43 protein-coding genes, 9 tRNA genes, 1 rRNA gene and 1 pseudogene are annotated in these 50,375 nt (G+C 43.3%); 25 read left to right on the top strand and 29 right to left on the bottom strand.

The features are described 5' to 3' along the window. Nucleotides 1–108 (top strand): 5S ribosomal RNA (gene rrf, locus K5R16_RS18005); the annotation flags it as partial. A 602-nt stretch (nt 109–710) separates the two neighbouring features. Here rrf and K5R16_RS18000 read toward each other — a convergent pair. Next, nucleotides 711–1,661 (bottom strand): patatin family protein, encoded by a 951-nt coding sequence (locus K5R16_RS18000; RefSeq protein WP_220739186.1) that lies wholly within the window; start codon nt 1,659–1,661, stop codon nt 711–713. A gap of 319 nt (nt 1,662–1,980) precedes the next feature. Here K5R16_RS18000 and K5R16_RS17995 point away from each other — a divergent pair. The 3 genes from K5R16_RS17995 (at nt 1,981) to rimI (ending at nt 2,967) form a co-directional block, all read left to right on the top strand. Further along, nucleotides 1,981–2,057: transfer RNA gene (locus K5R16_RS17995), tRNA-Trp, on the top strand. Nucleotides 2,058–2,182: 125 nt separating this feature from the next. Then, entirely contained in the window at nt 2,183–2,530 is a 348-nt protein-coding gene (locus tag K5R16_RS17990) for a hypothetical protein (protein WP_220739185.1), read from the top strand. Next, nucleotides 2,530–2,967, top strand: coding sequence for a ribosomal protein S18-alanine N-acetyltransferase (rimI, locus tag K5R16_RS17985; RefSeq protein WP_220739183.1), 438 nt, complete (start codon nt 2,530–2,532; stop codon nt 2,965–2,967). The genes K5R16_RS17990 and rimI overlap by 1 nt, the downstream gene beginning before the upstream one ends. A 78-nt stretch (nt 2,968–3,045) precedes the next feature. Here the strand turns inward: rimI and lipA are convergent, their stop codons facing one another. The 14 genes from lipA to leuS all read right to left on the bottom strand — a co-directional run bounded on the left by lipA (nt 3,046) and on the right by leuS (nt 17,099). Then, nucleotides 3,046–4,011: a lipoyl synthase gene (lipA, locus tag K5R16_RS17980; RefSeq protein WP_220739181.1), complete on the bottom strand. Its 966-nt coding sequence runs from the start codon at nt 4,009–4,011 to the stop codon at nt 3,046–3,048. After that, nucleotides 4,008–4,664, bottom strand: a complete 657-nt coding sequence (gene lipB / locus K5R16_RS17975; RefSeq protein ID WP_220739178.1) for a lipoyl(octanoyl) transferase LipB — start codon at nt 4,662–4,664, stop codon at nt 4,008–4,010. Before lipB ends, lipA begins: the two co-directional genes overlap by 4 nt. Nucleotides 4,665–4,757: 93 nt before the next feature. Then, nucleotides 4,758–5,024, bottom strand: a complete 267-nt coding sequence (ybeD, locus tag K5R16_RS17970) for a DUF493 family protein YbeD (RefSeq protein WP_020913943.1) — start codon at nt 5,022–5,024, stop codon at nt 4,758–4,760. A 141-nt stretch (nt 5,025–5,165) separates the two neighbouring features. Further along, a complete protein-coding gene (locus K5R16_RS17965) occupies nt 5,166–6,338 on the bottom strand; it encodes a serine hydrolase (RefSeq protein ID WP_044556056.1) in 1,173 nt (390 codons plus the stop codon). Between the two features lie 103 nt (nt 6,339–6,441). Next, nucleotides 6,442–7,230, bottom strand: coding sequence for a septal ring lytic transglycosylase RlpA family protein (locus K5R16_RS17960; protein WP_220739176.1), 789 nt, complete (start codon nt 7,228–7,230; stop codon nt 6,442–6,444). Beyond that, the gene (mltB, locus tag K5R16_RS17955; protein WP_220739174.1) at nt 7,217–8,215 is read right to left on the bottom strand and encodes a lytic murein transglycosylase B; all 999 of its coding nucleotides are present in this window, start codon (nt 8,213–8,215) and stop codon (nt 7,217–7,219) included. The genes K5R16_RS17960 and mltB overlap by 14 nt, the downstream gene beginning before the upstream one ends. Before the next feature lie 89 nt (nt 8,216–8,304). Beyond that, the gene (rodA, locus tag K5R16_RS17950) at nt 8,305–9,411 is read right to left on the bottom strand and encodes a rod shape-determining protein RodA (protein WP_220739172.1); all 1,107 of its coding nucleotides are present in this window, start codon (nt 9,409–9,411) and stop codon (nt 8,305–8,307) included. Beyond that, on the bottom strand, nt 9,408–11,264 hold the full coding sequence (gene mrdA / locus K5R16_RS17945; RefSeq protein WP_220739170.1) for a penicillin-binding protein 2: 1,857 nt from the start codon (nt 11,262–11,264) through the stop codon (nt 9,408–9,410). Before mrdA ends, rodA begins: the two co-directional genes overlap by 4 nt. 84 nt (nt 11,265–11,348) lie before the next feature. Continuing rightward, nucleotides 11,349–11,819 (bottom strand): 23S rRNA (pseudouridine(1915)-N(3))-methyltransferase RlmH, encoded by a 471-nt coding sequence (rlmH, locus tag K5R16_RS17940; protein WP_220739168.1) that lies wholly within the window; start codon nt 11,817–11,819, stop codon nt 11,349–11,351. After that, a complete protein-coding gene (gene rsfS / locus K5R16_RS17935) occupies nt 11,819–12,148 on the bottom strand; it encodes a ribosome silencing factor (protein WP_020913936.1) in 330 nt (109 codons plus the stop codon). Before rsfS ends, rlmH begins: the two co-directional genes overlap by 1 nt. 93 nt (nt 12,149–12,241) lie before the next feature. Next, complete coding sequence (gene nadD / locus K5R16_RS17930; protein ID WP_220739166.1) at nt 12,242–12,925, bottom strand: nicotinate-nucleotide adenylyltransferase; 684 nt, start codon at nt 12,923–12,925, stop codon at nt 12,242–12,244. Then, entirely contained in the window at nt 12,925–13,956 is a 1,032-nt protein-coding gene (holA, locus tag K5R16_RS17925) for a DNA polymerase III subunit delta (protein WP_220739164.1), read from the bottom strand. The genes nadD and holA overlap by 1 nt, the downstream gene beginning before the upstream one ends. Then, nucleotides 13,956–14,450, bottom strand: a complete 495-nt coding sequence (gene lptE, locus K5R16_RS17920) for an LPS assembly lipoprotein LptE (protein ID WP_220739162.1) — start codon at nt 14,448–14,450, stop codon at nt 13,956–13,958. The genes holA and lptE overlap by 1 nt, the downstream gene beginning before the upstream one ends. Nucleotides 14,451–14,519: 69 nt before the next feature. Next, nucleotides 14,520–17,099 (bottom strand): leucine--tRNA ligase, encoded by a 2,580-nt coding sequence (gene leuS, locus K5R16_RS17915; RefSeq protein WP_220739192.1) that lies wholly within the window; start codon nt 17,097–17,099, stop codon nt 14,520–14,522. Between the two features lie 120 nt (nt 17,100–17,219). Between leuS and K5R16_RS17910 the strand changes: the two genes are divergently transcribed. After that, complete coding sequence (locus tag K5R16_RS17910; RefSeq protein ID WP_220739160.1) at nt 17,220–17,720, top strand: zinc ribbon-containing protein; 501 nt, start codon at nt 17,220–17,222, stop codon at nt 17,718–17,720. Between the two features lie 225 nt (nt 17,721–17,945). Here K5R16_RS17910 and K5R16_RS17905 read toward each other — a convergent pair whose 3' ends face one another. The 8 genes and pseudogenes from K5R16_RS17905 to K5R16_RS17870 all read right to left on the bottom strand — a co-directional run bounded on the left by K5R16_RS17905 (nt 17,946) and on the right by K5R16_RS17870 (nt 26,594). Beyond that, on the bottom strand, nt 17,946–19,811 hold the full coding sequence (locus tag K5R16_RS17905) for a methyl-accepting chemotaxis protein (protein WP_220739158.1): 1,866 nt from the start codon (nt 19,809–19,811) through the stop codon (nt 17,946–17,948). Nucleotides 19,812–20,129: 318 nt separating this feature from the next. Continuing rightward, a pseudogene (locus tag K5R16_RS17900) lies at nt 20,130–20,594 on the bottom strand (Tfp pilus assembly protein FimT/FimU); the annotation flags it as partial. Nucleotides 20,595–20,617: 23 nt separating this feature from the next. Continuing rightward, a complete protein-coding gene (gene lnt / locus K5R16_RS17895) occupies nt 20,618–22,153 on the bottom strand; it encodes an apolipoprotein N-acyltransferase (RefSeq protein ID WP_220739156.1) in 1,536 nt (511 codons plus the stop codon). 34 nt (nt 22,154–22,187) lie between these two features. Next, complete coding sequence (gene corC / locus K5R16_RS17890; protein WP_220739154.1) at nt 22,188–23,063, bottom strand: CNNM family magnesium/cobalt transport protein CorC; 876 nt, start codon at nt 23,061–23,063, stop codon at nt 22,188–22,190. A gap of 27 nt (nt 23,064–23,090) precedes the next feature. After that, nucleotides 23,091–23,561 (bottom strand): rRNA maturation RNase YbeY, encoded by a 471-nt coding sequence (gene ybeY, locus K5R16_RS17885; protein WP_220739152.1) that lies wholly within the window; start codon nt 23,559–23,561, stop codon nt 23,091–23,093. Beyond that, nucleotides 23,554–24,594, bottom strand: coding sequence for a PhoH family protein (locus K5R16_RS17880; RefSeq protein WP_220739150.1), 1,041 nt, complete (start codon nt 24,592–24,594; stop codon nt 23,554–23,556). The genes ybeY and K5R16_RS17880 overlap by 8 nt, the downstream gene beginning before the upstream one ends. Before the next feature lie 162 nt (nt 24,595–24,756). Further along, nucleotides 24,757–26,184 carry a tRNA (N6-isopentenyl adenosine(37)-C2)-methylthiotransferase MiaB gene (miaB, locus tag K5R16_RS17875; RefSeq protein WP_220739148.1) on the bottom strand — a complete coding sequence of 476 codons (1,428 nt, stop codon included), beginning with the start codon at nt 26,182–26,184 and terminating at the stop codon, nt 24,757–24,759. A 95-nt stretch (nt 26,185–26,279) separates the two neighbouring features. Continuing rightward, nucleotides 26,280–26,594, bottom strand: coding sequence for a hypothetical protein (locus tag K5R16_RS17870; protein ID WP_220739146.1), 315 nt, complete (start codon nt 26,592–26,594; stop codon nt 26,280–26,282). 359 nt (nt 26,595–26,953) lie between these two features. Between K5R16_RS17870 and K5R16_RS17865 the strand changes: the two genes are divergently transcribed. The 13 genes from K5R16_RS17865 to K5R16_RS17805 all read left to right on the top strand — a co-directional run bounded on the left by K5R16_RS17865 (nt 26,954) and on the right by K5R16_RS17805 (nt 36,616). Then, nucleotides 26,954–28,096, top strand: coding sequence for an FAD-dependent monooxygenase (locus tag K5R16_RS17865; protein ID WP_374758407.1), 1,143 nt, complete (start codon nt 26,954–26,956; stop codon nt 28,094–28,096). 225 nt (nt 28,097–28,321) lie between these two features. Then, nucleotides 28,322–28,906 carry an aminoacyl-tRNA hydrolase gene (gene pth / locus K5R16_RS17860; RefSeq protein WP_220739142.1) on the top strand — a complete coding sequence of 195 codons (585 nt, stop codon included), beginning with the start codon at nt 28,322–28,324 and terminating at the stop codon, nt 28,904–28,906. A gap of 51 nt (nt 28,907–28,957) precedes the next feature. Then, the gene (gene ychF, locus K5R16_RS17855; protein WP_220739140.1) at nt 28,958–30,049 is read left to right on the top strand and encodes a redox-regulated ATPase YchF; all 1,092 of its coding nucleotides are present in this window, start codon (nt 28,958–28,960) and stop codon (nt 30,047–30,049) included. Between the two features lie 362 nt (nt 30,050–30,411). After that, a tRNA-Met gene (locus K5R16_RS17850) sits at nt 30,412–30,488 on the top strand. A gap of 182 nt (nt 30,489–30,670) precedes the next feature. Continuing rightward, a tRNA-Leu gene (locus tag K5R16_RS17845) sits at nt 30,671–30,755 on the top strand. 50 nt (nt 30,756–30,805) lie between these two features. Beyond that, nucleotides 30,806–30,880: transfer RNA gene (locus K5R16_RS17840), tRNA-Gln, on the top strand. A 5-nt stretch (nt 30,881–30,885) separates the two neighbouring features. Then, a tRNA-Met gene (locus K5R16_RS17835) sits at nt 30,886–30,962 on the top strand. A gap of 270 nt (nt 30,963–31,232) precedes the next feature. Beyond that, nucleotides 31,233–31,317 (top strand) — tRNA-Leu (locus K5R16_RS17830). Between the two features lie 50 nt (nt 31,318–31,367). After that, a tRNA-Gln gene (locus K5R16_RS17825) sits at nt 31,368–31,442 on the top strand. 101 nt (nt 31,443–31,543) lie between these two features. After that, nucleotides 31,544–31,628 (top strand) — tRNA-Leu (locus K5R16_RS17820). A gap of 30 nt (nt 31,629–31,658) precedes the next feature. Continuing rightward, a tRNA-Gln gene (locus tag K5R16_RS17815) sits at nt 31,659–31,733 on the top strand. Nucleotides 31,734–32,703: 970 nt separating this feature from the next. Next, entirely contained in the window at nt 32,704–35,061 is a 2,358-nt protein-coding gene (locus tag K5R16_RS17810; RefSeq protein ID WP_220739138.1) for a cytochrome c3 family protein, read from the top strand. A gap of 181 nt (nt 35,062–35,242) precedes the next feature. Beyond that, the gene (locus tag K5R16_RS17805) at nt 35,243–36,616 is read left to right on the top strand and encodes a winged helix-turn-helix domain-containing protein (RefSeq protein ID WP_220739136.1); all 1,374 of its coding nucleotides are present in this window, start codon (nt 35,243–35,245) and stop codon (nt 36,614–36,616) included. Between the two features lie 118 nt (nt 36,617–36,734). Here K5R16_RS17805 and K5R16_RS17800 read toward each other — a convergent pair whose 3' ends face one another. The 3 genes from K5R16_RS17800 to lolB all read right to left on the bottom strand — a co-directional run bounded on the left by K5R16_RS17800 (nt 36,735) and on the right by lolB (nt 39,261). Then, entirely contained in the window at nt 36,735–37,682 is a 948-nt protein-coding gene (locus tag K5R16_RS17800; protein WP_044556501.1) for a ribose-phosphate pyrophosphokinase, read from the bottom strand. A gap of 62 nt (nt 37,683–37,744) precedes the next feature. Then, entirely contained in the window at nt 37,745–38,599 is an 855-nt protein-coding gene (gene ispE, locus K5R16_RS17795; RefSeq protein ID WP_220739134.1) for a 4-(cytidine 5'-diphospho)-2-C-methyl-D-erythritol kinase, read from the bottom strand. Then, complete coding sequence (gene lolB, locus K5R16_RS17790) at nt 38,596–39,261, bottom strand: lipoprotein insertase outer membrane protein LolB (RefSeq protein ID WP_220739132.1); 666 nt, start codon at nt 39,259–39,261, stop codon at nt 38,596–38,598. Before lolB ends, ispE begins: the two co-directional genes overlap by 4 nt. A gap of 270 nt (nt 39,262–39,531) precedes the next feature. Between lolB and hemA the strand changes: the two genes are divergently transcribed. Genes hemA through prmC form a run of 3 tightly spaced genes read left to right on the top strand, consistent with a single transcriptional unit; the run spans nt 39,532 to nt 42,764 of the window. Next, the gene (gene hemA, locus K5R16_RS17785; protein ID WP_220739131.1) at nt 39,532–40,782 is read left to right on the top strand and encodes a glutamyl-tRNA reductase; all 1,251 of its coding nucleotides are present in this window, start codon (nt 39,532–39,534) and stop codon (nt 40,780–40,782) included. Nucleotides 40,783–40,795: 13 nt separating this feature from the next. Further along, nucleotides 40,796–41,881 (top strand): peptide chain release factor 1, encoded by a 1,086-nt coding sequence (gene prfA / locus K5R16_RS17780; RefSeq protein WP_220739129.1) that lies wholly within the window; start codon nt 40,796–40,798, stop codon nt 41,879–41,881. 40 nt (nt 41,882–41,921) lie between these two features. Further along, nucleotides 41,922–42,764 carry a peptide chain release factor N(5)-glutamine methyltransferase gene (gene prmC, locus K5R16_RS17775; RefSeq protein ID WP_220739127.1) on the top strand — a complete coding sequence of 281 codons (843 nt, stop codon included), beginning with the start codon at nt 41,922–41,924 and terminating at the stop codon, nt 42,762–42,764. A 76-nt stretch (nt 42,765–42,840) separates the two neighbouring features. Here prmC and K5R16_RS17770 read toward each other — a convergent pair whose 3' ends face one another. After that, complete coding sequence (locus K5R16_RS17770) at nt 42,841–43,251, bottom strand: N-acetyltransferase (protein WP_220739125.1); 411 nt, start codon at nt 43,249–43,251, stop codon at nt 42,841–42,843. An 825-nt stretch (nt 43,252–44,076) separates the two neighbouring features. Between K5R16_RS17770 and K5R16_RS17765 the strand changes: the two genes are divergently transcribed. The 4 genes from K5R16_RS17765 (at nt 44,077) to K5R16_RS17750 (ending at nt 47,921) form a co-directional block, all read left to right on the top strand. Next, nucleotides 44,077–46,107 (top strand): protein-disulfide reductase DsbD, encoded by a 2,031-nt coding sequence (locus K5R16_RS17765; RefSeq protein ID WP_220739188.1) that lies wholly within the window; start codon nt 44,077–44,079, stop codon nt 46,105–46,107. Nucleotides 46,108–46,238: 131 nt separating this feature from the next. Beyond that, nucleotides 46,239–47,024 carry a DsbA family protein gene (locus tag K5R16_RS17760; RefSeq protein ID WP_220739124.1) on the top strand — a complete coding sequence of 262 codons (786 nt, stop codon included), beginning with the start codon at nt 46,239–46,241 and terminating at the stop codon, nt 47,022–47,024. After that, a complete protein-coding gene (locus K5R16_RS17755; protein ID WP_220739122.1) occupies nt 47,017–47,541 on the top strand; it encodes a protein disulfide oxidoreductase in 525 nt (174 codons plus the stop codon). Before K5R16_RS17760 ends, K5R16_RS17755 begins: the two co-directional genes overlap by 8 nt. A gap of 170 nt (nt 47,542–47,711) precedes the next feature. Further along, complete coding sequence (locus tag K5R16_RS17750) at nt 47,712–47,921, top strand: dodecin (protein WP_020913901.1); 210 nt, start codon at nt 47,712–47,714, stop codon at nt 47,919–47,921. A 39-nt stretch (nt 47,922–47,960) separates the two neighbouring features. Here K5R16_RS17750 and queG read toward each other — a convergent pair whose 3' ends face one another. Together queG and K5R16_RS17740 are read right to left on the bottom strand one after the other, a co-directional pair. Continuing rightward, entirely contained in the window at nt 47,961–49,145 is a 1,185-nt protein-coding gene (queG, locus tag K5R16_RS17745; protein WP_220739120.1) for a tRNA epoxyqueuosine(34) reductase QueG, read from the bottom strand. A 72-nt stretch (nt 49,146–49,217) separates the two neighbouring features. Beyond that, on the bottom strand, nt 49,218–50,375 hold a 1,158-nt coding region (locus K5R16_RS17740; RefSeq protein WP_220739119.1), incomplete at its 5' end, for a GGDEF domain-containing protein.

Genomic DNA, 50,375 nt, shown 5'->3' with positions numbered 1-50,375 from the left:
CCATAGAGCTGTGGTCCCACCTGATCCCATTCCGAACTCAGAAGTGAAACACAGTATCGCCGATGGTAGTGTGGGGTTTCCCCATGTGAGAGTAGGTCATTTCCAGACGCTCAATTAAGTGAAAAAGCCACCTTATTAAGGTGGCTTTTTTGCGTTTGGAGTTTATAAATTAATAAAGTGCTTTTGAGTATTGATTAGTTGTCTTTAAAGGTAGCTTCTTCACTTAAGCAGGCATAAATGCCTACCTCGACGTCAATCCGCCGCTGAGCGGGATTCCCAGCTTCGTAACAAGTTACTCGCGCTACTAAGTCCATGAATGCGTTGCATTCAAAACCGGCCTTCTTCGCCCCCATGTATCCCCTGCGGGGATAATAGAGAGTAGGTCATTTCCAGGCGCCTAATACCGATAAATCCCTAGTGCTCTGCGCTAGGGATTTTTTCGTTTATCAGCTTTTGAATTACTGACTCGAACATGGGGAAATTGAAAGCGCATGCGAAGCATGCATCATTACATGTGATAGTAGGGCGAAGTGAGTGCGTTTATGCAGCGTAGCTTCATGCACTTATGTAGCGCGGAGAGCTCGCTCGAAGCTGGCCATTTCCAGGCGCCTAATTTCTCGTAAGAGAGTAGAAAGCCCGTTGCTAACGCAACGGGCTTTTTTACGTCTGCGATTTATAACTAATGAGCTGTTAAAGTATAGATACCACAACTAGCTGTAACGTAATGTTTTACGTGGAGTGATAATGCTAACCGGAGGAGTTTGGGTTAAAGCGTTAGCGTGCTGTTTGATAAACGCAACTCCAGCCTGTTTACCAAGTAAGTAATCAGATTGTAATGCAATTTTTTTGCTGCCGATTAACCTGCTTTTGAGACTCCGATTAGGGAATATTTGGATTATCTCAAGATCACTAGGTGGTGATTCTATAAATCGTAGTGCATCTCGGTAGGCATATTGGTGGTGTACAAAAAAATCGATTGCTTTAGGGCATTGGTTTGATGTGCAGATCCAAGATTTTAATCGATTTATCCATGGTGTATGAGCAGCATACTCTCTGGGTAAGGTGCGTAGCACGACTATTTTTTTAGCACCGCGCTTATAAGCCTCCTCCACAGGAAGTGGCGCAGAAAGCCCTCCGTCAACTTGATATTCATCATCAATTTTAACCCCTTCTTTATATAGCATGGGCAATGCACTTGATGCTTTAAGTAACGTCAGCCAATTGTCTTTATTCGGTTGGTAAAAGCTAGCTTGGTAATTTGAGCTGTTAGTCGTCGATATGAGTAATTGCCGACGGTTTAGCTCTTGATGACCCTTGTTTGTGTCGAGTTGAATGCTAGCTTTATATTTTGATTTGCTATTCACTTGGTCAAAGTACCAATCTAGATCAACCGTGTTTTGGCCCTTTAGTGGTCGGCTTAAGCTAAAAAACTTAGGATCGCTAGAAAACTCTGTGATTGTTCGATGCGCGAAGCCTGGCTGTTGGGTGATATAACTTGATAGGTTTTGTGCTCCGGCAGAGGTGCCGATTAATAAGCTAAAAGGATTAAAGTTTTGTTCTAGCCAGCTATCCAAAATCCCCGCGGTAAAAATACCTCGTTGCCCCCCGCCCTCAGCGACCAAAGCCGTTTGGGCTATGGGAGTATTAGTGTCACTAGTCATTATGGTTACTCTCTGGGATGTTAAAGCTAGGCCATAGGAAATACGATGGAAGCTTGGCTAGAATTAAGGAAAATTTAACGCTTACTCAGCTTGTTGTATAATTGATTAAACAAATTGCCCAGATAGAGTTTACCTATCACCTCTCTTTCATATGTGTCCGTTGCTGCATAGATGAGCTTTTTAGGGTTAATAGGAGCCGCTTTGTCTGCTAAATGTACTTGCTTTAACTGTTTTGATTGAAAAGAGAGCAGTCGATAACTTTTGCTTGAAAAAGTACTTTACCTTTTAGGCCAGTTTACGCATAATGCGTCTCGTCAACAGGGGTGTAGCTCCAATTGGTAGAGCGCCGGTCTCCAAAACCGGATGTTGTGAGTTCGAATCTCCCCACCCCTGCCAAATAAAGAAAAAGCCGAGCATTAGCTCGGCTTTTTTGCATCTAGGATTTAACTAAATGCTAGATGCCTTCACAAGCCTGCAAGTGAACTGTTATTCTTGTTTGTCTCTATTACCTTTGGTCTTATATGAAATCGAGCGATTACCTAGATGCGATGGGAGTTACCCGTTGGGTTAAACCAGAATTAAAGCCTGAATTATCTATGGTGCTAGTGAACCCTCGTAGGCTTACCGAAACGAGTAGTCCGATCATCACTAAGGTATTAGAGTTGATGGGCTACGATCGTGAGCATGTTCGCTTTGCTTCAAATGCTGAAGCCAATGTAAAAGTCATTTGGGATATGCGTGGCAAACAATCATCGGTTAGCACTGAGATGTTACTTTCTGCGCCAATTAATGAGATTGAAACGAATCCGGAAGCTAAAAAAGCGCTATGGCGCAATATGCAGCCATTTTTGAAGCGTAAGGGATCTTGATGAACCTTGTTGCTCTTTCTGGCAATTCTTCGTCTGAGATGGCTCTTATCGCCGCTAGCGCCCATAGTCACCCTATGACAGAGTCGACGATTAAGAGTTGTTTTGGTGAGCTTTATAGTTGCGTAGGCATTTACCAGAACGATGCATTATGTGGTTTTGCGATCCTGCATCAAATCTTTGAAGATGCGACATTGATGGATATCTGTGTAGAGCCTGTTCATCAAGGTAAAGGTTACGGTAAAGCGTTGCTTGATAATGTTATAAGCCTTGCTCGCAAAAAAGATGCGGAGGTACTAATGCTAGAAGTTCGTGAGTCTGCAGTCGGTGCACAAGCACTGTATGTTAGAGCAGGCTTTGAACGCTCAGGCGGTCGTAAAGGTTATTACAAAACTGATAGTGGCACCGAAGATGCTATTTTGATGTCTCTAGCTTTATAAATAAAAAAATAGCGCCAAACGGCGCTATTTTTATCTCTATTCCAATTAATCTGTTTAATCGGTAGAGCATAAGCAAAGTTATTTTACTTCTTTGCCCTGTGCTTGCAGATCAGCATGATAGCTTGAACGAACCAAAGGACCACAGGCTGCATGAGTAAATCCAATGCTTTCAGCTAAATCTTTCAGTTCATCAAATTCAGCTGGCGGCACGTAACGTTCAACCGGCAAATGGAACTTAGATGGCTGTAGGTACTGACCAAGTGTTAACATTTCAACGTTATGAGCACGCAGATCGTGCAATACTTGAGCAATCTCTTCATTAGTCTCACCAAGACCCATCATCAGACCTGATTTTGTTGGAACATCAGGGTGACGCTCTTTAAACTTTTTCAATAGATCAAGCGACCACTGATAGTTCGCACCTGGACGCGCTTTACGATAATGCATTGGTGCTGTTTCGAGGTTGTGGTTGAAAACGTCTGGTGGCTCAGTAGCCAAGATATCGAGTGCTTTATCGATACGACCTCGAAAGTCAGGGACTAATGTCTCAATCTTAATTTCAGGGTTGAGTAGACGAATTTCACGAATACAATCAGCAAAGTGTTGAGCACCACCATCACGAAGATCATCTCGATCGACAGAAGTAATAACCACATACTTAAGCTTCATGTCTTTGATGGTCTGAGCAAGCTTCTTCGGCTCCTCGCCATCAGGCTTAAGTGGGCGACCATGAGCAACATCGCAGAAAGGACAACGACGAGTACAGATAGCACCTAAAATCATAAAGGTTGCAGTACCATGGTTGAAACATTCCGAGAGGTTAGGGCACGAGGCTTCTTCACAAACAGAGTGCAGACCATTCTTACGCAGAGCCTGCTTTATCTCAGTGATACGTTGATTTGAAGCTGGCAGTTTTACCCGTAGCCAGTCTGGCTTTCTAAGCATTGTTTCACGCTCAGACGGCACAACTTTCACTGGAATGCGTGAAACTTTATCGGCATCTCTTAATTTAACGCCAGGTTGTAATCTTTCAGGCCTATTCATAATGACTCAGGTAATCCTTGATGGTGAACTAGGTCTGCTAAACCGAGCTCTTGGCTAAGGGTTTCAACTAATTGCTTGCCAGCCTCTTCAACGGTTTGCGGGCCGCCTAGCTGTTTGCATTGGATCATCTCCATACCGGCATAGCCACATGGATTGATACGTTGAAAAGGGGACATATCCATATCCACATTTAAGGCCAATCCATGGAAAGAGCATCCTTTTCTGATCCTAAGACCCAGAGATGCAATTTTACGCTCTTCAACATATACACCTGGTGCATCAGCTTTTGCGTAAGCTTCTACATCATAGCGTTTTAACATGTTGACGATGCTTTGTTCGATGTGAGTAACAAGTTGGCGCACGCCTACTTTCAGGCGCTTGATATCTAGCAGAGGATAAATAACCAGTTGCCCTGGGCCGTGGTAGGTAACTTGTCCACCACGATCAACTTGGATCACCGGAATATCTCCAGGATTCAAGATATGCTCGCTCTTACCTGCTTGGCCTTGAGTGAATACAGGCGTGTGCTCAACAACCCAGATCTCATCTTGGCTATTTTCATCACGATTATCGGTGTAATGCTGCATAGCATGCCACACCGATTCGTAATCTTGGCGACCCAAATGGCGAATATGCAAAGTGCTTTCTAGCAAGGGCAACCTCTCCCCTCAAATATAAGTGCCGCTATTATACGCCTCAAATTGATAAATGTAAGACAGATCACATTTATCAGTAATGAGTAATATTTATAAGACGCGCTTAACACCTTCAAGTTCGGCAAGTTGAGTGTACAATTTTTCTATTTGCTCTTTGCTTGTAACCGTCACACGGATAGTTACAGAGTAATAGGTGCCTTTGCTTGATGCTTTAGTAGAAGGTGCGTAATCGCCAGGTGCTAGACCCTGTACTACGGCAACAACGCGGTCTTGTAGGGTATCACTGGCATCACCGACAACTTTAAATGGGAAAGAAGCAGGAAACTCCATTAACTCATCAAATTTAGTATCTAACATTTTTTACTCTCGACAATTTCAATAACCTTAATATGGTGCTAATTATAACGAATTCAAGGTTAGTTATCTCGCTACAGGTAAATTCAGCAGGACTAAACGCAAGAAGCCACCCTAAGGTGGCTTCTGTCAGCGTTGATACTGTTAGCTAAACCAGCCTTCAAACATCTGCTTAAAGTAATCCATTAGCTGGCTAAACCAACTGCCTTCATTCACTTCTTGCAGTGTGACCAGCGGGAATTGAGCAATATCTTTACCATTTAGCTGGAAGTAGATACGGCCAACTGTTTCGCCTTTAGCGATTGGCGCCTTTAACTCTTTTGTTAGTTCAAAGTTAGCTTGCAAGTTTTTAGCTTGACCGCGACTAATCGTGATTGGGGTATCTGTAGTGACACCTAAATCGATTGTTTCTCTGTCGCCGTACCAAATTTTTTGGGTGACGAAGCTGTCGCCTGCTTGGTAAGGAGTTACAGTTTCAAAGAAACGGAAGCCATAGTTAAGTAACTTTTTACTTTCTGCTTTACGGGCTGTTTCGCTCTTAGTTCCCATAACCACAGAGATTAAACGCATGCCATCTTTTGTCGCTGAGGTCACTAGGTTGTAACCCGCGCCAGAAGTGTGGCCAGTTTTAATGCCGTCAACATTTAAGCTTTTATCCCATAAAAGCCCATTACGGTTATACTGTTTAATGCCGTTATAAGTAAACGATTTCTCTTTATAAACAGCATACTCTTCAGGGACGTCACGAATGATCGCCGCACCTAAGATGGCCATATCGTAGGCGGTGGTTTTGTGATTATCAGAATCAAGACCGTGAGAGTTTTCAAAGTAGCTGTCTTGCATGCCAAGCTGCTTCGCCCATGAATTCATTAGATCAACAAAGCCATCTTCGGTGCCAGCAATATGCTCAGCCATCGCAACACAAGCGTCATTACCAGACTGGATAATGATGCCTTTGTTAAGCTCTTCTACTGAGACAGTCTTGCCTACTTCGATAAACATTTTTGATGAATCGGGGAAGTTTTTTGACCAAGCATTCTTACTTATCGTTACTTCATCCGATGGCGATACATTGCCAACTTTAATTTCATGACCAATAACATAACTGGTCATCATTTTAGTTAAGCTGGCAGGATTAAGGCTTTCGTAAGCGTTGTTTTCAGCAATAATCTGTCCGGTATTGTAGTCCAAAAGGACATATGCTTTGGCTGCAACAGTCGGTGCATTAGGGGTTACTACAGGAGCTGCTTGTGCAGAAAAGGCGGCGACTGAGGTCGCGAGCAAAAGCGTTTTTATTGGTTGGTTTAATAAATTCATATTAATAATGCACGTCTTTATGTTTAGGTAAGATGAAAGCGAAGTTCCACAAAGTATATCATTAGTCGACAAGGTAATTCGCCATAGGTTCATTAATCTTGTTTCATTCAGTGATTAAATAGCTTTGTGGGTACCCCTGCTGTTTAAGTTTTTCCGTCAGTTTTGTGGCTAGCTGCTGTTGACCTATGGGCCCCAGTTGCAAACGGTATAAATTATTAGATTGTTGTAGGCGGCTATTAACTTGATACTTCTGCTCAAGATCTTTCGCAAGTAGCTCTAAACGGGACTTATTAGAAGATGCCACAACTTGGATAAAGTGAAGCTCAGTACCTTTAAGTTCTGCCAATGCTATTGATTCGGGATCTGCAATATAGATAACCTCTAGGCTAACATTTGCAGTGCCTGTTTTGAGCATGTCGAGTCTGTGAGCGGCAGCATAGGATAAATCAATAAGTCGATCTTCATGAAACGGGCCGCGGTCATTCACCCTAACAATGACTGTTTTGTTATTCTTAAGATTGGTGACTTTTACGTAACTCGGTAGCGGTAAGCTCTTGTGCGCCGCTGACATAGAGTACATATCATAGGTTTCACCGTTAGAGGTCAAATGGCCATGAAACTTACTGCCATACCACGAAGCAATCCCCTTAGCTTGGTAACCTTCACCACTATCCATTACTTGATAATTTTTGCCTAAAACCGTGTAGTTCTTTCTATTACCACCACGGCTATAAGGCTCAAATCTGGGATGTGCATCTTCAACTTTTGAAACGTCTGGAGCTGATGTTGGCGCTCTATCGTCAGCAATATCGTAACGGCTTTTATCACTACTCGAACAGGCTGCTAGCAAGCCGGCGATGCAGAGAATAAGGAGAAGATTAATACGTTGCATAAGCTTGCTTAAGTTCCTGGCTAAACTGGTATACCGCCATTGCGTATAAAGGGCTGCGGTTATAGCGGGTGATGACATAAAAGTTCTTCAGGCCTAACCAATATTCATCATGATCTTGCTGTTCAAGTTTGATCACTAGACCAGGCTGGGAAATATCGATGTCCATTGATTTAGCGAGTGCTACATTTGGAGATAATATGTCTGCAATTTGGTAGTGCATCTTCTCTCCAGCCCAAGTTTTCACTGTAGCAGGTAATGCTTTATTTAACGTTAATTCCAGCGCTACTGGCTGATTTTTCTGCCACCCATGCTGATGGAAGTAGTTGGCGACACTGCCAATGGCATCGACCGGGCTATTCAGCAGATCCCGGCTACCGTCCTTGTCAAAATCCACTGAGTAATGACGGTAGCTGGATGGGATAAATTGACCGAAGCCCATCGCACCAGCGTAGCTACCTTTTAGGTTGTTAATATCAAGGTTTTCTTCTTTGACAAGTTCTTGTAAATTGGCAAACTCTTTTCTGAAGAAAGTGGCTCTTGGCGGGTAGTGAAAGCCTAGGGTATATAAGGCATCTTTAACTGGGTAGTTGCCCATATAGCCGCCATAAAAGGTTTCAATCCCAATTATGGCTACAATAATTTGTGGGTCGACATCAAACTCTTTTGAGGCTCTTTTAATGGTGTCGGCATGCTCTTTCCAGAACTTAAGTCCAGCATCTAAGCGTTTTTCGGTTAGAAAAATGGGGTAGTATTGATGCCAAGGCTTAGCTTCCCATGGCTTGGTCATCGCATCAATGACTGCTTGGTTAAATTCAGCATTATCAATAAATGCCTGGGTTTCTTCGTCGCTAAAGCCTTTAGCGTTTTGAGTTTGCATAAACTCTGCTTTAAGTTCAGCAACATTAGGCTCGATTGGATCTGCTAATACGGAGCCTGATAGCAGAGTTAGCGCTATTGGCGCTAGAATACGATGCAACAGTTTCATCTGTTTTACAATCCTTATACTTCGACTGGCGCTTATCAATTCGACTGAATTTAAAAGCGCCATCGAGTGAATTTTTAACGTGAGTTCAGTTATCTATCAATAAAGCGTCTATGAGTATGGATACTCATTAAGATCCCAAATCCAGTCATTAATGTCAGCATTGAGGTACCACCATAACTTATCAATGGCAGAGGTACACCTACTACAGGTAATAATCCTGAAACCATGCCGATGTTTACAAAAATGTAAACGAAGAAGGTCAAAGTAATACTACCTGCCAGTAAGCGCGCAAAACTGGTTTGGGCACGAGAGGCGATAACTAGGCCGCGGCCAATAACATACAGATACAGTGTTAGCAGCAGTAAACTACCGATAAGGCCAAACTCTTCGCCAATCACTGCAAATATGAAGTCGGTGTGGCGCTCTGGCAAAAATTCGAGTTGCGACTGTGTTCCATCTAGCCAACCTTTACCCCATAGGCCACCAGAACCAATGGCAATTTTTGACTGAATAATATGGTATCCCGCACCCAGTGGATCTTTTTCGGGATCGAGCAGTGTCATGACGCGTGTGCGTTGGTAGTCGTGCATAAAGAAAAACCACAGAGCGGGCAGCATAGCTAACACCGCGCCGACACAGCCACCAACAATTCGCCAGCTCATGCCTGATAGAAATAGTACAAAAATGCCTGAGGCTGCAACTAAAATGGAGGTGCCCAAGTCTGGCTGTTTGGCAATAAGTAGAGTTGGTACTAATAAGATAACAATAGCACCAGCTAAATAGCGCTTTTTCGGTGGCAGTGGAAACTTACTGATATACCATGCCATGGTTATCGGAAACGCAAGCTTAATGAGCTCTGAAGGCTGGAACTCCATAAAGCCAAGGTTTAGCCAGCGCTGGGCTCCTTTGTTTATCTCACCAAAAAAGTGCACCCCGAGCAGCAGGATTATGCCCGCGATATAGATGGGAAATGCCCAGCGTCGCAAGATCTCAGGGTTTATTTGTGCCACAGCAAACATGATGACCAGTGATAGCCCCATACGAACTAACTGACGATCCATAAGCGCAAGATCTTCGCCACCTGCAGAGTAGATAACGACAAGCCCGAAGCCCATCAGTGCAAGCAAGCCGATTAATAGCGGCAGATCGATATGCAGACGTTGCCAAATATTAGGGCGGTTGTTATGAGCACTCATTTTTCGTCATCCCATGAATCTCTTAGTAAATACTCATCAAGCAGAGCACGTGCAACAGGACCTGCATTCGCGCCACCCCAACCGGCGTTTTCTAGCACAACAGCCAAAACGATTTTAGGATTCTTATAGGGCGCATAAGCAATAATTAAGGCGTTATCTCTGAGGCGTTCATCAATCGTATCGGCATCATACTTGGCGTCTTCGGCTACACTGAACACCTGCGCGGTACCTGTTTTCATCGCTGCTGTATATTTTGCATCCGTGAAACGTGATTTATGGGCTGTATCCCGCATTGCTTCGTTAATAATGTCCCAGTTCTTTGGGTCTTTAAGCACAATAGGCGCAAGCTCATCTGCGGGGGAATCGATTTTAGCGGTTTGATCCTGAATCGATTTGAGCAAATGCGGCACAAAACGACGGCCTTTATTTGCCATTATCGCTGTGGCATTGGCAAGCTGCAGTGGGGTAGTCGTCCAGTAACCCTGTCCAATACCGACTGATATAGTATCGCCAATATACCAAGGTTGGTTGTAGCGCAAACGCTTCCAATCTTTGGACGGCATGATCCCAGCGGACTCTTCAAAAATATCGACGCCGGTGCGCTCACCAAAACCAAATGGCTCCATAAAGTTGGCAATGGCATCAACACCTGTCTTATATGCTAAGTCATAGAAGTAGGTATCGCATGAGCTAACAATCGCACTGTTAACATCAACCCAGCCGTGGCCCCAACGTTTCCAGTCTCGGTATTTGCGCTCGACCCCAGGGATCTGCCAGAAACCAGGATCCCAAATACGAGTTTTGCGGTTTACTGTTTTATTTTCTAAGCCAAGTAAAGCAAGATGCGGTTTGACCGTAGATGCCGGCGCATACTGACCTTGGGTCGCACGATTGATCAACGGCTTTGATGTCGAATTAAGCAGTTCGTTGTAAGCTTTACTGCTGATCCCGTGTACAAACTGATTAGGGTCATAAGTTGGGCTTGATAATAGCGCTAAGATGCCTCCATCTCGAGGATCGATGGCGACTACTGAGCCTCTGCGTCCATTGAGGAGTTCCATGGCTTTTTTCTGTAGATTAAGATCTAAAGTCAGATAGATATCTTGACCAGGAGTTGGTGGCTCAGATTTTAATGTACGAATCGTTCGGCCTCGGTTGTTGACCTCCTCTTCGAGATGTCCAGGCTTTCCGAGCAGCATACTTTCATAAAACTTTTCGATACCTTGTTTACCGATATCCTTTGTTGCAGCGTAATTACTCCACTTGTTATTGCGTTCAAGTGAGCTTTTATCGCGGCTATTAATTTTCCCTACATAGCCCAGAGCATGAGTCATTAAGCCATTATAGGGATAGTGACGCTTAAGACCTGCTTCAATAGAAAAACCAGGGAACTGATGCTGATTGACGCTAAATTCGGCGACTTGCTCTTCGGTGAGTTTATTTTTGATGGTTAGCGGTTTGAAGCGTCGGTGATATTTAAGCGCTTCGATTACAGTCTCTTTTTCATCGTTAGATAGAGAGATGACTTGACTTAATTTATCTAGGGTTTGGCTGATGTCTTTGACTTTTTCAGGCACCATTTCCAATGAAAAGAATGGCTGGTTTTCTGCCAGTAATTGGCCATGCCTATCATAGATAAGACCGCGGCTCGGGGCGATAGGTACGACTCGGATACGGTTGTCGTTTGAGCGTGTTTCGTAATCTTTATAAGAGAGGATCTGTAACTGGTAGAGGTTGACAAGTAGCAAGCTCAGCAGAACGAAAACACAAAGGAAAGTAAATAGAGCGCGACGTTTAAACAGCGAGGCTTCAGCTGCATGGTCGTTCATGGTGATGCGCTTTCTAGGGGACACTTACATTTTCTCCTGCTCAAAAAAAGGTGGCAAGCACATATCTTATTCCTGCTAAGGTAAGACTAACTGAATGTAAAGTCGATATTATTCTCTGTGGTACGGATGATTATTGTTAATACTCCAGCCTCGATAAAGGCTTTCTGCAACAATCACTCTAACCAAAGGGTGAGGAAGGGTTAACGCTGATAAGCACCAGCTTTGCGCCGCTGCTTTTTTACAGTCAGGAGAGAGCCCTTCAGGTCCACCAATTAACAGACTAACGTCACGGCCATCGAGTAACCACTTGTTCATCTGCTGAGCCAGTTCGGGAGTCTTCAGGTTTTTACCTGGAAGATCGAGACTGACTATATGGTTGCCTTTAGGGATTGCCGCCAACATTAACTCGCCCTCTTTATGGAGGATACGAGCTATATCGGCATTTTTACCGCGTTTGCCAGCGGGGATTTCAATTAACTCAAGCGCCATATCTCGAGGAAAGCGGCGCTGATATTCCTTAAAACCTGTTTCGACCCAGTCTGGCATGCGGGTCCCAACTGCAACTAACTGAATTTTCATTATTCAGGTTTTTCTGACCATAGCTTTTCAAGCTGATAGAAGTCACGAGTTTGGTCTTGCATTACGTGCATGATGACATCGCCTAGGTCAACAAGAACCCATTCACTGCTTTCACGGCCTTCGACACCTAAAATCTTTAGGCCTGCACGTTTTGACTCAACCACTAGATTTTCAGCGATTGCTTTTACATGTGTTTTTGAGTTACCTGTACATACCACCATAAAATCGGCGATGTTAGATTTCTCTGATACGTCCATGACGACAATATCTTTAGCTTTAAGGTCTTCAACCTTATCGATTACAAATTGCTTTAGCTCGGCGCTTTCCACGCGGATACCCCATTAATTTTTAGACAGCGCGATAGTATAGCAGGTAATAGGTAGTAGATTAATAGCGAAGATTAGAAATAGTGACTTTAACACTTAAGATTTTTGTGATGAATTGCGGGCTTTTGGAGCATATAACTGATGCTGCTTTATATATAGTTGAATACAGACAGGTAAAGCGTCTTTGATTGTTAATCCTTGGTAGAGGTCTGCTCGTACTTGCGTGGATGAAAAAGGTTGCTCGGTGATCGAGACTAGGAAGATCTGCCCGCTGTTAGTCGCAATACTCGCTTCAATTGATTCAGTTTCAATTGGAGTGATGAGGGCACTCTGGTGTTTTTCCAGAACAGTATGCATGGGATGCTCAACTGACATATTTGAGCCTGGGCGCTGGCACACCACAAGATGGCACAGCTCAAATAAGGCTTGCCACTGATACCAGCTCTGCAGTCCTAAAAACGAATCCATTCCCATTAGAAAATAGAATTCATGTTGAGGATATTGTAGCTTAAGCTCTTGTAGCGTTGTGACAGTGTAAGAGGGGCTTTCTCGCAACGCTTCAATCGCACATAGTTTTAGCGGTGGAAAGGCTTCACATACAGCTTGAGCCATTGCGAGCCGATCATCGGTACTGACATGGGTGCCATTTTTGTGCGGCGGTATATGATTTGGCATCAACCAGACTTCATCTAATGCAAGTTGCTGTTGTACTTCAAGTGCGGGTCGAATATGGCCAAAGTGTATGGGATCGAAGGTGCCACCTAAAATACCAATTTTCATTAGTCGAGCGCTATATGTTTAAGTGCGTCGTGGGCGTTAGCATCAAACAGAAGACAAATGTGGCTCAGGCCAGTCCAATCCTCTATACCTTGCTGTTTAAGTTTTAACTCTAACGTTGATGAGGTCGATAATAGGGTTTCGACTTGAGCTAGAGATAAGCGTTTAATCGCTTGCTGATACAAAGGTTTTCGTTTGTCCCAAATACGCAACTTACTCCAGAGACCTTGTAAAGCTTGACCATTTGCTTCTGCTGTTTTGAGTTGCAGTAAAACGCTTAGTTCTTTGAAAAGTGACCAAAGTATTATTGGCATTGCTATGCCTTCACTTTTAAGCTGAGATAAAATATGTTGCGCTTTATCTTGCTGGTTACTCAACATCGCATCTGTTAGTTGAAAAACACTAAAGCGTGATTGGTCTTCAAAATACTGACTTAGCTGTTCAGGCTCGATTGGTGCCGTTGGGCTCAGTAGTTGTAAAAGCTGTAATGCTTGATCTGCTGCTAGCAAGTTTCCCTCATAGAGTGCAAATAGCATCTCTCGAGAATCACGCGATAACGTCAACGAGTAATGGCTAATCCTGCCATCTAGCCAACGTTGGAACTGAGCACCCTCAGGTGTGATACAAGGTACGTAAACGCCTTTTGCATCAAGTGATTTGAACCACTTACTCTTAGTTTGTTCCGCTGCTAGTTTAGGCCCTGTTAAAATCAGCAATACATCTGGGTTATCCATCTGCATTAATGATTGAAACATGGCGCTTCCCTCTGTACCCGGTTTTGCGGTAGGCAGACTCAGCTCAATGATACGGCGACTAGAAAATAAGCTCATCGCCTGCCATTGTTCAATTAATTCATTCCAACTGAATCCAGTCTCCTGAGTTAATTGAATCTTCTCATCGAAGCCTTGCTGTTTAGCGATTTGGTGTAGCGCTGTTCGGCTTTGGTCACACAGCCATGGATCGTCACCAAAGATAAGGCAACATTGTGGTAATGGGCTGATATTTCGCAGCAATTGATCTGGGTAGACCCGCATCAATTAACCTCTGTAGCTGCCAAAGTTTGAATAATACGGTCGGCCGCTTGGTTACGCATCTCTTTGAGTAGCAATTGCATCTCTCTACTTTTAGCGAGTGCTGTACGGGGATCGTCCAAATAGTCGCGATGAATGTCAACTTCAAAACGTTGAGATTCAGCTTTAGGCAGTTGCACGGCAAAGGAAACTTGGTAGATCAGTTCGTATTCGGCCACATTACCCGTAGGGTAGATAGACAAGGTAGAACGATCAAGCGAGTCGCTAATTATGCGGACTGTTGGAATGTTATCTGCCGGCTCAACAACTGCAATACTATTGAGTCTTAAACGTTCACGCACTAAACGAGTCAATTCACTGTACTCGTCTTGGCTGCTTAAGCTTAAGGTTTGCAATTGTTCAGGGATTGAATAGCTTCCCTGTAATTTAAAGCCGCAACCAGCACTAAGCAGTACGCTCAGTGCTAAGGTTGCTAAAAATATGCGTTTAATTAGCATAAGCTTTGTTTAGTCTTCCTTGTTTGCCCTTTGCGTTAAACAAAGAGCATAGGTCTATATTAGACTGCTTTAGTTAGCGACGATATTGAGCAGTTTGCCCGGCACGTAGATAACTTTACGAACGGTTTTGCCTTCAGTGTGCTTAACCACACCCTCTTCGGCCATACCCGCTGCTTCAACGGCTTCTTTACTCGCGTCAGCTGCAACAGTAATTTTAGCGCGCAGTTTACCGTTAACCTGAACGATGATTAGCTTGCTGTCTTCAACCAGTGCCGATTCATCAACCTCTGGCCATAGCACGTCTTCAATCGCACCCGTATTGCCAAGTTCATTCCACAAGCTAAAGCTAGTGTGAGGAATGATAGGGTAAAGCAGACGCGTTACAGCACTTAATGCTTCTTGCATTAATGCTCTGTCTTGCTCTGAATCAGTTGGTGCTTTCTGTAAGCGGTTCATCAACTCCATTACTGATGCAATGGCAGTATTGAACATTTGACGACGTTCAATATCATCACCCACTTTTGCGATAGTCTTGTGAAGTTCACGACGCAGTTCTTTTTGAGCGGCATTAAGTGATTTAACATCAAGCGCTACAGTTGGGCCTGCTGCAACATGATCGTGTGCTGTTTTCCACAAACGCTTAATAAAGCGGTGCGCGCCTTCAACACTTGATTCTTGCCACTCAAGCGTTAGCTCTGGTGGCGCTGCGAACATCATGAATAGACGTACGGTGTCTGCACCGTATTTATCAACCATCTCTTGTGGGTCGATACCGTTATTCTTAGACTTAGACATCTTGCTCATACCGGTATAAACCAGTTCATTACCTTCGCTATCAACAGCTTTTAAGGTACGGCCTTTGTCATCAGTTTCAAGTACAGTCACATCACTTGGTGCAACCCAAACGCGTGCGCCTTTCTCATTGTTATAGTAGTAAGCATCGGCTAATACCATACCTTGAGTGAGTAGTCGCTTAGCGGGCTCGTCAGAGTTAACCAGTCCTGTATCACGCAACAACTTATGGAAGAAACGGAAATATAATAGGTGCATACAAGCATGCTCGATACCACCAATGTATTGATCGACCGGTAGCCAGTAGTTTGCTTTAGCAGGATCAAGCATCTCATCTGCATGTGGGCTACAGTAACGAGCGTAATACCAAGATGACTCCATAAAGGTGTCAAATGTATCGGTTTCACGGAACGCTTCTTCGCCGTTAATAGTGGTCTTAGCCCACTCTTTGTCGGCTTTGATTGGGCTCTGAATGCCATCCATAACCACATCTTCAGGCAGGATAACTGGCAGCTGCTCTTCTGGTGTAGGCATCACAGTGCCATCAGCCAGAGTCACCATAGGGATAGGTGCACCCCAGTAGCGTTGACGTGAAACACCCCAGTCACGTAGACGGAAGTTCACTTGGCGCTTACCTTTGCCTACAGCACTAAGCTTGGCATCGATAGCATCAAAAGCCGCTTGGAAATCAAGACCGTCAAATTCGGCTGAGTTAAACAGCACACCTTTTTCAGTGTAGGCCTCTTCGCTGATATCTAGCTCGCTATCAACAGGCTTAACCACACCTTCGATAGTGAGGCCGTACTTCTTAGCGAATTCGTAATCACGTTGGTCGTGTGCAGGTACAGACATTACTGCACCAGTACCGTAGTTCATTAATACAAAGTTACCAACCCAGATAGGAACTTCTTTACCTGTCAGTGGATGGATAGCATTAAGACCTGTAGCAACGCCTTTCTTTTCCATCGCTGCCATAGCAGCTTCAGTGGTATCAGCGTTGTTACACTCTTCAATAAACTCAGCTAATGCTGGGTTATTGACAGCAGCTTGCTTCGCAAGAGGGTGAGCAGCTGCGATAGCCACGTAAGTGACACCCATAACGGTATCTGGACGTGTGGTATAGATATCAAAGCTTTGGTCACTATTGGCAACCTGGAAGGTCATTTCAATGCCTTCACTACGACCAATCCAGTTGCGCTGCATGGTCTTAACTTGCTCTGGCCACTCATCGAGCTGGTCGATATCTTTAAGAAGCTCGTCGGCATACTCAGTAATCTTGATAAACCACTGAGGGATCTCTTTTTGTTCAACCGTAGTATCACAGCGCCAGCAACAGCCGTCGATAACTTGCTCATTCGCCAGCACAGTTTCGTCATTTGGACACCAGTTGACGTTGGCGGTCTTCTTATAAACTAAGCCTTTTTCATAAAGCTTAGTGAAGAACCATTGTTCCCAACGGTAGTACTCTGGCGTACAGGTGGCTATTTCACGTGACCAGTCATAACCAAAACCAAGCATTTTAAGCTGGTTCTTCATGTAGTCTATGTTCTCATAGGTCCACGGCGCAGGTGCGGTATTGTTCTTAATCGCTGCGTTTTCAGCTGGCAGACCAAATGAGTCCCAACCAATAGGTTGTAGAACATTTTTGCCTTGCAGGCGCTGGTAACGTGCGACTACATCACCTATGGTGTAGTTACGTACATGGCCCATGTGTAGTCGACCTGAAGGGTAGGGAAACATAGAAAGGCAGTAGAACTTTTCTTTGTTTGCGTCTTCGGTAACTTCAAATGTCTTTTCGTCTTTCCAGTGCTGTTGCACTTTTTCTTCAATTTCAGAAGGAGTATATTGCTCTTGCATCAATCTATTTCCGGCCATGCCGCCTATTGTTTGATCTCGCGCTATTTCTACGCGAGTTATATCGACATAGAATAAACTAGAAGTGAGTCATTAAAAAGGTTCGTAGAAGGAGTATTTACTATGAGTGATAAAAGTACTGAGTTACTTTCGCTTTATGAGGCGCTTATTCAACAGATAAAAGCTCAATATGGTGATGATAACTCATTGACCGTAAAGAGTTTGTATCAGCAAACTCAGAGCAGTAAAGAATACTTGGCAATTAAAGAACAAGCAAAAGCAGAAGAGCTAGCTTTAGTTGAACAATTTTTAAAACGTGATATCGCCAGTTTTTTACAGGAGAAAAATGCCAAAGATCTGAGTCATAGCCCGACAATGATTACTGTAGAGAACACTTTATGGCATTGGCTTAGCGAAATTACCGATAGAAGTCAGGTGGAATGGCATGAAGTTGCGCAGGACTTTAAGCATCATGGTTATTATGAAACGGGCGAAATCGTCGGTCAGGGAACCATGGTTTGTACCGCTTGTGGCCATGAGGCAAAAATAGAGTTTCCGGGCGTTATTTCTGATTGCACCGAGTGCGACAACGGTGAGTTTACTCGCGAAGCATTAGCGCCGTAGTGGCATTAATTACTCTCTAGTCGATTAGCTAGTTGCTAGCGTGTTTGTAATGAACTTAGTTAGGCTGGTATCAGATAGGAATGCTTTTAGTTTTTTACGGGAGCATTATAGCCCTTTTACTTGAATAAGATCTTCAATAAAGGTTTTGGTTATTGTTATAAAAATACCCGCAACATGCGGGTATTTATGTTTAAAAGTAACTAATGGCTCTCATGAGCAAGAATGCTAAACAATAAACTGATTAAGTAGTGCTTCTTGCTCTTTTACTTGTTTCATTTGAGTCACCATTGCCAAATCAGCTTGGCTGGCATTTTCAGCAACTTCTACTGTAAGATCTTTAATGTTGGCTGTATTTTTATTCATCTCTTCAGCAACTTGACTCTGTTCCTCCGCAGCGCTTGCTATCTGAAGATTCATATCAGTGATCTCTTGAATACTTTGGCGAATGTCTTTGAGCGTATCATTTGCCGTCGAAGCTTTTTCTACGGTGTCTTTGGTCGTGCCACGGCTCTCATCCATGACATTAACTACAGCTGCAACTCCCGCCTGTAGCTTCTCAATTTTATCTTTAATCTCTGATGTCGATTCTTGAGTACGAGCTGCCAAACTTCTGACTTCGTCAGCAACAACAGCAAAGCCTCTACCTGATTCACCCGCTCTAGCGGCTTCAATTGCAGCGTTTAGTGCTAATAAGTTCGTTTGTCCGGCAATTTCATTAATAACACTAAGAATGGATTCAATGCTAACTGTATCAGCCTCTAGTTCTTTCACCACGTTACTTGCTTGTGCTATTTGTTCAGACAGATGGTCTATTGAGTTTGTTGTTTGATCCACTGCCATTGCCCCGTTACTGACGGCTGTATCAGCTTGTTGAACCGCAAATGCCGCTGTTTGAGCGTTGGACGCTACTTCTGAGGCGGTTACTGACATTTCATGCATAGCGGTTGCGAGCTGCTCAACCTCTTGAGTTTGTCGCTCCATAGCTCTCGATGCGGCTTGTGCTCCCTCTGCTGTCATTTCTGTACCTAGTGCAACGTCACCGCCGATAACTTTGACTTGCTGGATGAGACCTTGAAGCTTTATTACAAAGCGATTAAAGCTGTTAGCTAAACTGGCAAACTCCAAATCAGAATCAGTACTTAACCTTCTGGTTAAATCACCTTCACCAGAAGCAACATCTTCCATTGCTTGATTAAGTATTGCTAATGGTTTCATTAAACGTTTAATCAACCCTGCCATCAACAATGTAGCTAAAACTAACGCTAATAATGAATAGAAAATTGCATCACCGCGTAACTTGTCTGCTGCAGCGTAAATAACGCTTTCATCAAGTACCACTCCTAAGCTCCAATCTAAGCCAGATAAAGGGGTGAAAATAACACTATGCTCGTTACCATTTATTGTTATATGGGTAGTTTTCCGATTTATATCCAGTTGCTGTCCAAATACTTTGCTCATTGGTTGGCCATTCATACTAGCATCAGGGTAAGCAATAAAATTACCATCATTACCCACAATAAAGGCTTCGCCAGCGCCGAATAAGTTGGCTTTGTTACTAATGTCTGCGAGCGCTTTTAGACTTATATCTGCAAACATAGCCCCTTTAAACTCGCCATTATTAAACAGAGGCGCAGCAACTGAGACCAAGATCTCTCCAGTGCTTGCATCGGCATATGGCGCAGTGAATAACTGCTTGCCATGCTTTTTAGCCTCTTGGTACCACGTTCTCTTACGAGGGTCATAATTTTGCGGCTGCCAACTTAGTTCATTGCCGATGAAGCGCCCTGATTCTAGTCCCATACCCGCTAGAATAAAGTGTTTCTTGATAACAGCTTGGCCTAATACCTGTTGAAAGTTTTCATCTGAGAGATCGGCTTCAAATAATGCGGTAGCGAAACGAATCAGATCTGACTTTTCAGCCATAACAGATTCAATATTATTTGTCATTGAATCAGTAATTTCATTTACACTTTGTGTGACTTGATCATTTATCTGCTGTTTAACTTGAAAATATTGGTAGCTCGATAAGCCTCCCAAGGAGAATATTAAAATCAAACTCGCGCTGATAACTATTTTATGTAAAAACTTCATGCTAATCCCCAAAACTAACGGTACTAACGCCTTTTATGGTCAGCACCGAAAACGACACAGTCGACACATCTCCTTGTGATCGACTACAAATTATTAATACTTGTTTCAGTCATTACTATCGGCTAGATATTAAGGAATCTTTAGTGAATTGTCGCAAACAAGTATTATAAATGTGACTTTCGTATTGAAATCAGGGGAGTATTAAAAATTTAGTTTCAAAAAGCTGCATTCTTATTACAAAGAATACTGTTTAACTAGTAAAAAGTAGAGGTATATTTTGAGGAGACTCGAGTGAGAGAATGCTCACTATTTGATAGGTTAGCAGCCACTATTTTCTGTTAGGTAATTGGGGGCGCTGCCCGCTGTTGCTTGCTGGTATCTAAAATAGCATAAATCGTCTCTAACTTTACCATCTTGGTTGTCGTCATAGCCGATGTAGGTAAAATTTACACTTTGCTCTTCGATAACAAACACATCATCAAGTTCAATCCAGTTCTCAATATCGGTATTATCTAAATAGCCTGATAATAATCGAGTCTCAAAGCTGCCATCACCATCAATGTCTACATCAATAATATCATCTCGGCTGCTGTGTGGCCTTACTCCAAGACCTGGCATTTGCGACTTAGCATAGACTAACTGATTGGCCGTTTTTACACTGGCCTCTATCTGATTAACGGCCTCTGTTTTGGCTTCAGCGGATAAACCTATAAATTTTGGCGCTGCAATCACGGCTAAAATGCCGAGAATAATAACGACAACAACTAATTCAATTAACGTAAATCAATTTTTCGAGATAATTGAGTTCACTGCTTAAACTTCCTTAACAAACTAATGAATGCGAGTAAAAAACTCAATATGAGTATTGGCCACTGGCCTATATAAGTAAACAAGGTATGCCCTTTTACTAGGGGGATATCGGCAGTAAGCACACCGGCTTCAAACTGTGGTAGCTGGTGGGTGATATTACCGTTTTCATCGACTACTGCTGTAACACCATTATTGGTGGCGCGCACAAGTGGTCTACCGAGTTCTACTGAGCGCATCTGCGCAATTTCCATGTGTTGCAGTGGCCCATTTGAAGTGCCAAACCATGCATCGTTTGACACTGTTAACAGCAGATCAGTGCTGTCATTCATATTGGCTCTTAACTGCTCTGGAAAGGCAATTTCATAGCAAATAGCGGGTGATATCTGGTGACCTACAGCATTTAAGTTGTCTTGTTTGAAATCGCCACTATTAAACGAAGACATAGGCAAATTAAAGAAGGGGGCAATGGGTCTGAGTAAAGTTTCAAATGGCACAAATTCGCCAATAGGTAGTAGGTGGTGCTTTTTAAACTCGTTATGCTCTTCGCCGTAATAATCGGCTTGCTCTTGCTGCTTAGCTCCATAATTACCGAGAACAATAAGAGAGTTATAATAGTGATTGCCACGCTGACTAATGATGCCGGTAATAATGGCACTATTATTTAGGTTGGCGGCTTGGTTAGCATTATAAAGAAAATCCTTAACCATATGCTCAGGAGCAGGGATTGCAGCCTCTGGCCAAACAATAAGATCGGCAGAAAATTCCGGTCTCGAGAGATCCATATATTTAAGCATGGTTGGCCATAGCGCATCAGGCTCCCACTTCATACTTTGGGGAATGTTGCCTTGCACTAACGCTACGCTGAGGTTCTCACCTTTAGCTTCAACATTTGAGGTCAATGGCGCAATAAAAGTCAGCACAGCAAGAATCGGTACCACAACCAGCAAACTCCGCCAGCGTTTAGCTGCAGCAAGCGCCAGCGCTCCCGCTAACAGAGCCACTATAAAACTTAGGCTCAATGTTCCTGTCATTGAGGCAATAGGCTTTAACGGGCCTTGGGTTTGGCTGTAACCTGCCCATAGCCAAGGAAAGCCTGTGAGCACCCAGCCTCTAGCCCACTCGGTGAGTGTCCATAGCGCGGGGAACAGCATTAAGTTTCGACTGAGGCTGGTTGCAGGGGATAACTTTTGTAGCAGATAGCCAGTAATGGCAGGATATATCGCCAAATAAAGCGCCAATACAGCCATCAAAGCGATTGATGCTATAAGCGGCATGCCGCCAAAGGTATCCATACTGACATGCACCCAGCTAATGCCTATGGCAAAACAGCCGAAGCCAAAGCTTAACCAATATTGCATGCCCTGTTTTGCCGATAAGCCTGCACTTTGATGCAGCGCAAATGCCATGGCTATTAAATATAACGGCCAGTAAGAGTAGGGGGCAAAAGCAAGGGCGGTCATGGCACCAGCCACAAAAGCTAGTACCAATCTAAGATAGGTATGATGGGCGGCTGCCCGAATTTTATTCAGCATACTGCCTCATCATGGGGCTGCAGACGGATTATTGCTAGGCAATACTCTCGCTTACAGTTTTATCGGGAAATTTTACACGTAGTTGAATCAGTCTACGGGTATCTGCATTAACAACTTTGAACTCTATACCTTCGATCGTCACTTTTTCATCACGCTCTGGCAAATGGCCAAACGCATGAGAAACTAAACCACCAACAGTATCAAACTCTTCATCACTAAATTTTGTGGCGAAGGCTTCGTTAAAGTCATCAATAGGAGTGAGTGCCTTAACCATAAAGACCTGCTTTGCAACTTGTTTGATTTCCGTCTCTTCTGCAGAGTCATGATCAAACTCATCTTCAATATCACCGACAATTTCTTCGAGGATATCTTCAATGGTTACTAAACCTGATACACCACCGTACTCATCGACAACAATCGCCATGTGATAACGCTGAGAGCGGAACTCTTTTAGTAATACATCGACTCGTTTACTTTCAGGGACAACCACTGCTGGGCGGATAACTTGGCCAAGCTCAAATGGTTTTTCACTGTTCTTAAAGCCATACTGAAGCAGATCTTTGGCGAGTAATATACCCTCGATATGATCTTTATCTTCATTGACTACTGGAAAGCGGGAGTGTGCTGAGCCGATAACAGTAGAGAGCAGCTCTTCTACCGTATTGTCTATTTGAAGTGCAACGATTTGCGCACGTGGGATCATAATATCCCGCACTCGAAGATCGGAGACCTCTAAAACACCTTTTATCATTTCACGCGTATCTTCGCTAATGACTTCACGTTGCTCTGCATCGTGGATCACATCAACTAAGTCTTCGCGATTTTGGGGTTCGCCCTGGAATAACTGACTTACTTTGTCCAACCAGCCCTTCTTTTGGGCGCTGGTACTCGGGGGGATATCGTCACTCATAGTTTTTTATCGACTCATTTGAGTCAATTATTGCTCCTGATAAGGATTGTTATAACCAAGGCTTTCAATTAGTTGGGTCTCTATTGACTCCATCTCTTCTGCCTCAATATCTTCAATATGATCATACCCTAGCAGATGGAGACAACCATGTACAACCATGTGTGCCCAATGTGCGTTAAGGGGTTTATTCTGATCAATTGCTTCTTGCTTTACTACCGCAGCACAAACGACTAAGTCGCCTAGCAGTGGTAGCTCTATGCCTGGTGGTGCTTCAAACGGAAAAGACAAAACATTAGTCGGTTTGTCTTTTCCGCGATAGGTACTATTGAGCATCTCACTTTCAGCTACATCAACAATACGTATCGTTAACTCTGCTTGCTCCATGCTATCTCTGAGTGCTGTTTTTACCCAAAGTTCCATCTCTTGTGTCGATGGAAGTTCAAATCCCTCAACTGCAATTTGCAGATCGAGATCAACACATGCTGCAGAATTAGTCATGGTTTGGTACTTCCTGTAGTTGGTATTGGCTATCTTTATTGCCTTTACTTGTATGACTCTTTAATTCAAACGCTTCATAAGCTTCAACAATTCGCGCAACAACAGGGTGACGAACCACGTCTTTAGCTTGGAAAAAGTTAAAGCTAATTTCGCTCACTTCGCCTAAGACTTCAATGGAATGACGTAGTCCTGATTTTTGATGCTTAGGTAGATCTATTTGAGTGATGTCACCAGTAATAACAGCACGAGAATTAAAACCTATCCGCGTTAGAAACATCTTCATCTGCTCGACGGTTGTGTTCTGACTTTCATCGAGAATAATAAAGGCATCGTTTAATGTGCGTCCGCGCATGTAAGCCAGCGGTGCGACTTCGATCACGTTGCGCTCAATCAGTCTTTCGACTTTCTCAAACCCCATCATTTCAAACAGTGCATCGTAGAGCGGACGCAGATATGGGTCGACTTTTTGGCTTAAATCTCCAGGTAAAAAACCGAGCTTCTCACCGGCTTCAACAGCTGGACGGGTTAAAAGAATTCGGCGAACCTCTTGACGTTCCAATGCATCGACTGCTGCGGCTACGGCTAAATAGGTTTTACCGGTACCGGCAGGACCAATACCAAAGGTAATATCATGGGAGACAATATTACGCACATAATCGCTCTGATTCGGGTTACGTGGCTTAATCACCCCGCGCTTGGTTTTAATATAAAGCTCTTTCTCATCACGAGGTGCTTCTAAGTCAAGCGCGACAGCTTCTTGAATGGCTAGGTGCACGGTATCTGGTTCTAGATCCGGTGTACTACCTCTAAGGGGTTGTGTCTCTATATATAAGTCTTTTAATAAGTTATTGGCTGTTAAACAATTCTGCGGCGCGCCAACAATCTGAAAGTGATTGTTACGATAGCTGATCTCGACACCGATACGGCGCTCTAGTTGCTTAATGTTGTCATCAAAAGGACCACAAAGAGAGACTAATCTACGTGTTTCAGCGGGCTCTAAATACAGGTTGAGCGTCGTTAACTTATTTGACAAGAAATAACTCCAAATATTAAGAATATAATTGTACGCTAGCACTCTAGTTTACGAGCGAAAATCAATAAATGCGAATGGTATTTTTTAATGGTCATAGAGACGAAAAAAGCGGCATCTAAGATGCCGCCTTATAAGCCTATTTACCCGCTTTTATTCAGTCAATTAAGACGGGGTAAACTGAGTGACACCTAAAGCATCATCCTGCTTATATTTTGCTACAATATCTGATGGGTGTAGATCGCGACGTAAATCCATCTCATCTTCAGCACGAACAAATACACCGCGGAGTGAATTGGTGTAAACATCGACAATCTCTACATCAACAAAGCCACCAATATGTTCAGGCTTACCTTCGAAGTTAACCACACGACTGTTTTCAGTACGACCACGTAGCTCCATTGGGTTTTTAACTGACGGGCCTTCGACCAAAATACGTTGGACTGTGCCTACCATGTGACGGCTATAACGCATCGCTTGCTGGGTAATGCGATCTTGCAAGATAGCTAAGCGTTCTTTCTTCTCTTCTAATGTCACATCATCAGGGAGATCTGCTGCAGGAGTACCTGGGCGTGCGCTATAGATAAAGCTAAAGCTGTGATCGAATTGAATATCTTCGATTAACTTCATGGTGTCTGCAAAATCTTGCTTTGACTCACCAGGGAAACCAATGATGAAATCGGAACTAATCTGGATATCTGGACGCGCTTTACGTAGACGGCGAATAATTGACTTATATTCAATTGCCATATGGCCACGTTTCATCTGCGTTAAAATTAGGTCAGAACCGGATTGAACTGGCAGATGCAAGAAACTTACGAGCTCAGGAGTGTCCTCGTAGACATCAATAATGTCCTGAGAGAATTCAATCGGATGGCTGGTGGTAAAACGTAAACGGTCAATACCATCGATTGCCGCAACATAACGAAGCAGTTCAGCAAAAGTACAGATCTCATCATCATGAGTTGCGCCGCGGTAGGCATTTACGTTCTGCCCGAGAAGGTTAACTTCACGTACACCTTGGTCGGCTAATTGTGCAATCTCTAGAATGATATCGTCTAATGGACGGCTAACTTCTTCACCACGTGTGTAAGGTACTACGCAAAAAGAGCAGTACTTGCTGCAACCTTCCATGATTGATACAAACGCGCTAGGACCATCAGCACGTGGCTCAGGTAGACGATCGAACTTTTCAATTTCTGGGAAGCTAACGTCAATAACCGCTTTCTTGCCATCTTTAATCTGATCAAGCATTTCTGGTAATCTGTGTAACGTTTGTGGGCCAAAAATAAGATCCACACTGGGAGCACGCTCTTTAATTGCTTTGCCTTCTTGTGAAGCAACACACCCACCCACGCCAATAATAAGGCCGGGTTTTTTATCTTTTAATGTTTTCCAACGCCCTAGCTGATGAAAAACCTTTTCTTGTGCTTTCTCACGAATAGAGCAGGTGTTTAGTAGAAGCACATCTGCTTCTTCCGCTTCATCTGTTAGCGTATAGCCTTCGTATTCGTCGAGAAGATCAGCCATCTTTGATGAGTCATACTCATTCATTTGACAGCCCCAAGTTTTAATATGGAGTTTTTTACTCATCAGTTTGTATCACTCTAGAAGCACCGAAAAAATAGCGCAATATTTTAACGCTAATACAAGCCGCTGGCTAGCATTTAGCCTATGTTTGAGTGAATTTATTCTGCTGAGGTCATTACCCCTGTACTTGCTAAGGATTTATCATGTTGTTGTTCCATTGAGAGCTTATTACTAATAAGACTCTGTTCTTTGGCCATTTGTAGACTGCTCATGCGGGCTTGAATATAGATGTCTGCAAGTAATTGAAGGTTAAAATTACTGAGCATTTCAGTTGTATATTGATAAGCTGCATATTCAAGTGGTGCTCTATATACGACCGACATATGATCCATATCCTGGTGGTCATTTGCAGCAAGGGCTGTAAAAGGGCTTATTGATGCGACGATTAGTGCTGCGTAAATTGACTTTTTCATACATCCTCACTCATTCCGTTGGGGGTTATATTGATGTGACAACTTGAGTCTATGATATGGTTTGAATCTACGATTGAGCAGGATGTAACCAGTTGTTAGTAATTTGGCTCTCAGACACATTTGAATACGTTAGAGTGCGCGGAGACATTAAACGACATATTTACTGGAGTCATTTTTACTGATTGCCAAGTAAGCACCACTTTTAGATCAAATTTTGTGGTGCAAAAAATAAAATAAGTGAGTTTTGAGTGTAAACTGGCACCAATGAAAATTACTGGCGTGACTTTTTGGAGTTAAGTGCTGTGGAACAGCTGAAAAATAAGAACGATAGTTATGATGCTGTTGTCGTTGGCGGCGGTATGGTTGGAGCGGCGACTGCGATTGGTTTGGCGCAACTAGGGTTAACGGTTGCGGTAGTGGAAGCGTTTGCCCCTAAAGCTTATGAGAGCTCGCAGCCACTAGACTTAAGAGTCTCTGCGATAAGCGCTGCATCAGAAGAACTACTTTCACGGTTAGGTGCACTGGAGTCTTTACAAACCATGCGTCAAGTGGCCTATAAAGGTCTTGAAACATGGGAGCTAGATGGTTGTATTACCCAATTTCACAGTGACCAAATAGGCGCTTCACATCTTGGCCATATCGTAGAGAATCGCTTAATTCAATTGTCGTTGTGGGATCGCATAGCGCAGTTAGATAACATCAGCCTCTATTGCCCTGTTAAAATCACTCAACTGCAACGCAATCGTGGTGATGATGCCATTGACGTTTCTTTAGAGGACGGACAAGTATTCTCGACAAAACTGTTGATCGGTGCGGATGGTGCCAATTCCTATGTTAGGCAATGGGCAAATATAGGTATTACAGGTTGGGATTATGCTCAGTCGGCGATGCTGATCAATATCGAAACCAACTGCGGTGAGCAAGATGTTACCTGGCAGCAATTCACACCTCATGGTCCACGCTCCTTATTACCATTACCAGGCAACAATGCCTCTTTAGTTTGGTATGATGATGCCAATCGTATTACACAGTTGTCACAGTTAAATAATACTGCGCTGAAGAAACAGATCGATCAATACTTTCCTGAGCGACTTGATCGTGACTTTAAGGTGGTCAATAAGGCCAGCTTTAAACTTACCCGTCGACATGCACAACGCTACTATAGTGAAAATCTAGTGATCCTAGGAGATGCTGCACATACCATCAACCCGTTGGCGGGGCAGGGAGTTAACCTAGGCTTTAAAGATGTAGATGCACTTATCACTACCATTGAATCTCAACTGCAAAATGAATCTGGCTGGTGGAACTCTGAAGTTCTTAAGCAGTATCAAGGGTGTCGTTACCGAGATAATCAGTTAATGATGTCCGCCATGGATATGTTTTATGCCAGCTTTAGTAATGACATTTTACCGTTAAAACTGTTGAGAAATAGCGCGCTCAAACTGGCGAATATCGATAGCCCAATTAAAAAATATGTACTGAAATACGCAATGGGTTTTTGATTCGTTTGTAAGCGGATTGAGCAAACGGAAAGCAAACGATGCTTTCCGTTTTTTTATGGCGATTAAGCACCGGCATTAGTGTTGCTGAGGCATGTTTTAGTCAAAATTAAGTGGCCAATTTTGCGTATAATTTGTTGGCAGGCAGTTTGAGTGCTAAAATGCCGCGTTTTTAATTTTGTGGCTAATGGCGGCAAAACATCAATAAGTCAACACAGACTGAGTATTATGAGCAATATTAAACTTATTGTTGGGTTAGCAAATCCCGGCGCACAGTATGAACGAACGCGTCATAACGCAGGGGCTTGGTATGTTGAAGAGCTCGCCAGAGTTTGTGGCGCGACCTTAACATTAGACAGTAAGTACTTTGGTATGACGGCAAGAGCTACACTTCATGGCAAAGATGTGCGTTTATTGATCCCGACAACCTTTATGAATTTAAGTGGTAAGTCGGTTGGCGCATTGGCAAATTTTTTCCGGATTGCACCGGAAGAGATTTTGGTTGCCCATGATGAGCTAGATATGCCACCCGGGGTGGCTAAATTTAAGCTGGGTGGTGGGCACGGTGGGCATAATGGTCTTAAAGATATTATTGCTAAATTAGCCAATGATAAAAGCTTCTACCGCTTACGGATTGGCATTGGTCATCCTGGTGATAAAAATCAGGTTAGCAATTATGTGCTCAGTAAGGCTGCACCAACGGATCAAGAGTTAATGGACGCTGCAATAGATGAAGCTGTCCGCTCTACAGAGATATTATTTAACGAAGATATGGCAAAGGCTATGCACAGGTTGCATTCTTTTAAAGCATAAACAAATGCTTGGGGCTTGCTCCAAGTGATTCATTGATATAAAGGTAACAATATGGGTTTCAAATGTGGCATCGTAGGCCTGCCAAACGTTGGTAAATCAACACTTTTTAACGCGTTAACTAAAGCAGGCATCGAAGCATCAAACTTCCCGTTCTGTACAATTGAACCGAACACAGGTGTTGTTCCTGTACCAGATTCAAGACTCGATGCATTAGCGGAAATAGTTAATCCTGAGCGCATCATGCCTACCACAATGGAATTTGTAGATATTGCAGGTTTAGTTGCAGGAGCATCAAAAGGTGAAGGTCTTGGTAATAAATTCCTAGCTAACATTCGTGAAACTGATGCTATTGGTCATGTTGTGCGTTGTTTTGAAGATGATAATATTGTTCACGTGGCAAACAAAGTCGCACCAGCAAGTGATATTGAAGTTATCAATACCGAACTGGCGCTTGCTGACTTAGATTCATGTGAGCGTGCTATTACTCGTCAAGCTAAGCGCGCTAAAGGCGGTGACGGTGACGCTAAGTTTGAAGTTGCAGTGCTTGAGAAAATGCGTCCGGTATTGGATGAAGGCAAAATGTTACGCTCAATGGAGTTGAGCAAGGAAGAGTTAGCTGCTGTTGCTTACTTGAACTTCTTAACCATCAAGCCAACAATGTACATTGCTAACGTTGCTGAAGATGGATTTGAAAATAATCCACATTTAGATACTGTGCGCGCTATTGCTGCTGAAGAGAATGCAGTCGTTGTTGCTGTTTGTGCTGCGATTGAGTCTGAACTCGCTGAAATGGACGCAGAAGACCGTGATGAGTTCATGGCCGATCTAGGTTTAGAAGAGCCCGGTCTTGATCGTGTTATTCGTGCCGGCTATGACTTGCTGACACTACAAACATACTTTACTGCTGGTGTTAAAGAAGTTCGCGCTTGGACGGTTAGAATCGGTGCTAGTGCACCACAAGCCGCTGGTGTCATTCATACCGACTTCGAGCGTGGCTTTATTCGTGCGCAAGTGATGGCATACGATGACTTTATCACTTACAAAGGTGAAGCTGGCGCGAAAGAAGCAGGTAAACTACGTGTTGAAGGTAAAACTTATATCGTTAAAGATGGCGATGTAATGCACTTCTTATTTAACGTATAAGTTTATTGCGGTGCAATCGCCGCTCTAAATAACTAAAACGCGGCGCTTGGGCTTATCCTCAAGCGCCGCGTTTGTATTTTATTGAGGGTAAGTTTACTCATTTTTGGTTGCTAAGCTTCGGCTTTGATTGAATTTTGAGCTTTTAACTTTTTAACTCTCAGCGATAGAGTCACTGTTTGAGCTTCTTTTTTGTGGTCGAATGGTTTCAAATTAGGATATATTGCACATCTGTTGCCCAGTTTGGCGAAGTAATAGCCTAACAGTGTATTTAGTTTAAATTAGCGAAAAAAAGCAGTTGACCTGCATACGCTGAATAAGCATAATACGCCCCGTTCCTCAGCAAGAGGGACAGATAAGTAGATGGCAATGTAGCTCAGCTGGTTAGAGCACAGCACTCATAATGCTGGGGTCGCAGGTTCAAGTCCCGCCATTGCTACCATCTCCTCTAGATGTAAACTAGAGAATAGCCGATTAGTTGATTTATTTTATTAAATCAGAAATATGATTGGCACCATCTTAATCGAGATGTAAAACTTGATGCAGTGCGGGAGTGGTGGGTGTTGATATTAGACACGCTATGACTGACTGCCATCTTAATCGAGATGTAAAACTTGATGCAGTGCGGGAGTGGTGGAATTGGTAGACACGCCAGATTTAGGTTCTGGTGCCGTAAGGTGTGAGAGTTCAAGTCTCTCTTCCCGTACCATTTATTTTAAAGTAATGAGCTTAGGCTTGTTATTAGCAACAAAGATTAATTGGGATATCGCCAAGCGGTAAGGCACCGGGTTTTGATCTCGGCATTCCCAGGTTCAAATCCTGGTATCCCAGCCATCTTTGGCAATGTAGCTCAGCTGGTTAGAGCACAGCACTCATAATGCTGGGGTCGCAGGTTCAAGTCCCGCCATTGCTACCATCTTTCTCAAGATGTAAAATATGAGTTTGTAGCAATAACGGTACGTAAGTCCCGGCTATATAGCTACCATCTTTCTCGAGATGTAAAATATAGAGTATGTAGTAATAACGGCACGCAAGTTCCGGTTATTATCGCTACCATCTTTCTCATGATGTAAACTTGAGTCATCTTACGAGATGTAAAATCGATGTAGTGCGGGAGTGGTAGATGTTGATATTAGACACGCTATGACTGACTGCCATCTTAATCGAGATGTAAAAGCGATGCAGTGCGGGAGTGGTGGAATTGGTAGACACGCCAGATTTAGGTTCTGGTGCCGTAAGGTGTGAGAGTTCAAGTCTCTCTTCCCGTACCATTTATTTTAAAGTAATGAGCTTAGGCTTGTTATTAGCAACAAAGATTAATTGGGATATCGCCAAGCGGTAAGGCACCGGGTTTTGATCTCGGCATTCCCAGGTTCAAATCCTGGTATCCCAGCCATTTTTAAAAGGTTGATTTATTGACCTTGTCAGCATAACAAAAAGTAATTCGTTACTTGGTGTTATAACGATGAAGTAGGGTAACCTACAGTAGAGTTCGATGCGGGAGTGGTGGAATTGGTAGACACGCCAGATTTAGGTTCTGGTGCCGTAAGGTGTGAGAGTTCAAGTCTCTCTTCCCGTACCATCGAATTTTATATTGATTTAAAGAGTTAATTGGGATATCGCCAAGCGGTAAGGCACCGGGTTTTGATCTCGGCATTCCCAGGTTCAAATCCTGGTATCCCAGCCATAAACAGAAAGCCCGTCTATATGACGGGCTTTTTGCTTTTCTAAATACGACTGCTGTAATTACGCTTGCTCTTGTAAACCATCATCCATTCAGTAAAAATGCAATTTTCTGTCGCTAAGCCAGATCTAGTTGTTCATCTCGGCTCTGGCATTTTGAGTAACTGCTACATGCATGGACCTTCCTAACATAGCTATTCGTAGCGATCAGTATAAGAAATTGCTCTACTCAGAGTATTTCTTGGCGAATTAATTCAAGGTGAGTGAATGACATAATGGTTGTTCCCTTGTGAGTCTATTCAATGCATAAGAAGCACTCCTTATAGGCCGGTGTTAGCGGCTCAGGTACCGCGTTAATGAGCTTGAACCTAGTTTATCTATGCTCTACTCGTTGTCATAAACATGGTCAAACATGTTCATGACATACTTAAGGCATTCCCTACCTCCTAGGAACTCAAATATCGGAGGTACGAGAGAAAGGATGCTGGAAGCTAGAATAATGCAGGAGTGATTATCGAGAGTAACGCTGGAGCCGTTGCCTAGGAGCAATTAATTATCTTACCTCAAAACCAATAAGCTCTCGCGAGTGATCAAACTTTTACAGTGATTGGTATAACGGAACTTTTCAGCCACTGCATTATTATCGCTATCACGCTTATTATCTAACTTATCAAAACCGATTGAAATCCTAGCTATTGGTAACAAATCAGCCTTTTGTTAACTATTGTTAGCCTATTTTGTGTTAACAATCACATTTTAGCTGTTTGGGTTAACCTTTCCTTAACCTTTAGTGGTCTTTTATTTGTCTTTTTGTTTACTTCTTCGCATCAGTTGTGAGTTTGTTTGTGCTCTGTTTCTCGTTAAGTAACTTGCGAGGAAAAGCAACCGACATGCTCACACTTTAATTTCATTCGGTTAGTTACATTTCATTTGCCCCAATAAAGAGGGCTAAATATAAGTGAGTGGAGCTGATGATGAAACGAGTCGATATAAAAGTTGCTACTTTAGCAGCCTTCATTGGACTGGCCTTAACGGGTTGTTCCGGTGATGATGGACAAAATGGTAAAGATGGCGAGCCTGGCACGCCAGGACTTCCTGGTATTCCTGTAGCAACAGATGCCAAAGCATTAAATGTCGCAGTGGATAAGATTGCTGTTGGGGCGCAGTCTGACATAACATTTACGGTCAGCAATGAAAAAGATCTGCCTGTTGTTGGTTTAGAAAAGTTTGGTTTTATATTGTCAGGCCTTGAGCAAGGCACTGATGGTGATGCGAGTAACTGGAAGCTATTGAGCTCTGAAGCATGTCCTGCAAGCAAGTACGCAAAGTGTGGCAGCTTGGTTGATAACCAAGATGGTACTTATACCTATAGCTTCGAGAAAGATGTTACAGCTGAGAGCGCTTTCGCTATCACTGATGAAAAGACATTAAGATTGGTAATGAGAACTGGTGGCGAAGCAGTTGGGGCAACTGAGCTTAGCTATGAGAATATGCATTATGACTTTAGGGGGCAAGGTTTAGAGCCTCTCTACACCAAGAATGTGGTTAATAACCAGAACTGTGTAAGTTGTCATGATGACTTTACTATTCATGGTGGAAAATACACTGAAGTAGAAACTTGTGTTTCTTGTCACGCCGACAACAAAGTGAGTGATATCAGCAAAGTGTTTCCAATGTTGGCTCATGAAGCCCATATCGGAGTGATCCCTGCACCAGTTGGTGGTTGTGATAATTGCCATGCAGAGAACGAGCAAGCAACTGATTTTGCAAACTGGAAGAACGTACCGACCCAAGAAAGCTGTATTACTTGTCACACAGAGGTAAACTTTAAAGAGGGTATCGGTCACTGGCCATACCAAGACAATGCACAATGTGCCAATTGTCACACGTCAGATACGCTAGAAATGGTGCATTTGTCTACCTATAAAGGTCAGAATGAGCGCCGTGAAAACCTTCACTTGACCGTTACCGAAGCAAAGATGGTTGATGCGCCAGAAGCAAAAGCCAACATCGATGCCAATTTAGATACTGATAAGACTGGTTATGTACAGTTGACTGTTGATATTTTGGACAAAAATGGTAACACCCGCAATGAGCAGTTAGATCTGGTTAAGTACATGTACTACGCAGAATTCTATATCAACTGGGGTGGCCAGGATATGGGAATGGATCGTGGTAAAGTTCTGCGCGTTCATACCAATAAAGAAAACTTCCCAGGCTACGTAGATGAACCAATCGTACTTAACTATGAAAATGGTAAGACAACCTTCGAAATAGGTCCATTCGATCTTGAAGATGATTTTGATGGTGACTTAAACGACAGCTACGGCATGGTGACACCGCGGATCTGGTTCTGTATCGACAAAGATGGCGAAACAATCCAAGACTGTGATGGCAAAACCGATTGGAGTAATGGTGCCGCAGGTTATAACTGGCAGCACTTCTTCAATAAAGAGGGCATGCTAGAAGAGCGTCCACGTCGCCAAATTGTGACAAATGCACTTTGTGGCGATTGTCATGGTACGACAACCTCTGAAGAAGGTTTTGTACAGATGACGCTTAACTGTCGTAGTTGCCACTCTGTGGTTAAAAACGATAGCACTTATTTTGGTACAACTTGTGCCTCTGGCTCGGTTGACTCTGATGGTGACGGCGCTTTAGACCCAATGGTTATGATGAAGGATCTGATGCCTCGTGCTGAGCGAGATTGGACTACTGCATCAAATGCGGGTGAAGAGTGTGTCGCTTGTCATAACGCCAACAATATGCCAACTCAGGTCATTCGTAATTCACAAACCAAGCAAGGTGATGAGGATTACATTGAACAGTTGACGATGAGCCATCCTGATCAAAAAGTATGGATCCATGCTATGCATGCCAACAACCGTGCTAACCAAAGCGGTGAAGGTTGGAAGCGTAATGTTGAGTACTCAGCAGATCTAGCTAACTGTGCTAAATGTCATATTGAAGATAGTTTTGATGCCAAGTACCTCGTTGGCCGTAAGCCATTAGCACTTGATCTTGATTACATGGATACCTATGACGGTCTTGACCCTGCAAATGGTAAAGACACTAGCGGTAACAAACGTTATGCAGTAGATGCTGTTGCAGATGCATTTGTATCGCCAACTGCAGCTGTATGTTTGAGCTGTCATGGTAAACGAGCTGCTGAAGAGGGCGAAGATCGCCGTCAGGTTCGTAAAGATGTTGTCAGTCATATGAAACAGAACGGCGCTCAGTTTGGTGTCGAACTTGGGCAATACACTGGCGAAGAGTCATGTGCTGTCTGTCATGACCTAAATAACCTGAAGGAATCTCATAACCTGAAATAACACCTTCATCCCTGCATATTTTGGCCCTAGCATTTTGCTAGGGTCTTTTTTTACTGGGATCACAAATATAAACAATGCTGCAATTGTTTAATCAAAATTTGGCATTATGTCAGGGTTATTGTGACGTAATTGCAATAAGATGTTGCTAGGGGATCTACTAAAAAGTAGTAGAGGTTAGTTTGTGAAGATTACTGAATTTTTAATAATTGATTTGGATGCAAGAGAGTTAGTCAATGCCAAGCATTCGACTCGCTGTGCGTTATCATTGGCTGAGCTAGAGGTACTAAAAAGCCTTGTCAGCAATGTAGGTGAAGTGGTTAGCAAAGAAACGTTAAATGCCGCAGGCTGGCCTGGAAGAGTGGTGGCACCTTCGTCATTGACTCAGTGTATGAGCAGCTTAAGAAAAAAGTTGCATGGCCAAACGGATATCGAATTAAAAAATATTCCTCGCTATGGATACAGCCTGTGTATCATCGAAGCGGCAGAAGATCCCTCCTTCAAGTTAGTTGACAGCGATAGTCGTCAGGAAACAGTAGAATTGTCTGCGTCACAGCTCAATAACTATGCTACACCGACAACTCAAAATACCGCGATAACAAAAACATGGTCGAGCGTATTCAAACCGATGTTACTTCGAGTTGCTGTCATGAGTGTTGTTGTCACTCTGATTGCTGGGCTGCACTTCTCTGGTGGATTGAAAGTGATAGTTAATCACCTTTCTTTGCTAACTGAACCTGATGTCGCTTCAATCACTGCAAAATCCTTTTCACTCGCTCAAAATCAGTCGCAGTTACATACCGTGCAACTCGATGACCAAACAACAAAGATCACCGCCAAAAATGTTGTTGATAACTGGTTTAATTATGACAATATTTTCAAAAACGCGACAGAAAAACAGTTGTTTGCGTTTGAAAATGGACGCTATGAATCCGTGGCACTATGTAACCAGTTTAATGGTAGCTGTATCGATAAACAGCCACTTAACTTAGTGAGAGCGGTGAGTGCACCGACTCCACCACTTGATATTCAATGGTTAGCGGATACAAAGCTAAGAATGGAACAAGTGACCTACAACAATATTTTGTTAGATGAATTTGCCCCTGCCGATAAAGGGCTGGTTGAAGACGTTTTTCGTGCGGATGTTTATTACTACTCAGAGAGCCAGAATGTTGTGCGCGCAGACGTCCGCTTGTCATTAATTTTTGAGTCTGCTAATCGTGGAAAATTGGTTGCTGCAGCTTGTATCACCGATGATATGCTAAAAGAGATCTCTATACGGTATCAGTTTAGTGGCGAGTTTAAAGTCACTCAAACTATGGTCGATGGTAAAGCCGTTAGCACTTACCTAGTTGATGTTGATGATCGCTCCTTTACCAGTCCGCAACAGATCTCAAAAGAATCGGCCACCATTTATCGGGAGATCCGCAAAAACGTATTACAAAATGAAAGGATGGTGTTAAGACAGCTTTATCAGGATGATGACAGTGGTGTATGGATGCTACCTTTGTGGGGTGAGACCATCGTGTGGGCACATAGAGAGCAAGTTTCGCTTTAGTTTAATAGTATTTAAAAATCAATATCTAGCGGAAGAATGTCATAAAAAAACGCACTCATTTGAGTGCGTTTTTTATTTCAGCATTAAGCGTTATTTTACTTAATGAATCAAATAGTGATTAGTGCTTAAACATTGCTGAAATAGATTCTTCGTTGCTTACGCGACGGATAGCTTCAGCCATAACGGTAGACATCGTTAGCTGAGATACTTTTTCTAGTGCTGCTATTTCAGGGCTCAATGGAATCGTGTCAGTCACAATGACTTCATCGATTACAGATTCAGCGATGTTCTTCGCTGCATTGCCTGAGAATACTGGGTGAGTTGCATAAGCAAAGACGCGGTTTGCACCGTGCTCTTTTAGCGCTTCAGCAGCTTTACAAAGTGTGCCACCGGTATCAATCATGTCATCAACGATGATGCAATCACGACCTTGAACGTCACCAATGATATGCATAACTTGAGCAACGTTAGCTTGTGGACGACGCTTATCGATGATTGCTAAGTCAGAATCATCAAGTAGTTTAGCGACTGCACGAGCACGTACAACGCCACCGATGTCTGGAGAGACAACCACTGGGTTTTCTAGGTTCTTAGCTAACATATCTTCAAGTAGCACCGGGCTACCAAATACGTTATCAACAGGAACGTCAAAGAAACCTTGGATTTGCTCTGCGTGTAAATCACAAGTCAATACGCGGTCAACGCCAACGCTTGAAAGGAAATCAGCAACTACTTTTGCGGTAATTGGTACACGAGCACTGCGAACACGACGGTCTTGGCGAGCGTAACCGAAGTAAGGAATAACCGCTGTAATACGACCAGCAGATGCACGGCGAAGTGCGTCAACCATAACGATAAGTTCCATTAGGTTGTCGTTAGTCGGCGCACAAGTAGATTGAATGATGAATACATCCGCACCACGTACATTTTCATTAATCTGGACACTGATTTCGCCGTCACTGAAAACGCCTACTTCTGCGTCTCCAAGTTTACAAAATAGACGATCGGCTATCTTCTTAGCGAGACTAGGTGTTGCGTTACCGGCAAAAAGTTTAATGTCAGGCACTGTATGAACCTCAGGCGTATGCTTCATGATAGTGGCTGGGACTTAAAAGGTATCCCAGATAGTTAACACTGAGCTAATCTCAGCATTAATGGCGATTTATTTGCCCCTTTGGCAACAAAGCCTTTCATCGACGCAGGCAGTTTTGCCAAGACATCGTTAGCTTGTTGCTCCTGTTCGAATTGACCGAAAACACATGCTCCAGTTCCAGTCATTCTAGACGGCGCATATTCTAGCAGCCACGCTAAGGCTTTGGCAACTTTGGGTGAGTGTTTTACAACCAGTTCTTGGCAATCATTTTTCCAAGGACTGTCCATTAAAGAGGTCAGTGTATGCTTTGGGGTATTACGGGGTAATGCTGGATCTTGGAAAATTTCCGCGGTTGATATGTGCACATCAGGCACGACGACCAGGTACCAAGGCTGCGGAGGGGAAATTGGCTGTAATCGTTCACCTACACCTTCGGCAAAAGCTGAAAAACCATTAATAAAAACAGGGACATCAGCACCAAGCTTTAGTCCTAATTGGGCAAGTTCAGCAGTAGGGATATTCAGCCCCCATAGCGAATTTAGTGCGACTAAAGTGGTTGCCGCATCGGATGAACCTCCACCTAAACCGCCTCCCATAGGTAAGCGTTTATCTAGCCAAATTTCTGCGCCTTGTTGGCATTGGCTGTACTCTTGCAAAGATTTTGCGGCTCGCAGAATTAAGTTATCGTTATCGGCGACAACAGCAGTCATATTTGAATGCAGTTTCAAGTTGGTGTTTTCAGTCACTTTGAAATCGAGAAGGTCACAATGCTCGATAAATTGAAACAGTGTTTGCAGTTCGTGATAACCATCTTCGCGGCGACCATTGATATGCAGAAAAAGGTTGAGTTTGGCTGGTGCTGGCCAACCTAATGAAAGTGCTGCTGTCATAAAGAGGACTCATTGGCGATAGAATGTGGATGATTGGTCATTAATTGTTTTTCAGGAGCAAGTGCTTGCCACTTACTGACTTGAATTTTAAGTCGAATATCATCACGATTTATGTCAAGTAACCGAGGTAACTCAGCGCCACTTTGTGTTTGCCAACTGTTAAAGTCGACTTTCCAAGCGGGAAGTTGATTTGAATTGATGAGCTGGATAGGGCGATTGCGTGAATCTTGACTAATCACTTCATCCCCTTCGCTGAGCTGTCCAGTGATCCAAAGCGGTAAGGCATCGATAGGAATCGTCCAACCGGTGATGCGCGCGAGTAAACGCTGTGCATTGGTATCGGAATAGGTCTTACCATCCAGTTCTAATAATGTGTCACCATTAGTACTTGATAAACTTAGTACCGTAGTGCCTAACATCGTCGTCAGTTTTAACTCATCGGAAGTTTGTGTGTGCAACCAATACAAATTGGTACTAAATTTGTCGTCAGCAGTGCGCACTGCGAGTTTGCCTTGCATTTCCCAAGCTTGCGCTTGTTCGACCTGCTCGACAGAGACGGGAACTAAGTTGTCTGGTATGGTGGTTGAGCAACCGCTAATGAAAATAAAGCTCAATATCACCCATGCATAAGTGTTTTTTGTGAAGCTGCTCAAATTATTCATCTATTACTGATATAAAAGAGCCCTTATGATACGAGGGGTTGGTAAATTTACCAATGCCCTTATGCAAAAAATAGCCATTTGCACAATGTTTATTGTCGTCAATCGGTGTCATACCTATTTAAAAATAGTTAAAAAGGTGATGCTAATTGGAAAAATGGGTAAGAACATAGATTATTATTCGGTTTTGTTAAGCGTATTCTGTTTTTAACAAAGCCAATTCAGTAGAATGGCACCAATAAATAAGATGCCCAAGAGTCCAGAACGAGTCAAATGAGCCTTGTAGCAATCGGAATAAATCATAAAACGGCCACGGTCGACCTACGTGAGAAAGTCGCTTTCGCACCAGACAAAATTCATGATGCTATGAAGAGTCTTGCGACGCACACTCAATCGGGCGAAGCCGTCATTATCTCTACCTGTAATCGGACAGAACTTTACTGTAACAACGGTGAAGAGGCTGACGTTATCCAATGGTTAGAAGATTATCATCAACTCTCTCATGCTGATGTTGAGCCCTGCCTGTATCAATTTAAAGATCAGCAAGCGGTTAAGCATCTCATGCGTGTTTCTGCTGGACTGGACTCATTGATCTTGGGTGAACCTCAGATCTTAGGCCAAGTTAAGCAATCTTTTGTAAAAGCTAAAGAAGCGGGCACCGTTGCTACCACAATGGATCGCTTATTTCAGAACACTTTTTCAGTGGCTAAAAAGATTCGAACAGAAACAGAGATTGGCGCTGCTGCTGTATCGGTTGCCTTTGCAGCGGTGAGTATGGCTAAGCATATCTTCTCATCGCTGAGTACCACGCAGGTATTACTTGTTGGTGCAGGTGAGACCATTGAGTTAGTGGCGCGCCATTTAAAAGATAATGGTGTTAAAGCGATGGTGGTAGCAAACCGAACAATTTCACGTGCAGAAGCAATGTGCGATGAGTTCGGCGCGACAGCTATTACGCTAGAACAGATCCCAGACTTTCTCCCTAAGGCCGATATCGTGATATCCTCTACCGCTAGCCCGTTACCGATCCTTGGTAAAGGCATGGTAGAAAAAGCGCTTAAGCAGCGTCGTCATCAACCTATGTTGTTGGTAGATATAGCAGTTCCTCGAGATATTGAGGCCGAAGTAGCGGATCTGGATGATGCGTTCCTATACACCGTTGATGACCTGCAAAGCATCATTGAACAGAATATGGCTTCTCGAAGAGAGGCTGCCGAGCAAGCAGAATTAATTGCAGACGATCAATCTTATCAATTTATGGAGTGGATCCGCTCATTAGAGTCGGTTGACAGTATCCGTGAATATCGCACTCAAAGTATGGCGGTAAAAGATGAGTTGGTAGAGCGAGCGGTCAATAAGTTGGCCCAAGGCGGTAATAGCGAACAAGTATTGCTAGAGCTGGCTAATAAGCTGACCAATAAATTGATCCACGCACCGACCCAAGCGCTTACCGCTGCGAGTCGCCAAGGTGATCTTAATTCACTTGGACAATTAAGGACGATGCTCGGACTAGATAAAGACTAAGGTTAGCGTTTTAATGAAGGACAGTGTGATTCGCAAGCTTGAAGGCTTGCTTGAACGTAATGAAGAAGTGTTGGCGCTACTGAGCGATGCAGGTGTTATTGCCGATCAGGAGCGTTTTCGCGCCTTGTCTAAAGAATATTCTCAATTAGAGGATGTTGTCAGAACCTTTAAGTCATTTCAACAAGCAGAGGAAGATCTCGAGTCTGCTAAAGAGATGATGGAAGAGGATGATGCCGAGCTGAAAGAGATGGCTCAGGAAGAGTTTAAAGCGGCTAAAGCGACAATCTCTTCGCTTGAAGATGAACTGCAAATCCTATTGCTTCCAAAAGATCCTAACGATGATAACAACTGCTTTGTCGAAATCCGCGCAGGCGCTGGTGGTGATGAAGCGGCTATTTTCGCAGGCGACCTTTTCCGTATGTACAGCAAGTATGCCGAAGGCAAACGCTGGCAGTTAGAAGTGATGAACACCAATGAAGGTGAGCATGGCGGTTTTAAAGAGGTCATTGCCAAAATAAGTGGTGAAGGCGTCTACGGTAAAATGAAGTTTGAATCTGGCGGACATCGTGTACAACGTGTTCCAGAAACAGAATCACAAGGTCGAGTACATACCTCTGCTTGTACTGTGGTAGTGATGCCTGAAATTCCAGAGTCTGAAGCCATTGAAATCAACAAAGCTGATTTGAAGGTCGATACTTTCCGCGCATCTGGTGCGGGTGGACAGCACGTCAACAAAACCGATTCCGCTATCCGTATTACACACATGCCATCAGGGATTGTGGTTGAGTGTCAGGATCAGCGTTCGCAGCATAAGAACCGTGCCCAAGCAATGAGTGTTCTTTCTGCTCGTATTCAAGCTGTTGAAGATGAGAAACGTCGTAGCGCTGAAGAGAGCACTCGTCGTAACTTGGTCGGAAGTGGTGATCGTTCAGAGCGAATTCGAACTTATAACTTTCCGCAAGGTCGTGTGAGTGAACATCGAATTAATCTTACCTTGTACCGCTTAGGCGAATTTATGGAAGGCGATATTGACTCTGTTATTGAGCCGCTCATTCAAGAAAACCAAGCGGATATGCTTGCAGCTCTTGGCGAAGGTTAACAGCTCAGTTCTATCGTTATTCGATGAATAAGGACATTCCTTGCAATTGACTATATCAGGGGCCCTAAAATGGGCCTCTTCTCAATTAAACGCTATTTCAGATTCAGCCTCGCTGGATGCTGAGGTGATGTTGCTACATATTATTAATAAACCTCGTAGCTATATTTATACTTGGCCAGAGAAGAGCTTAGATTCGGCGCAAGTCTCCGAATTTAAACAGATGCTAGCCAAACGTCTTCGCGGTAACCCCATTGCTCACATTGTGGGAGAAAGAGAGTTTTGGTCGCTACCGTTTAGGGTTAATCCAACGACGTTGATCCCAAGGCCTGATACTGAAATTTTGGTAGAAACAGCCCTTAATCTTCCTTTGGCTGAAAATGCCCGTGTATTGGATTTAGGGACAGGAACCGGGGCGATTGCATTATCACTCGCTCATGAGCGTAATGAGTGGCAAGTGTGCGCTATCGACAAAGTCGAAGAGGCGGTGGCACTGGCGATTGAAAATAGAATTAACTTGAAGCTTGAGCATGTTGATGTGTTTCAAAGTGATTGGTTTGATGCGGTAGAGTGTTACGATTTTAATTTAATCGTTTCTAACCCACCTTATATTGATGAAGAAGATGAGCACCTGTCCCAAGGCGATGTACGTTTTGAACCACAGAGCGCATTGACTGCCCCCTTAAAAGGTTTTGCTGATCTGTTTCATATTGCCAGCTGTGCTCGTGATTATTTAACCCCAGGTGGTTATTTGCTGCTTGAGCACGGTTACCAACAAGCGATTGAGCTGAGAGAGAAGTTGATTGAGCTGGGCTATGAAAACGTCGCAACAGTAAGAGACTTTGGTAGTAATGACCGTTGCACCATAGGTCGCTGGCCTAGATAGCAAAGTCAAAGATAGCAAATCGATTCTGGATAGAAAGGCACTTTATAAGTGCCTTTTTTGTTGCTATCAGCAATGGCTACAAAGCTTTAACCATGAAGTACTTACAACCGGTTTCCGGGTATGCTAACTGTGTCCACTTAACCTCATAGCCTCTAGCTTCATAGAAAGGCTTTGCTTGAAAATTCAATGTATCCAAAATGGCATAGCTACAACCTTTAGCTCGTGCAGTCTGCTCCGCTTCTATAAGTAGCTTGTGGCCTATTTGTTGCCCACGCAGGCTTTCTGATACCCACAAATTATCAATCATTAGCCAGTTGCCAAAGGTTCTTCCAGAAAAGCCAGCCAAAAGCTCACCGGTGTCACTTTCTAGTTTCAGCCCTAGTGGGAGTCTTTCTGATACTTCCCAGTTTTGCCAATTAAACTCAGCAATTTTATCTTCAACGGATTGGGCAAACTCTTTGCTGTTATCGGTAACAAATTGGCTCATTGTTATAGGGTTCCTAGGGGGATTTAGTCGTGAAATATTATGCTTAAAACTGGTATTTTACAGGCCACTATTTAGACGATAAATGCCTATAAAAAACATTATTTGTTAATGTCGGTCAGTACTCTAATATATTTTCGTCTAGTGATGAACTAAATCCGCTAAAACTCGGTCTTATCCTTTAATTGCCGCATGATGTCGGTAATCATGGATACATATTTGGAGTGCGTTATCCGCTTACTTTTCAAAACAGCAACCACTAGAAATTCAATCGTCATAGTTTTTACTGTGCTGGTTATTCTGTGTTTGATGCAAAATAGTGGAATATTGCGCAGTATCAATCAGCTTGTCGACAAAGAAGCCCCGCAATTGAGTTTACAAAGCCAGACTGAATTCCAGTCTTTAGAGGCGTTAAGTCTGCAGTCTTGTGAACTTTCTGAAAAGTCACTGCGGGTTTGTATGGATGAACCCAATTTAAATCTTGTTCTTTTTTTGCTGTTTTTAATCCCTCTATTACCGAGTACTTTTAGGCAGTTATCTCGTTTTTTCGATGTCCCTATTTTGCCAAAACCCAGGCGAATACATCTGTGTTTTTGCCGTTTTCAAGAATAACCTCGCTTATGCATATACAGCTATGATGTTTATCGTTAAATTGAGCTGATATGCGCTTTTGAATTCTTTTACTTTAATTGGTTTACCAATATGGGTAATCCTCTGACACATGCACTGACGGCACAATGACTGGATGCGAGGGCTTAAACTCTTTTTAGCCCCAAGTTATATGTCGCTGCGGAGACGAAATTGAAAATCATTAAACACTTTTTGCTTATGCTTAGCTTGCTACTGTCTAGCTCTGCTTTTTCCCAATCGACTGGCTGGATTGAGAATCCAAATCATCCGCCAGTAACAGCTAAATTCATGCTGACTGGCGAGCTCGATGCCGCCAATCAAACATTGCCTGCAGTGTTAGAAGTTAAACTCGATGGTGACTGGAAAACCTACTGGCGTAGTCCAGGAGAGGGAGGCGTTGCTCCCAGTATAAAATGGGATAAGTCAGGTAATCTTGCCGATGTCAGCTGGGATTGGCCAGCACCTGAAGCTTTTTCGTTACTTGGCTTGCAGACATTTGGTTATAAGCATGATGTAGTTTTTCCGATGCTGGTGAAGGTTAAAGATATTAACCAGCCGCTGAAGCTTAAAGGGCTACTTACTTTATCGAGTTGCACCAATATCTGTGTGTTAACTGATTACGACATAAACCTAGATATTGACCTGAAAACCATAACAGCAGACCCTGGGGCCATGTTTGCCTATAACAAGGCAAAAGTCAGCGTACCACAACGTAAAACATCGGCCGATATCAATCTTGGATGGGATAATTCAAAGCAGCAACTTCAAGTATTACTGAAAGAGGGGGAATGGCAATATCCACAAGTGATTATTGATGGTGAACCCGATGTTAGTTTTAAGCTTAAACGTTTGGAGACAAGTAAGGATGAGCTGGGGAGCAGGCAGCTTACAGCTGTTTTCGACGGTAGTAGCTGGTTAGGCGAAACTGATGTTATTGGTAAAAGTTTAAACGTGACAGTTATCGAAGCTGAAAACGCGATTGAGTATGGTGCCGTTGTGATAGCCACGGATATTGTTAATCGCAGCTCCCCATTATGGACAATGATGCTGATAGCATTACTTGGTGGTTTAATCCTAAACGTGATGCCATGTGTATTACCTGTATTGGGGATGAAGTTAAGTGCTGTAGTGGCGGCCCCGGATCTTAATAAAACCCAAATTAGGCAGCAATTTTTAGCGTCAGCGCTAGGAATTTTGGTCTCATTTTGGTTGTTGGCAGCATTCATTGTCGGTTTGAAAATGACGGGGCAAGCAATAGGGTGGGGCGTTCAGTTCCAAAACCCATGGTTTATTGGTTTTATGGCACTGGTTACCTCGGTATTTGCCATCAATATGTTAGGAGCATTTGAGATAAATCTGCCGTCGAGCTTGCAGACAAAGCTCGCGACCAGCGGTGGCAATGATAATCGTGGTCACTTCTTACAAGGCATGTTTGCCACACTATTAGCTACGCCTTGTAGTGCGCCATTTTTGGGTACCGCGGTTGCTTTTGCATTAGGGGCTGACGTGGTCAGTCTGTTTGTTATATTTACAGCATTAGCAGTAGGAATGGCATTGCCATGGTTATTGGTTGCAGCAGTTCCTCAAGTGGCTAATTACTTTCCAAAACCTGGGCGCTGGATGAGCATTGTTAAAGTTATTTTTGCTGGCTTACTGTTACTCACAAGTCTTTGGTTAATAAGTTTGTTAGCAAACTTCATCTCAACAGGCATTCTTTGGGCTATTGCAGCGATATTAGTGCTGTTATTTGTCATCTTAATGGCGAAATTATATGGTTCTGCCGCCGTTATCGCCACCATAAGTATTAGCATTCTACTCAGTGCTGTAACCGCATTTGCGACTTCAGATAGATGGGCTAGCCCGCTACCGACCGATCTTGAGTGGACACCATTGCAGCAAACTGACATTCAGGCCAAAGTCGCTAAAGGACAAACCGTGTTTGTCGATGTGACCGCTGATTGGTGCATTACCTGTAAAGCCAACAAAGTCGGTGTCATCTTACAAGATCCAGTGTACAGCCGCTTAAAACAAGCAGATATAGACCTAGTCATTGGTGACTGGACTAAACCGTCAGCAGCGATAACAGGCTATTTGCAGAGTCATAATCGCTTTGGGGTGCCGTTTAATGTGGTTTATGGACCTAATGCGCCTGATGGGATTGAATTACCGGTCATCCTTACATCAAAGCAAGTGGTCGATGCGATCAATCAGGCTTCAGCTCAGTTGTAATCAACTTGCTTAAAGATCTTATTCGCTAGCGTCAACGCTAGCGAGCTCCCCAATTATTGAACACTGTTATTGATAATCGCCAACGGGCACGTTGAAGGCCGTCAATAGCCGTTTTTAAAGAGAATAATTAGATGAATTTCACCATAAAGATTAAAGCCATTATTGGCGTGACATTAGCCATCATTGCCGCATTTATTACGATTCAAGCGATGAGTCATACAGCTGTAATTGCAGCTGATACGAGTCTTAGTACTGCACAGCAACAAGAGGTAAGAGCAATAGTTAAAGAGATGCTGGTTAATGACCCTGATTTACTTAAAGAAGCTTTGATTGCAATGCAAATTCGTGAACAAGGCTCACAACAAGCCAGTGTGAAATCGCTTATTGAACAACACCAGCAATCTCTGTTTAATTCCAAAACGGATCCATGGAAAGGTGCAGAAAAACCAGGGCTCACCATGGTTTACTTTACTGACTTTAATTGTCCTTACTGTAAGAAGTTAGAGCCTGAATTGGACAAATTAATGACTGAGTTTCCACAGTTAAAAATCATAATCAAAATGGTACCATTGCAAGGAAAAGGCGCTAAAGACGCTGTAGATTTGGCGCAAACAGTTTGGTTGAATGAGCCGGAAAAATACTTAGCACTTAAAGATACTTTGATGGCGGCTCCGCGAAGACTCGACTCAGCAATCATTGCTAAAGTGGCTAAGTTAACCAAAACACAGGATTGGTTAAATCAGAAAGACAGTCGAGTCGATAGTATTGTTGATAATAATCTACAACTAATGCGCCAGCTTGGCTTTCGCGGCACACCGAGTATGATTATTGGCGAACAAGTTATTCCAGGTTTAGTACCTTTTGAAACACTTAAAAAAGCCGTTGAGAGTGCGCTGGAGGATCAAAAGGATGGATAAGAAAGCACCTTCAAAGCCAATGTTAGTCAGAGTGCTAAACTGGGCAAAACAGCTAATGCTGATGCTGGTGGTTTTCACTTTGTTCTCAGCTGCGATTGATCTGTGGCGTAGTCGAGATATTCCAACTGACAATTTACCAGACTTACAAGCTATGACGCTCAATGGCAATGCCGTTGATATTCTCGCTATGAGCTATCAAGAGCCGGTGTTGGTTTATTTTTGGGGAACATGGTGCCCTGTATGTAGCTTTGTTAGCCCATCGGTCGATATTATGGCAAGCCAATACTCAGTGGTTACAGTGGCGATGAACTCCGGAGCAGATGAAAAGCTTAGCCAGTACTTGAAGCACAAGCAGTATGACTTTGCAGTGATTAACGATGAGAAAGGGCAACTATCTCATCATTGGTCGGTCAGTGTGACGCCGACATTGATGGTGATTAAAGATGGCCAATTGCAGTTCTATACCAGCGGTTTTACTAGCTTGCCGGGGATGTGGTGGCGGATGTTGCTAGCCTAAGTGGCTAAGTCGAATATATGCTAACAAAAAGGTAACCGAATTGGTTACCTTTTCATTTTGGTAGCATGACTAAACTCAAGGTATTTTATCTGAGATTGCAAAAACCTTCTCTCTCTGGCAGGTGTTCTATACTGGTAAACACAATTGTGTTTACCCTGCTGGAGCTTGTTATGAGTCATACTTACAAGATTATTGAGCTTACTGGTTCTTCGCCTATTAGCTCTGATGAAGCGATTAAGAATGCTATCGCTGCCGCCAATGAATCACTGCAGCATTTAAGGTGGTTTCAGGTAACCGAAACTCGAGGGCATTTAGAAGAGGGAATGATTGCTCATTGGCAAGTAACAGTAAAAGTTGGTTTTACACTCAACCCTAAATAATCATCTTGCTCAGTCGATTAAAGATTAGCTTGAAATGGGTTAGGCATCACGTGCTAACCCCTTTTCTACTGTGCGGATCACTCGCTGAGTTTTGCGGCTTAGCTCTGCCTGTTTAGCATGTTGTTGCTCAAGTGCCCAGTCGATATGTTCACTCACCACCTCGTCCACTTCCTCAGAGAGCTTTCTCGATTCTAGCGCTGTAATAATCGACGCGTTTGTTGGGGCATTTCCAAGGGCTATGGCTATGTTGCGTAACCAGCGCTTGTGGCCAATGCGGCGAATCGCGCTGCCTTCGGTGAGTTTCAAAAACTCCTTTTCACTCCATGCGAATAAAGACAACAACTCAGGTTGCTGTAATGGCTCACGGGTATGAAAGTCTTGCTCATTAGTAATAGGCGCTTGGCTATTAACCGGGCAGACCAGTTGACAGTCATCACAGCCATAGATGCGGTTGCCAATTGCTTGGCGAAACTCAACAGGAATAGCACCTTGTAGCTCTATGGTGAGATAGGATATGCAGCGACGGCCATCAACGATATAAGGCTCTACGATGGCATTGGTAGGGCAAGACTTAATACAGGCTACACAGGTGTTACAGTCTGCTTTAACAGGCACATCGACAGGCAGTGGAAGGTCAATAAACAGTTCTCCCAGAAAGAACCAACTGCCAGCATCGCTATTTAGCAATAGGCTGTGTTTACCTGTCCAGCCTAAGCCAGCTTTATCTGCTAGTGGGCGTTCAAGTATCGGCGCTGAATCGACAAAGGGGCGTGAGTTAGGTTGGCTAAACCCCATCTGCTTAAGCTCTGTTTCCACTTTATCGCCTAATTTCTTAAGTCGATTACGGATCATCTTGTGGTAATCACGACCACCAGCATAACGTGAAATATAACCTAAATTTGGATCTTTCAAATTTGTTGCAAAACCGGCATTGGGTGGCAGGTAATTCATGCGTGCTGAGATAACACGCCTTGTACCGGGGTGAAGCTCATGAGGTCTCGCGCGCATCATGCCATGGTTAGCCATGTAACCCATTTCACCGTGATAGTCATTGTCTAACCACTGTTGCAGTTTGGGCTCTTCGGCAGTTAAATCAGTATCGCAAATACCAATTTGTGCAAAGCCTAATTCTTGTCCCCAAGTTTTGATTTTAAGGGCTAATTCGCCAAGTAAAGTGGGCGTCAAGGAATCTAAGGATGCTAATTGTGAAGGAGTGTCTGACATAGCTCTATTAACTGCTCGAAGTAGCGGCTAATAATAGCAGTTCTTGGAGGATAATAGGTGTTTTGCCTTCTTTTAGCCTATTTTTGCTTGGTTTCGACCAGCACTCTTGGCTTGATAGAGAGCATCATCAGCTCTTTTTAGCAGTTGTGATAATTTACTATCTGTGGCATTTAGGCTGGCAACTCCCGCGCTTATCGTTAACGCAAAATTCTGTGGGAATTCGCTGAAATCAGCCCCGCTAACTTTCTTAATAAGGGTCTGAGCAATGTCATTAGCTTGATTTTTATCCGTTTCAGGTAAAACGATCAAGAACTCTTCTCCACCAACACGGGCAGTTTGATGGTTAGGTAAGAGCATCAAACGGCAGGTATCGGCAAGTAGCTTTAACGCATGGTCACCGACTTCATGGCCGAAGTTGTCATTAACAAGTTTAAAATTGTCAGCGTCAAAAGCAATTACCGATAATGGCAATCCAGCTCTTTGTGCTTCTTCAAAGCAACGTTGTGCTTTGGTATAGATATAGCGACGATTGGGCAATTTGGTCAAATCATCAGTTAATGCTAATGCTGACAATAGTTTATTCTTTTGAGATTGCTTATAAGCAAAGAAAGATACGATGACTATGAGAAAGCTACCGAGTAAAATAATTACCCCTTGTAGGATTTCATTTTTCTCTAACATAGCGAGCTCTATTTCTCTAAGGTGTTGGTTTTCTATTAGATGGCGGTTCTCGGCCTCAATTTGATCAGCATTGAAGCGAGTACGCATTTCAGTGGTATAACTCGATAGCCGTTTAGTATCGAGCTTTTTGTGTTGCCTTACATATTCGTTAAGGGATAGGTAGGCCTGTTTCCAGTTATTCTGGCTGAGGAATACTTGGCTTTCGACTAACTGTAATTCAGCTAGCCCTCTGATATTCTTAACTCGTTCGAAGGTTTTTCGGGCAATAGCAAGGCTTTGGTGTGCGTCATTTAATTGGTTATTTGCAAGGAGTATTTGAGCCCTAAATAGGTGCATAAAACTGTAAAAGGCTTCGTCTGTTGGTAATACAAAAGATTCAGCCTCATTGAGAAGTTGATTTGCTTTTTCAATCTTTCTTAGTTTGATTAATGTGCCAGCCATGTTGACAGCTACCATTGCTTGTTCAGAGTCGTTTTTATTGATTTTCCAATATAAATAACTTTGTTCAAATAGTTTTTTAGCGCTTTCTAAGTTGCCGAGCTCCTCCTC

Source organism: Shewanella sp. c952, assembly GCF_019654975.1.
In the GTDB taxonomy this organism is placed as follows: domain Bacteria; phylum Pseudomonadota; class Gammaproteobacteria; order Enterobacterales; family Shewanellaceae; genus Shewanella.
Note: the sequence above shows the minus strand (reverse complement) of the source record. Positions and strands in the feature narration are given on the sequence as shown.

Excerpts from the sequence above, each read along its gene's own strand:
- K5R16_RS18000 (WP_220739186.1), bottom strand. The coding sequence starts at position 1,661 with ATGACTAGTGACACTAATACTCCCATAGCCCAAACGGCTTTGGTCGCT.
- K5R16_RS17990 (WP_220739185.1), top strand. The coding sequence starts at position 2,183 with ATGAAATCGAGCGATTACCTAGATGCGATGGGAGTTACCCGTTGGGTT.
- rimI (WP_220739183.1), top strand. The coding sequence starts at position 2,530 with ATGAACCTTGTTGCTCTTTCTGGCAATTCTTCGTCTGAGATGGCTCTT.
- lipA (WP_220739181.1), bottom strand. The coding sequence starts at position 4,011 with ATGAATAGGCCTGAAAGATTACAACCTGGCGTTAAATTAAGAGATGCC.
- ybeD (WP_020913943.1), bottom strand. The coding sequence starts at position 5,024 with ATGTTAGATACTAAATTTGATGAGTTAATGGAGTTTCCTGCTTCTTTC.
- K5R16_RS17965 (WP_044556056.1), bottom strand. The coding sequence starts at position 6,338 with ATGAATTTATTAAACCAACCAATAAAAACGCTTTTGCTCGCGACCTCA.
- K5R16_RS17960 (WP_220739176.1), bottom strand. The coding sequence starts at position 7,230 with ATGCAACGTATTAATCTTCTCCTTATTCTCTGCATCGCCGGCTTGCTA.
- mltB (WP_220739174.1), bottom strand. The coding sequence starts at position 8,215 with ATGAAACTGTTGCATCGTATTCTAGCGCCAATAGCGCTAACTCTGCTA.
- rodA (WP_220739172.1), bottom strand. The coding sequence starts at position 9,411 with ATGAGTGCTCATAACAACCGCCCTAATATTTGGCAACGTCTGCATATC.
- rlmH (WP_220739168.1), bottom strand. The coding sequence starts at position 11,819 with ATGAAAATTCAGTTAGTTGCAGTTGGGACCCGCATGCCAGACTGGGTC.
- nadD (WP_220739166.1), bottom strand. The coding sequence starts at position 12,925 with ATGAAAATTGGTATTTTAGGTGGCACCTTCGATCCCATACACTTTGGC.
- holA (WP_220739164.1), bottom strand. The coding sequence starts at position 13,956 with ATGCGGGTCTACCCAGATCAATTGCTGCGAAATATCAGCCCATTACCA.
- lptE (WP_220739162.1), bottom strand. The coding sequence starts at position 14,450 with ATGCTAATTAAACGCATATTTTTAGCAACCTTAGCACTGAGCGTACTG.
- leuS (WP_220739192.1), bottom strand. The coding sequence starts at position 17,099 with ATGCAAGAGCAATATACTCCTTCTGAAATTGAAGAAAAAGTGCAACAG.
- K5R16_RS17910 (WP_220739160.1), top strand. The coding sequence starts at position 17,220 with ATGAGTGATAAAAGTACTGAGTTACTTTCGCTTTATGAGGCGCTTATT.
- K5R16_RS17905 (WP_220739158.1), bottom strand. The coding sequence starts at position 19,811 with ATGAAGTTTTTACATAAAATAGTTATCAGCGCGAGTTTGATTTTAATA.
- lnt (WP_220739156.1), bottom strand. The coding sequence starts at position 22,153 with ATGCTGAATAAAATTCGGGCAGCCGCCCATCATACCTATCTTAGATTG.
- corC (WP_220739154.1), bottom strand. The coding sequence starts at position 23,063 with ATGAGTGACGATATCCCCCCGAGTACCAGCGCCCAAAAGAAGGGCTGG.
- ybeY (WP_220739152.1), bottom strand. The coding sequence starts at position 23,561 with ATGACTAATTCTGCAGCATGTGTTGATCTCGATCTGCAAATTGCAGTT.
- miaB (WP_220739148.1), bottom strand. The coding sequence starts at position 26,184 with ATGAGTAAAAAACTCCATATTAAAACTTGGGGCTGTCAAATGAATGAG.
- K5R16_RS17870 (WP_220739146.1), bottom strand. The coding sequence starts at position 26,594 with ATGAAAAAGTCAATTTACGCAGCACTAATCGTCGCATCAATAAGCCCT.
- K5R16_RS17865 (WP_374758407.1), top strand. The coding sequence starts at position 26,954 with ATGGTTGGAGCGGCGACTGCGATTGGTTTGGCGCAACTAGGGTTAACG.
- pth (WP_220739142.1), top strand. The coding sequence starts at position 28,322 with ATGAGCAATATTAAACTTATTGTTGGGTTAGCAAATCCCGGCGCACAG.
- ychF (WP_220739140.1), top strand. The coding sequence starts at position 28,958 with ATGGGTTTCAAATGTGGCATCGTAGGCCTGCCAAACGTTGGTAAATCA.
- K5R16_RS17810 (WP_220739138.1), top strand. The coding sequence starts at position 32,704 with ATGAAACGAGTCGATATAAAAGTTGCTACTTTAGCAGCCTTCATTGGA.
- ispE (WP_220739134.1), bottom strand. The coding sequence starts at position 38,599 with ATGACAGCAGCACTTTCATTAGGTTGGCCAGCACCAGCCAAACTCAAC.
- lolB (WP_220739132.1), bottom strand. The coding sequence starts at position 39,261 with ATGAATAATTTGAGCAGCTTCACAAAAAACACTTATGCATGGGTGATA.
- hemA (WP_220739131.1), top strand. The coding sequence starts at position 39,532 with ATGAGCCTTGTAGCAATCGGAATAAATCATAAAACGGCCACGGTCGAC.
- prfA (WP_220739129.1), top strand. The coding sequence starts at position 40,796 with ATGAAGGACAGTGTGATTCGCAAGCTTGAAGGCTTGCTTGAACGTAAT.
- K5R16_RS17770 (WP_220739125.1), bottom strand. The coding sequence starts at position 43,251 with ATGAGCCAATTTGTTACCGATAACAGCAAAGAGTTTGCCCAATCCGTT.
- K5R16_RS17765 (WP_220739188.1), top strand. The coding sequence starts at position 44,077 with ATGCTTAGCTTGCTACTGTCTAGCTCTGCTTTTTCCCAATCGACTGGC.
- K5R16_RS17760 (WP_220739124.1), top strand. The coding sequence starts at position 46,239 with ATGAATTTCACCATAAAGATTAAAGCCATTATTGGCGTGACATTAGCC.
- K5R16_RS17755 (WP_220739122.1), top strand. The coding sequence starts at position 47,017 with ATGGATAAGAAAGCACCTTCAAAGCCAATGTTAGTCAGAGTGCTAAAC.
- K5R16_RS17750 (WP_020913901.1), top strand. The coding sequence starts at position 47,712 with ATGAGTCATACTTACAAGATTATTGAGCTTACTGGTTCTTCGCCTATT.
- queG (WP_220739120.1), bottom strand. The coding sequence starts at position 49,145 with ATGTCAGACACTCCTTCACAATTAGCATCCTTAGATTCCTTGACGCCC.